The following is a 49799-nucleotide window of genomic DNA, read 5'->3' as shown; positions in this document are numbered from 1 at the left end:
TATTGGTCGTAAGCCACATGAGTAACAATATCCTCACAGCTAGCACCAGCACGGATACCAATAGATTGCTTGGCACGACCCAAACCATCAAAATAACTCACAGACTCTATCTTCTCGTCATTGGCTAAGCCAGAGGTGTTGGTACTTGCAATACGTGGTGCCAAAGTATGTACATAGTTCTCGTCACTGAGCGCAGTATCTGGACATGTTGGTCCGCTGCCACCGGTAATCGTTACATTTAAAGTTGTACCATTAGAGTCAAGAATGACCTGACCAGAACTTCCTGTGCCCCATTGTACGGTAACATACATGACAAGAGGGTTTTTGGTGTACCACGAGGAGGTTTCTGTACCTCCGTTTATAGTCCAGGTCTTATCAGAGTGAAACAGCCCATCGGTATAACTATAAGTATGTGTACTCCCTGCAGCAACTGTTGTTGGTCCTGTGATGGTTTGCGCAAATGATGCACTAATAAATACCATAGAGACTATCAAAAAAGCTCTAAGTTTTAATCCTAATAAATGATGTATATGTGTCATGTTGCGAAAGATTAGAGATAAACAATGGATGTGACATCAAAGATTAATTCTTCTGATGTGTTATTAAGACCTGCAGTAGATATTTGCAGTGATATATTATCGTTACTACCACTTAAGGATAGCGTACTGTTATTACCAGCGACTTCTATGGTGAGGCTGATGTTTCCTGTAGACGTAGCATTATCCCATGTGCCACTAGAGCTAAGGATGTTAAAGGTGGTGACTAGGCTATTGTCTTCATGATTTTGAGTCCAGGTGAGTGTGTTTCCTGTTTTAGTGATGCTAGATATAATCTCTGTAGCTTCATCATCGAGGTAAAAATCACTGCTCTCAATTGTAAAATCTGAAATGCTGTTGTTTTGAGCGACGCTTAATGTCGTAGCCAGCAGTAAAACACCAACGGCTAGTGTATATAAAATTTTCATAATTAGTGTCTTTTAAGATTATTGATTTTTGTAGTGATAGGTGTTTTCGCCAAGGATGTTGCCTTGGGCATCTTTAACTCGTACGAGACGGTTAAAGGCGTCATACTCATAGGTTGTCGTATAGCCTTTATCGTCAACAGTACTAATTACACCAATAAGTGGGTCGTACCTATAGAAGGATATCATGGCACCACTAAGTGAAGACGAATTACGTAAGCTATTTTCTTGAGATGAAGACATGTTACCAGTAAAGCTTGTAGCACCATTTAGAACAGAAGACACTGTATTGAAACTGGCATTGGTAATTTTAGCAACAGGTACCGCCCCATTAAAGCCATAGAGATAGATGATGGATGTCCCATCTGTCTTTTTAACCTCAGTCGGGTTAGCATAGCTATCGTACTTTAAAAACTCAATACGCTTTTCTGGGCTTAGCGTGCCTTTACCTACTTTAACTTCTTTTGGCAGCATTAAATCGTTAGCAGAGGTGTCAAAATCAGCATAGATGTTATGAGTTTCATTTATCATTACACCATTTCTGTAGAATTGTGTTTCAAGTACTTCAGTGACTTTATTTTGTGCAGCTAATTTGCTTCTTATAGGGCCTGTGTTGTCTGTATTATTTGCAGTATATGGCCCAACTGGATAATTGTATTGAACTTTTAAATGCTCATCAACGCCTTTAACCTTGTAATAGGTGTCCTGAGTTTTAATTTGGTAGTTGTCATCGTTATAGGTAAATACCTGACGGGTTTCTTTTGTCGTTTGATTATTACCATTAGCATCAAAAAAGTATTCTTTGTTAATAGTTTCATCGAGTTTAACCCATGTAGCATTGATATTGTTTTCATAGAATTCGTAAGGGATATTAGGTTGGATTCCTCCTACTAAATTGAAATAATAATCAGACAAATCATAAATACTGCAGGTTTCATACACTCCAATGCAATCTCTCTCGCAGCCTGCACTAGCGTTTGAATGAATCATTTTAGAAACATTAATAACTCTTTTTGTGTAAATATCATAAATTTGGAATGTAGCTGGATAGGATTGATCTGATACACCTATATAACATTGACTCATATTAAGATCATTTGTGCCAGCAATCCAATCGTCATAGTAGGTGTAAAAGTTTTTCCAAGCACAGTCTAACTCATGATATTTATATGCTTTTGATATAGCTTCTTTTTCGTGAGAATAGGTGTTATTTACTTCTCTTAGTATTTTATTATTGTTATCAAATGTTTCAACCTTAGTTAACAAACCTCTTAAATAATCTAAATCTTCGGTTAGCGGATAAGGATATACATAACTATAATCTGGACTAAAATGGTCTTGGGCAGAAGTATGTGTGTATTTTGTATATCCATTTCCTGTTTGTTCAACTGTTATGGTCTTATAACCGACATATTGACCCTTAGTAATTTGAATATTAAGACTTTCGGTTTCCATGGCAAACTCAAAAGTTAATGGTCCTGTATTATAATCATCTATTGGACATTCTTCGGGTAACAAGTGGCGTGTTATTTTTTGGTTATAGTTTCTTACTAGACCTGTAAGTAATCCATCAATACTACCAGAGGATTTTGTTATATCTAAATCATCTTTATAGTCATAATTAAATTCTCTTGCACTACTGTTATCATTTGGGTCATCTTTAAATTTTATGGACTTAATTCTAACTCCACCACCATAAATATATCGCTTAAGGCTAGGGAGGAAGTCTTTATATCCTACGCAAACCTCTGTAGTGACATTTGGAGAAATACTAGGAGTAATAAAATGAACTGTATATGTGCCTGCGTCTAGATTAAATGTTTGAGGCGTATCAAGGGCAAAAGATTGAACAGTTGCATTATTACTGTCCCATATTTGAACATTTGTATTAAAGATATCATCTTGATCGCCTGATAAACTTAGAATATTTAAACTTAATTCTTGTTCTTGGGTTAAAGTAAATGATGGTGCATTGGGGTTAGGTGACCCAAAGCTGTTATAATAGGTTGCATTTACCTGTTTAGTGTCCCAGTTATCAGGATTCTTATCACGATATTCATTATCAGTAAGTTGATTTTGGCCTTGAAAACTTATTTGATGAGGCTCGAATTCAAATTCTGTTGCTCCTCCTGTAGGATAAACAATTTGTTTTAATAATCCAGTACTTATTACGCTAGTATTTGATTGTAATAAACCACAATGAACAGATGTATAGTCTTTAAAATATCCCCAATCGTCTGTTTCATTAGGTGAGTCAAATGGAGCAAGAGATTCTTTATCATTATAACTAAGGTTGTAGGTATTGGTATTTGCACCTGCGACTTCATTAATTTGAGTTAACCACAATCTATTTCCTATACTATAATCGAATTTGAAGTGTCTATCCTCAATTGAATTCTCATCATATATTCTAATATATTCTAAAATATCTCCATTAGTTTCTGGGTGATTATTAGAGCTTATTTCAAATCCAATAGATGTACCGTCTTTAAAATTTATAGATTGTAATTTTTTGGTTGTAATCCCAAGTGTAAGATATGAATGTACTTCCTTTGGTATGAGAACAGAAGCATTATATGGAACAGAAATAACAGTATTCCACAAAGATGTATCATGATTAATTGGACGACTATAAGTTCTCATTATTGAGGCTGTATATGCTTCGAAACTTGTTGTATAGTTAAAAGATGCAAGGATTCCATTGCTACTCCCATCTGAATTAGGCGTTTCAATTTTAGAAATATGCCATGCAGAATCACTCATGTAGTCTTGAGAACTTCCATTAACTAAGTTTTGTTGGTCATGAAGTGTTACCGCTATAAATGGTTGAGATGATGTTTTTTCAACTACATCAAAGGTGTATTTATAACCCATAAGGTCAGTAATATTAAATGCCAAAAGTTTGTAGTAATCATTACTGAGAGGGTTATTATTATACTGTATTTCAATTTTTATATTCTGAGATTTATCTAGGTTTTTGGCAACTAGTCCATTACCTTCTTTAACAATTATAAAACGCCCTGATGTTCCCATAAAATTGTATTGAAACAAATCTGGTTCAGTATCATAAACATCCGCAGGTGTTCCGGCTGCTCTCCATTGAAAGCGTTCTTTTTCTGTTTGAGTTAAACTGTCATAATTCCAATAATCATTATTATGCAAAATTCCCTCACCAACAATTAATGCTGTGTTACGCTTCATTTCATCAGGCAAGCCTCTAACGGTTCTAGAAATGCTTCCTCCTGCACTTAAAGACCATCCGGTGCCTGTCCAACCCGATCGGTTATTGATTTTTACGCCTTGAGTGCTATAATTTAGAGCTATCCCGATTCCAATACCTGAGTTGATGCTTTTTGAAAACATCGGAATAGAAATATTAGGTTGTCCTGTGTAGTAATCCGCTGGTATTTCTTCTAGATGCATTAGACTTGCTACAGTAGGTGATGGAGGTATAACTTCGGGGAGGTCTTGAGATAAAGCTATAACGGGTAAGAAAGCCATTATCATTTTAAAACAAACGTTTAGATACTGTTTCATTTTTGTAAGATTTTTATTAAACTACTGATATCCAGAGTGTTTGAAATTTTATAACATTAATTTTATGTTAAAGTCATAAATCTCAGTGCGGAAATCATTCTATAGGGTGTAAATTTATAACCCGATTTTTGATACCCATTGTGGATTTCCCTCAATTATTTTAAGGTTTTTCCTTAATTATAATTACGACACATCATCTAGATTCGTAACTAATTAATATGTCTATGTATAGACACATTTTTAGAATGATGTATGTGTAAACCTATCCATGTTTTAATAGTAGAAGATGAGCCTTTAATCATCGATGTACTTATCAACGCTTTACATGCTATAAGTGATTCGAATGGACTTTATGATTTCAAAATAAGGTCTGCAACAAATAGTGATTTAGCTTTAAAAGAGGTTGATAGAGCGATTAAGTCAACGCCGTTTGATTTAATTCTGTTAGATATTTCTATACCGCCATCAAAGGATAAGCGTATTCTGTCTGGTGAAGATTTAGGCGTTGAAATCAAGAGCCTTTTTCCTAAAGTTAAAGCTGTGGTATTCGCCTCACATAATAACAATTACCGACTTAATAGTATTTTAAAATCTTTGGATCCTGATGGTTTCTTGATTAAGAGTGATATTACTTATACAAAGCTTTTGGAGGCCATTAATTCTGTTCTTCAAGACCCGCCATATTATAGTAAAGCTATTCAGCAATTAATGCGGAGACATATATCTCATGACTTTGTTCTAGATAAAATTGACCGTCAATTACTTTATCATTTAAATAAAGGTGGAAAAACAAAAGAAATAGCTGATTTAGTAAATATGTCTATAAGCGCTATAGAACATAGGAAAAGTAATCTAAAAACTACATTTGATGTTAATGGAGGTAGTGATAGGGACTTAATATTAAAAGCAGAGTTGGCTGGATTTATATAAAGATTATTATGAAAATCATTAGAGAAGAACATAAAATAGAAGCCTTTAATATGCAAGAACTTTTAGGTGTGCTTGCCATAATTGGAATTCTATTACTCTTGGCTTTACCCAATTTAATGCCTCGGATTGCAAAGACAAAAGCGCTTGAAGCCCAATTGCAGCTTAAGTACATACATAATACACAAATCACCTATAGGTATTTGTATTCTAAGTATTCAACAGACATGTATGAGTTAGATTTTGAGCCTCCAAAAACGACTAAAGAAAACGGTACAAGTAATTACAGTTATGAAATTGTGAGTGCATCAGGTACATCCTTTACGGCAAGAGCAACAGCTATCAATGACTTTGATGGTGATGGTGTTTTTAATGTCTGGGAGATGGACGAAAGTGGTGTTGCAAAAGAAAAAGTAAAAGACTAATGGTCCTATTTAAAATTATACTTGTCATCTCTTTATTTTATATCCTTTTACAAGATATAAAAGAACGAAAAGTGTATTGGTTTTTGTTTCCAATAGTTATGATTGTAACTGGGGTTTTATTTTATAATAACACCCTTCCAGAATTATTTTTAGTCAATGCAATGATGAATAGCATGTTTATAGCGCTACTTTTTTTTGTGATGTATATCTACTCAAGATTTAAGTTAAAAACCTCTTTGAATCAGGTCTTTGGTTTGGGAGATGCGCTACTATTTATTGGTCTGATTGGAAGCTTTTCTTTTGTGTCTTTTGTAGTTGTGTTTGTATTCTCATTAGTATTTTCTTTAGTACTACATATACTAGTAAAAGCGCATCAAAAAGAAAAAACCATACCACTTGCAGGTTACATGAGTTTATTCTTTTTACTGACTTATATTTCGTTTTGGACAGGAGTCACCACTAAATTGTATAGTATATAGTGGTAGATAATTATAAAATACCCGTAGAGTTAACTCAACTTATAAGCAGTGAACAAGCTTATGCTTATGGTGTTGTGCCTGTATCTGATGAAAATGGTATTATTAGTTTTAAATCTAAAGAAGATTCTGAAGCATTAAAGCAAGAGCTGAGTATTGTACTTGGCAAAGAAGTTAACTTATTAAAAGAGTCTCATGAAAATTTAAATAAATATCTAAACTTAAATTTTAGGGTAAGTACTTCTAAAAACACGCAAAGTTTTAGCTACAGCACTGATTTTTTAGAAAAGTTATTGGCTACTGCAAAAAACATAGGCAGTAGTGATATTCATTTTGAAGCTTTTGAGACTAAATGTCGTGTACGTCTGAGATTAGATGGAAAACTCAAAGAATATTTTGTGGTATCACGAGAAGACTATCCTGTAATAATAAATAAGCTTAAAATTAAAGCAGGCTTAGACATTTCAGAGAAGCGTCTACCTCAAGATGGAAGAATAAGTGTTAAATCTCCTACTGAGGAATATGATATCAGGGTATCATCATTGCCAACATTGCATGGTGAAAAAATGGTACTTAGAATATTAAGTAAAGATGCGGAGCATATTCAATTAGATGATTTAGGATTTACTAAACAAGAATTAAGAACCTACCAAGAATGCGTAAAAAACCCAAATGGAATTGTCTTAATATCAGGGCCAACAGGCTCAGGTAAAACCACCACGCTTTATGCCACCTTAAAGCTTCTCAATGATGAAAAAACAAATATATTAACCATAGAAGATCCTATTGAGTATACGCTTGAAGGTATTAATCAGGTGCAATTGCGAGAAAATATTGGACTAGATTTTTCTAGTACCCTAAGAACCTTTTTAAGACAAGACCCTGATGTTATTATGGTTGGTGAGATACGTGATGTTAAGACCGCTAATATGGCAATTAGAGCAGCACTTACAGGACATTTGGTACTGTCTACTATTCATACAAATTCAGCATGGGCAACGGTATCTCGATTGGTAGATATGGGCATCCCTTCATTTTTAATTGCAAGTACATTAAATGTGAGTGTCGCACAGCGTTTAGTAAGAAAATTATGTCCAGACTGTAAGGAAGAGAAAGCGGTAAATCCAAGTAATTTTCCTATGAATTTTAAAGCTCCAGAAGATTTAAAGTTACACAGCGTAGCTGTAGGTTGTACAAATTGTTTTTATACAGGATATAATGGTAGAAAAGCCATTTATGAGATTATTCCAATAAACACTACACTACTTAAATATATTAAAGCCAATGATTTGGAGATTGATACATATTTAAAAGAAAATAGAATTGTGACGCTAAAAGAAAATGCTATTGCACTTGTAAAAAAAGGTTTAACGTCTTTAGAAGAGGTTTATCCATTACTTAATAACTAATCTATGAGATATAAAGTTTTAATATATAGTATACTTTTTGTTCTAATCTTTCAGGCGGGTTATGCTCAAGATACGGATAAGCGCATTGCTGACTTAAAGAATAAGTTAGAAATAGTAGCAACAACATCGCCGGGTCTCACAGAAGTATTAAATACAGATATAGCTCTTAATAATGTGTCTCTATCTAATTTCTTATTAGCGATATCAAATGTTCATAAAATAAATATGAATGTGGCTATGGGTATGGAGCAAAATGTCATTGCCAATAATTTCTCAAATGTTCAAGTCGCTACGGTTATTCTTTTCTTATGTAAAGAATATAACTTAACTATTGAGTTTACTGAAAGTATTTTATCTGTTAAGCCCTTTGAAGTCAATAGTAAAAGTTTAAAACATCCAATAGCTATTGTATACGAACCTCAGTACAATGAAATAGATATTGATGCAAAAGACAATGATTTGTATGAAGTATTTAAGGCAATCATGGATGCTACAGGAAAGAATTTAGTATTTGCACCAGGAATGGAAACCTTAAAAATTAATGCCTATATGAGAGCTGTAAATTTTGATACAGCGATGCATAAATTAGCGTTAGTAAATAATTTAAGCTTTAATAAGACGGATGATAATTTCTACGTGTTTAATTCTATAGACCAGGATGCTAATACAAATTCTATATTTAACCGTAGACTTAATACGAATGTCGCTTTTGAAGTATTGGATAGAAGCAATAAACTCTTAAACGTCAATTTTAATAATACAACTATAGAAGATATTGTTAATCAGTTAGGTGATACTTTGGCTATAGATAGGTTTACTGCAACGCCTCTAAAAGAAGCTGGTAGCATTACTTTTAGGGCAAAAAATATCACATTTGACGAGTTGTTAAATAAGATTTTTGAGCAACAGACTGTAGTAGAACCTTCTACATCACAACCTAAAGTCACATCCTCAAATAGAACTAATCTTAATAGTCAAAATAAGTCATCTGCCACTGCTAAACGCTTCACTTATAAGAAGGAAAATAATATCTATTACTTTGGAACTGAGCGCCAATTAAGTGTTCGTAATGTAGAAATTATAAAACTGAGGCATCGTTCTGTTAATTTGATGCCAGACGTACAGTCAGATATTAATACTAGTGTTGTACAAGATAATTTTAATAGATCTAATAGAAATGTTAGGGTTAACCCTCAAGCCAATCCAGCCTTTAGTAATACAAATAGACCATTAGATAGAACGTATCAAAATCAAAATTCCTTAGAGGTAGAAGGCGAAGAAAAAGACATACTAAGCTTAATACCGCAAGAAGTAAAACAAGATTTAGATTTTAAAGTTGACACAGAACTCAATAGTATTTATGTCACGGGAACAGGAGCAAAAATTGAATTTTTTAAAGATTTTATAAGACATATAGATAAACCTATACCTGTGATTATTATAGAGGTAATGATTGTAGAAGCTAGTGTAAACAACACAGTTGAAGCAGGAGTTGAATGGGGTATTGGAGATGCCCCAGTTACAACACAAGGAGGCATATTTCCATCTGCAGATATAACCTTAGGTTCAAAAACCATAAATAGAATCATTAATGGTTTTAGCACAACTTCGGCATTTAATTTTGGCCAAGTGGTTCCTAATTTTTTTGCCACTATAAAAGCTATGGAAACTAATGGTGATTTAAAGATAAAATCTACCCCTAAATTGGCGACATTAAATGGACATAGAGCATCATTTTCAAATGGACAAACGTCTTACTATGCGGTAACCGATAGAAATACATTTGGGACAGATAATCCTATAACAAATGAGATACGGAATTTCTTCCCTATAGATGCCAAATTAGGTTTAGACATCAAACCTTTTGTTACTGGAGATGGTCAAGTATTACTTAACATTAATGTCGTACAATCTAGCTTTGGAAGCCGAATATCAGAAGATGCCCCACCAGATATTAATTCTCGTAATTTTTCATCTACAATACGGATGAAAGACCAAGATATAGCCGTTTTAGGAGGATTGGAAGAGAACTTTAAGAATAATAGTGGGTCTGGAGTGCCTTTTTTAGCAAGAGTTCCTGTCATAAAATGGCTTTTTAGTAAACGAAAAAGAGAAGCAAGGAAATCGAAACTGACTGTTTTTATAAAACCTACTGTAATTAATTAATGATTCAGAATATTAAAGCATATGTAACTAGAGGAAACACCTATTTTGGTGTTGAAATTAGTGTGCATGGCACTGAATACAAATACGCTACAATTGGTCTAGAGAAGTCTAAGAAAAAACTAAATCTGAGCTATCAAAATATAGAGGTAAATATAAAGCGTTTAGCAAAAACCATAGGCAAAATAAAACCCGTATTTATTACTATAAATACATCTGATGTTTTAACGAAACAAGTCAGAAGCATCTCAAAAGAAGACCACACTCTAGTCAATGAAGCCTTTCCAAATCTAAAAATTGGCGAATTCTATTTTCAGATACATCAACAGCAAGATATTGCTTTTGTATCTATTTGTAGAAAAGATATAGTCCATAAAATATTAAAAACATTTCAGGATGAAAAAATCTTTGTGATTGATTTCGGTTTAGGAGTGCTGTCTATTTCTAATGCCCTAAAGTTCTTTGATGATGCAGATGAAATCATCACATCGAGATATAAAATTGAGCTCCAAAAACAACAGATTAAAGCTATAGAAAAATACTCGAGTGATCAGTCTGAAGTTTATGATGTCAATGGATTACAGATATCTTCAGCATATATTTTGGGATTTTCTGGAGCACTATCATTGGTTATAGAAAACAATATGCTTTCTAATAATTATCAAGAGGAACAATCAGAGTTGGATAAAGAATTTAAAAACCAACGTATGTATAAATTGGGAATAGGATTTAGCATAGTGGCTTTGTTTGCAACACTATTAATTAACTTCATTTTTTTTAACCATTATTTCTCAGAGGTTAATGAGTTAAGAGAGGTCTCTCAATTTATGAATAGTTCCAATAAAAAAGTCACTGATTTAAATGCAAAGGTTATGACATCAAAGAAAATGATTTTGGATGTTCAAAGCACAGCAGATTCCAAAGCTTCATTTTACATCAATGCAATTCTTCAGAAACTACCTAGTACGATAAACTTGAAGAAATTGAATTTTCAACCCTTGCAGAAAAGAGTAGAAACTGCAAAACCGATTATAATTAATAGAGGAGAACTCGTCATAAGCGGAAATTCAATGGATGCGAGTCGTTATTCTACCTGGTTAGCACAGCTTGAAGCTTTAGAGTGGATTAATAAGGTCGATATTATAAGTTATGAATCAGTATCCGACAACAAATCAGAATTTAGTATTAAAGTCCAGATAAATGAAAAAGTCTAAGCTTAAGATATTGTATTTAATGGCTTCTATCTGTCTTGCTATAATTGTATCCTATAAATATGCAATTTCTAAGACTTTAGATTTAAAGCAAGAGTATTCACAGCTAGAAATTCAATCTGAACTTTATAAGGATATGCCCACGCAATTGACTATGCTAAAAAAGCGAGAAAAGTATTATGATTCTTTATTGACCAAATTTCAGATTAATAAAGGGTCTATTCAGCATAATCTTCTTAAAACACTTAATAAGGTATCACAAGAAAAGAATGTACAACTTACCTCTTTTGTAGCGCCTCATGTGGTTGAAGAAAAAGGCTTATTGGCCAAGACGTATCAGTTTACATTAGAAGGCAATTATAGCAATATCCTTGAGTTAATTCATCATTTAGAGCAAAACACTAAGTTTGGAGAAGTCCTAAATTTACAGTTTGAAAAAAAGAAACGCAGAAAGTCTCGTAAAATATACCTACAAGCTAAGGTGTTGTTAAAGAGTTTTGGGTAAATGCTTTTTTGTTTTCAGTCAATACAAAGCTTAATAATTAAGAAATATTTACCATCTTCTTTTTAATGTTTTATTTACTTTAGGAGGGACTTAGACAACTTAAAATGAAGCAGCTAATAGTTTTTATAATCGGAATCTATTGTCTTAATATCAGTGGACAATCATTAAAAGAAGTATCATCTACTCATTTGCCAGAAATCGCTAAAAAGCCCTATAATTCGATGGATGCTAGCGTATCAGATATAGATGCTGATGGCGATTTAGATATTGTTATTGCAGTGGAGTTTTATAAAAATATCATTTTGTTAAATGACGGTAAGGGCAATTTTAAAGATGGTTCAAGTAGGCTTCCAGATAAAATTGCAGTAGCAAATACAAAACCTTATCAGTATTATCCGTATCATGATTCCGAAGATGTGATGCTAGAAGATATTGACAAAGACGGGATGTTAGACATACTTTTCGCTACTGAAGACGATAAAACCAACGAACTCTATCTCCAACAAAAAGATGGTACATTTAAAGACGTTTCAGATAAATTCCCTGTAACTAATGTATCAAATGCTTTGATTAAAGGCGATTTTGATAATGATGGTTGGGTAGATTTTATTGTTGGTAATAATGGACAAAATAATTACCTAAAAAATAGCAAAGGTATTTTAGTGGATGACACCAATAAAAGATTACCTATTATATCTGATGTCACTCAAGACGTTGAAGTTGGAGATTATGATAATGATGGTGATTTAGATGTGTTAGTTGGTAATGAGGATGATAATCGATTGTTGCAGAATAATGGTAAAGGTGTTTTTACTGATGTCACCGAACAACTTTTTAAGAGTGGTATTTCTGAAGAAACCCGCGAAGCTGATTTTGCAGACATAGATAATGATGGCGATTTAGATATTTATTTTGCAAATGTCATGATGTTTACAAAAAAGAGCCCGATTCAACGCTTACTTATTAATGAGAACGGAAAATATACGGATAAAGGTGCTGAGCAATTAAAATTTAATGCTGTCAGCGGATTGTTAGATGCCGATTTTTATGATATAGATAATGATGGAGATCAAGACTTATTACTTGGTAAATTAGATGGATTTTCAATAGGCATGAATAATGGTAAAGGTGTCTTTGAAGAGCAAACAAATACATTTCTTCGGCAGCCTATTAATGCCATTATTGTAGATATTGAAGTCGCCGATTTTAATAAAGATGGAAAACCAGATGTCTATTTAGCCTGTTTTCGAGGTCCAGATAAGTTGTTATTGGGTCAATAATAGTTGCGATTTCTTAAGCTTTTTGTTGATTTATTTATTATAATTATGTATTTAATCGATAAAAATATACATTTAATCGAATAAAAGAGGTTTTGCCATTAGGTTTTCTTTAGCTTGCAGGTTCTTAAGTAAGGCCCTAAATCACTTATTCAAGAAATTTTATTAATCCATTGATACTCTAGCAGTTCTGTTAGATGAATTCTTTTTAGTACGGTTGTTTGGAAAATAACCCAAACATTACTGTGTCTTATAAGTTTAAGGCACCATTAAAAACGACCAATATTAAACTAAAAAGAATACTTATGAAAGCTTTAAAAATTTCCCTATTATTAGTTGCTGTTGTAGTACTTACTGTATCTGTAGTTTCTAAAGATGCTGTTACTCAGGAAGAGAAAATTACGTACAAAAAGGACAATTCAAATTTTGATTTATTAGCTGTAAACAAAAAGAAGAGACAAGTACAGCAACAAGGATAAATTAATTCGTGAATATTATATTTTAGCTCTTATAATGTACATAAGGGCTTAATTTGTATCAGTTAAATAAAATTATTCTAAATTTGAGATTATTAAATTAGTTTAAAATTTTGAATTTAAAATTTTGCTTATCCTTATTTCTATTAATATATTTTAATGTAATTTCTTCACAAAGTAAATCATCCTATGATAGTATACTTAAACTAAGAAAATTATCTCAGAATAGTAATATTCCGTTTGACGAGCAAATTAAATTAGCTGAAGAGGCAATAAAACTTTCTTATGAATTAAATCAAGATTCAGTAATATTAAAAAGTGGAAGAATATTATCTCTTGCTTATTATAATGGTGGAAAAGATAGTTTATATTTAAGAATTAATTACCAAAATCTAAGTTTAGCTAATAAAATTAAAGACTCATCATCATTAGAAATAGTTAACTCTAATTTGGGAGCTTTTTTTCATAGTAAAGAACAAAACGATAGTGCGTTCTATTATTACTCAAAAGCACTTAAGTTATTCGATAAGTCTAGGAATATAGATGGTAAAGCTAGAACTTTGCTTAACATAGCTGACATTCAAGAAACTGAGAAAGATTACATAGGAGCTGAGGAGAACGCCGTAGAAGCTATTCGCCTATTAAACTCTACTGAAATAGATGAAAATGCTAGAGAGCGCCTATGGATACTTAATAACTTAATAGGTATTATATCGTTAAAGCTCAAAAACTATGATAAAGCCATAGAATACCATAACAAGGCCCAAGAGATTGCTAAGAAAATGGACTATGGTTATTATAATAATTTATATTCTATCAATAATAAAGCTATCGCTTACAGACATAAAGAAGAAATAGATAAATCTATTGAATTGTATGAGCAAGTTATTTCAGAAGATAGTTTAAATTACTACGACTCTTCTTTTTATGCAATTACATTAGGGAATCTTGCTTATACTAAATCATTTAAACCAGATAGAAATATAGATGAAATTAAGAATATATTCTATTTAGGAAAAAACATGAGTGATACTATAGCTGATCCCTTAACTAAACTAGGTATTGCAATAGATTTATCAAGATTTTATTTAGACATAAAAGAATCTGATTCTGCTCTATATTATGCAGATAGAAGTTATAAAATTTCTGATGCTATTTCTAATAATGAACTTAAATTGGAATCATTATTATTGCTGTCTAAACTAGACAAAGAGGATAGAGCTAATAGCTATTTAACAGAATATATTAAGCTATCAGATAGTCTTTTGAACTTAGAGAGGAATAAAAGAAACAAATTCGCTCGTATAGAACTTGAAACTGACCAACTCGAGGCAAAAAACGAAAAAATCTCTCGAGACAATTTTTATTTATTGTTATTATCTGCAGGACTTTTACTTACCGGAATTCTAGTATATGTGGTTATTTCTCAAAGAGCTAAAAACAAAGAGCTAAAATTAGTGCAAGCGCAACAAGAAGCCAATGAAGAGATTTATAATCTCATGCTTAACCAACAAGACAATGTAGAAGAGGCAAGAGCGCAAGAGAAGATTAGAGTCTCTAAAGAGTTGCATGATGGCGTTTTGGGCAGATTGTTTGGTGCCAGATTAAGCTTAGATAGCCTTAACTTTTCAGAAGGAAAAGAAGCTATGATGAACAGGGCTAATTATATTGGCCAGCTTAAAACCATTGAAGATGATATTCGTAAAATATCTCACGAGATGAATACCGATTTTGTTGCGGGTTCTGGGTTTATGGATATTGTTTCAGAGCTTATAGATAATCAGACTAAAGCCTACGGTTTTACTTATGATTTTAATTACACAGATGATTTTAGTTGGGAGTTTGTACCCAATAAAACGAAGATAAATATCTATCGAATCATCCAAGAATCTATGCAAAACACCTACAAACATGCTGAGGCTAAGCATGTTAAAATTGATATTTTAAGACAAAAAGATGAAATAAATATCTATATTGTAGATGACGGTAAAGGTTTTGATACATCCAAATCTAAAAAAGGTATCGGTCTAAAAAATATGACCTCTCGAGTTTCAGAAATCGGAGGTAAGATTTCATTTTCTTCAGAACCAGGAAATGGAACCACTGTCAAAGTAAAAATCCCCTATTCAGTCTAAATCAACCTACTAAACTAAAGATGCAAGAATTTAAAATCTTAATGGTAGACGATCATCCTATTATTATAGAAGGATACATGAACGTCTTAATGGCAACAAAAGCCGAAAATCAGAATCTAGAAATTGATACTGCCAATAATTGTGATATGGCAGAAATAATGATTAATAGAGCAGCAAAAGATGTGCATTATGACATCTGCTTTTTTGACATTAGCTTACCACCATCTCAAGATGGAAGATATACTTCGGGAGAAGATTTGGCAAAATTGGCTAAAAAAATGATGCCAGAAACTAAGGTTATTATTTTAACCATGTTTAATGAATCATTTAGGATACATAATATTATTAGAGAGATTAACCCTGACGGGTTTTTGATTAAGAGTGATTTAACGTCTATGGAATTAGCGGATGCTTTTCAGCACATCATAAAATCACCGCCATATTACAGTAGTACGGTACACAATTATGTAAAACAGACATTGACTAGTGAAATATATGTTGATGATATTAATAGAAAAATCTTGTACTTATTATCTCAAGGTATAAAAACAAAAAGCTTGCTAGATCACATAGCATTATCAATGAGTGCTATCGAAAAACGCAAAAAACAACTCAAGCTATTGTTTTCTGTTGAAGACGGAAAAGACGAAACTTTGCTAGAAATGGCTAAAGAAAAAGGATTTATCTAAAAAAAATAGCACTTTTTTACGGCTTAAAAAACTCCCATAGCTACTGTCAATATTGAAAACTACGGTTTTTCCGCATCAAGTCTACGGTTTTTCCGTAACATAAAGACAGAACGCTTCAGTAAATTTGTATGGTCAACAAGAATTAATTAATCCCTCTTAAGCAATTGTTGAATTAATAGCTTAAAAACCTGATAGGAAATCGACCGATGGTTCTTCTGTCAGGTTTTTTTATTTGTATTAAACCCAACTTCCGGTGTGGTTTATAACTTTTACAATAAAAAGTCCGAGGTAAACTACAGCAACAATAAATTTTAGAAATGTTGAAGTTATAAAGCCTAGAAAAGAGCCAAAAGCTGCTTTTGTAGCTCTATTAACATCATTCTTGTGTACCAATTCTCCAATAAGCGCCCCAACAAATGGCCCAATAATTACACCAAAAGGAATTGGCGATAAAAGACCTATAATTAAACCTAGAGTTGTACCAATCATTCCAGATTTACTACCGCCAAATCGTTTAGTACCAACAGCAGGTATAATATAGTCGAGTATAAATATGAGTAATGCTACAATAAATGTAACGATTAAAAATGTAGTACTTATTTCGATACCATTAGCATAGCTAAGCACAAATAAACCTGCCCAGCTAGTTAACGGACCTGGTAGTACAGGTAAAAAGCTACCGACTAACCCTAAAACCATTAGTAGTAAGCCGGCAGTGATAATAATTATTTCCATATATGTATTTAAAAAATTGTACAGATATGACGCCGGTAGATGTTAAAAGTTACATTTTTTAAACTAAAAAATTAGTTGAAACTAAAATTTTAGTTATATTAGCACTATTATTGAACTAAATACTTAGTTATAAATGAAGCAACTTACTAAAGCTGAAGAAGAAATTATGCAAGCACTTTGGCAGTTAAAAAAGGCCAATGTAAAATCTATTATAGACCTTTTACCGGCGCCAAAGCCTGCATATAATACAGTATCCACAATTGTTAGAATATTAGAATCTAAAGGTTTTGTAGACTATGAAAAGCAAGGTAAAGGCCATGTGTATTTTCCTGTTGTAGATAAAGAGGTTTATAGTAATCAATCTATAAATAAGTTAGTAGATAACTATTTTCAAGGATCATTTAAGAGTATGGTGTCGTTTTTTGTAAAGAAGAATGATGTTAATGTTCATGACATTGAAGCCTTACTAAAAGAAATTAATAAACCAGAATAGACATGTTACATTATATATTACAAATAATTGCGTTTCAGGTTGTATTTCTATTGGTTTACGATGTGTTTCTTAAGCGCGAAACATTTTTTAATTACAACAGAATGTATTTGTTGGGCACAGCAATACTTTCATTTGTACTTCCTTTTATAAAGTTAGATGCTATAAAAGCAGTAGTTCCAGAAGAGTTTGTAGTGGTATTACCAGAAGTTATTATTGGTAATATTAGCCAAACAAAAGAATTAGATAGGCAAATAGCTTTGCAAACTGAGATTGTTATGCACGAGCCTAGCATACCAGTTTGGCAAATTGTTTTTTATTCTGGAGTAGCCTTCGCAACGCTACTTTTTCTTTTCAAATTTATGAAGCTGTATTGGTTAAAATCCAATAATCCAAAACGATGGAGTGGTAACATACTTATTGTAAAGTTGCTAAAAAGTAACGCTGCATTTTCATTCTTTAATACTGTTTTTTTAGGCGAAAAAATTTCTGAAGAAGAACAGCCTACCATCCTTAAGCATGAGCTAGTTCATATAAAGCAATGGCATAGTATAGATTTATTGTTATTTGAATTTATGCGTATTGTTTTCTGGTTTAATCCATTAGTGTACATGTATCAGAATAGAATTAAAGCACTACACGAATATATTGCAGACGAAACCGCCGTAAGACAAAACGGAAAAAAGAACTATTATCAGCAATTGCTAAATCAAGTATTTGAAACAAATAATATCTCTTTTACAAATACATTTTATAAAAAGTCACTAATTAAAAAACGAATAAATATGTTAAGACAATCAAAATCAAAACAAATAGCACTTATCAAGTACTTACTTTTAATTCCTGTAATTTTTTCAATGTTACTGTATGTGTCATGTGAGAAAGGTGTCTCAGAAATTAGTACTGAACAAACATTGAATTTAGAGCAATATAGTTATACAGTGTCTCTAAAAAGTGGTATGAATGCTGAAACAAAGAAGATTCATGATAATTATGAACACTTTCTTTATAACAATAAAGATTATGTGAGCTGGGCAGAAATAAATCATGAATCAGATGAAATTAGTTACTCAATACATCATAAAGATGAAAAGTTGTCAGAAGAATTTACTGAAACAGAAGTTGGTAATAGAGACGGTAATACTTATAAAATGTATATGAACTTTAAAAGTCCTTTTGATTTTTTTGCCTCTCGAAAGTTTAATAAAAACCTTGTGGAAATTGAAGACATAAACCCAAGAGATTTTGATGGTAAAGATGAAGTGCCTTATGCCGTTATTGATAAAGCACCTACATATGATGAATGTTCAAATCTAAGTGGTGAAAAAGAGAAGAAAAAATGTACCTCACAAGAAATAGCTAAGTTTGTAAATAAGAATTTTAATATAGATTTAGCAGAAAAACTTAATTTAAGTGGTAGGCAACGCATTACAGTCTTATTCAAAATAGATGAAGGAGGTAATATCGCTTCTGTAAAAGCTAGAGCTCCTCATCCAGAACTTGAAGAAGAAGCAAAAAGAGTTATTAATATGTTACCAAAGATGATTCCAGGAGAGCATGCAGGTGAAGCTGTGACTGTTCCATATACATTGCCAATAGTTTTTCAAATTCAGCCTTAATAAATGATAAAAAAACTTTTAGTACTAATTTTAATTGTACAATTCAATGCCGAAGCTCAGTCTTCGGCATTACAGCTTGGAGATAGTTTGTATGCCAATGGTAATTATTCAAAAGCTATAAAAGCTTATGAAGAACATTCAAGTCAGAATGAAGTCTATGGTAAAATAGCCAAAGCATATCTCGCTATAGGTAATAATGGAAAAGCGCTAGAGAATTATCAAAAAAGTGTAGAAACCAATCCTGAAGACGCTTTAATAAAGTTCGAATACGCAAAGTTGTTATCCCGTTCAAAACAATATAAGGAGGCCTCTAACTTGTTTGAAGCGTTGATTTATATCGATTACAAAAATCCTAATTATCATTATCAAAAAGGCGTGGTATTAGAAAAGCTAAAGGATTCTACGTTTTTAAATCGTTATCTGTCGGCTTATCAATTAGACCAAACACATCAAAAAGCTATTTTCAAAATTGCGAAGCATTATCTTATAAAGCGTAAGCATCAAGCATCACATAAGTATATTGATAAAGGCTTGGAGAGTTATCCCGAAAATGTAGAATTAATTAGTCTTAAAGCACAAAATTATTATCATCAAGACTACCAGAATGAAGCTAAACTCTGGTTTAAAAAGTTATTAGAACTAGGTGAAGAATCTGAATTTATTCATGAAAAACTGAGCATACTCTATGCTAAAAATTCTGATTACCAAGATGCTATTTTTCATCGTAAAAAGGTATTAAACTATAACCCTTACGATGCAACATCTATGTATGTCATAGGTACTTATTATGATAGACTGAAAGATTTTAAAAAAGCTGAAGAATTTATAACCAAGTCTTTAAAACTTCAGGATGTATCGCTAAATAAGGAATATGCTCAACTAGGTAGAATTCTTAATAGACAAGAAAAGTATAAAGAAGCTATTAAAGCCTTTCAAAAAGCAGTAAGAGAAGATCCATCAGATACTTTTACGAGATTTAGCATAATATTTACTAAAGAACAATTTTATGCAGACAAAGAAGCTGTAATAAAGCTTTATGAAGATTTTATAACAAAATATAAAGACGATAAGATTTCAAAATTTGCCGAAATGCACCTTAAAGAATTAAAAGAAAAAAACTTTTTAAAGAAAGACTAATAAGTACTTAAAATGAAGCCTGTCTAGCATCTTTTAACTAAAAATTGTACTTTTCCGTTTCAGAATTTTGTTGATGAAACGATTACTTGTTCTTATTACCGTACTATTCTTATCCTGTGATTATTTCGAGAAGAAAAAAGTCAACACTGAAGATATTGTTACACAAGAATTAGAAACCATAAATTGGAATGCCGTAGATGAGTATCCAAGCTTTTCGGTATGTGACTCGGTTTCAGAAAAATTGGCTAGAAAACACTGTTTTGAAACTACGGTTTTAAATCATGTTAATGATTACCTCTCAAAACAAAGTATTGTGGTTTCTGAAAATGTTGAAGACACCATCTCTATAAAATTGGCTATTGATAAGCTTGGTAGTATTTCGGTTTTAGATATTAATACAAAACCTGAAACTCGAGAAATTATCCCAGAAATTGATACACTTTTAAGAGGTAGTATTTCTTCTTTACCCAAAATATTTGCTGCTATTAAAAGAAGGCAACATGTCAATACTGAGTTTGTACTACCTGTTGTGGTATCTATAAAATAATTGCTTATCTAAATTTTATAGCAAACTTCTGAAGCAATCGCAAAGCTTCAACATACAACCAAATCAGTGTCGCTAATAGTCCCCAAGTTGCTAACCATTCTTTCTGTTTAGGCGCACGATTTTTATAGCGTTCTATATAATCAAAGTCTAATAGTAACGCAAAAGATGCCACCAAAGCAGCAATGATGTTAAAACCAATCGCTAACCATGATGTTCCCCAGATAAAGGTTCGTATGCCAAAAAAGCTAAGAATCCAGGATACCAAATAAACCACCATGATACTAATGGTTGCTGTAATGATAACGCTTCGCACTTTTTTGGTAACCACTATTATTCGCGTTTGGTAGAGTAATAACATCACAAAAAATGTAACAATAGTCACACCAATAGCTTGATAAGGCAATTCAGGAAAGTTTTTATGCGCATATGCAGAAAATCCACCAAGAAAAAATCCTTTAGCAATGATATAAAGCGGTACTAAAAAACCAGCCCATTGTGTTCTTAGAGAGATGATAATACTAATAACTATTGACGATAACATACCGCCTAAAGTAAACCAACCTGTATCCCAGCCTTCAGTACTTAATTTCCAGATGTAAGTAGTAATAGCTGCGATAACCAATATGCCAAAAAATGATTTTACAAAAACACCCCAAACGGTCATTTTTTTTGAAGAATCTCTGCCGTCACCCCAGAAATAGTCGTTAAAAATGGGGTTAGAAGTACTAGAATTTCGTAAGCTCATATATTATAAATTGAATTTGTAGCCAATCATAAAATCAGTTGGAAAGCTATCATTATTATCTAACCCAAAAGCATAAAAGCGGTCGTATAAAATAGAGATATAACTATTGTCTGAAATTTTAATATCTGCACCAATTCCAAAAATAAAAGGCACATCAAACTCAGAGTCATCTTGTTGTACAATACTAGTGACATTATTTTCGGTAATGGTTCGGTCTACAGAAAATATATTTACCGAAGCAAAACGTGTTTGGGCATAAATATTAAACCCTTCTTTTCGTAAAAAGCGAACCCGATAGCCTAATGAAAACTCAGTGCTTTTATAATCTCCACTTGAGCCAAATGTCTGTCTAGCCTGTAACATCCCGGAATGTATCGGATTGTCTGTATCGCCAAACAATTCTAATTCAGCTGCTAATTGTAAAGATGATTGGTCATCAATATTTTCAACTAAAGGATGGTTAGTTAAACCTCCGAAAAATGCCAATCTAAAATTAACCTTGGTATTGGTGTTTCTTACATTGTAATCTATATCAACACTTTTATTGTACTTATCTATAAAACGTTTTAGGCTACCTGTAGTGAGTTTTACATTTTCAGCAGAAAGATTACTTCCAGAAGTCAGATTATTTAAAACAGAGACATATTCTTTATTAAAAGCTCTTCCCTCGCCTCTAGTATTTTTAAGCTCGGAAATTGTACCATCTTTAGTTTTTACAAAGTAGCGATATGTTCCGTTGGTCACAGTCCATAGTAAGTCCAAATCACCATCGACTTCAGTTTGTAGTTCTAAGGTTTCTTCACCGACTTTATATGTTTTTTGAGCATATCCAATAGCTATAAAGGCTAAAAATAAACAGGAAAGAATAATCTTTTTCATGACGTTAGGTTTTTGGGACTTTTGTTAAATCTACCAAAAATATCTGTAATTCTTTATTTTTTAAATACTCTGCCCTTCCATTTATAGGCTGTAAAAGGCGAGATTATTGCAATATAAGCTGTAAGAAAAGGATAAATAAGGCTTACAAATACATAAGATAGTAAGACAGGTTCTTGTCTATAAAAACGAGCAGCTTTAAAAATAAGCAATAGGTCAATACTAAACTTAATAAGAAATAATAGGATAATGGTCTTTAAGGATAATATATCAAATAGGTAAAACGGTATTAAACTTGCCATAATCAGATTGATAAGTAGAACAAGTAAGCCAATGAGTTTGGGAAACCAAGATTTATAATGACTCGATTTAGAAGCCCAACGTATGCGTTGCTGAATGTATGCTTTAAGATTTTCTGAAACTTTAGTTGTTACGATGGCTTTTTCAGACTTTAAAAAGTGAACTCTTTCTGAATTTTCTTTTATTAACTTTTGAAGTAAAAAGATATCATCTCCACTAGCAATGTTAGTATTACCATCAAAACCATTGACTTGCTTAAATATGTTTTTTGAATATGCGAAATTAGCACCATTGCACATAAAAGGCTTCTTAATACCAAAGCTACCAATAGTAACACCTTGCAAACTCAAAGCGTCAATAATTTGAAAGCGGTTAAAGAATGAAGATTGTCCAGTAAATCTTATTGGTCCAGCAATAGTTATTGTATCATTAGTTTGTATGAATTCATCATAGCAGTCTAGCCAGTATTTTGGTAGTACACAATCAGCATCAGTTGTTAAAACCCAATCATATTTTGAAATTTTTATAGCATTTGTAATTGCATCTTTTTTTGGAGAATTTGATGCTCTAGTATTGTCAATTATTCTGAAATCTATTTTTTTTGATTTCAATAAGCGCTCAATTATTTCAACAGAGCCATCATTAGATTCATCATCAACTAAAATGATTTCAAAATGCGAATTAGGATAATTTAAATTTTGAATTGATTTTAATAAGTTTGGAAGGTTTTCAGCTTCATTCCTAAATGGAATAATCACTGAAAATTTAGTTTTTGGGTTTAAGTCTTGAAGTTTAAAATCCTCAATAGTATTAAAGCCATTGTTCAGCCAAGCAATTAAAATGAGGTAGATAATAACAATTATAAAACAGGCTATAAACAACATTAATCAGTGGCTTTTGGGAGTTTAAAATTGAGCACAAAGTAGCTGCCAAATAGGCTAGGTAAAATAAAATTAAGTAGCCACATCAAGGTAGATACAGAAAGTATTGTTAAGTCGTCTATACCCAGGAAGCTAAATAAATAAACCGCAGCACTAGTTTTAATTAAGACATCAAAAACCGCCAAAGATGGTACAATAGATGCTAAAAAATACATGCTGCTTATTGCAACCATAGCTGTTTTATAATCAATATCTACACCAAAAATTTGTAATAAAAAATAAAACTGAAACGAGAATATACTATATCTAATTAGTGATAAACCAAAATTTAGAGCATGTATGCGTCTCGGTATGTTTTTTACAAAATCGATAATCCGTTCTATAGAGAAGCCTTTGATTTTAAAACGGGATTGTTGTAGACCAAAAGCAGCAAAAGATGCTACGACGACTACAATTATTAAGAAACGAGAGACCTTGCGAAAGTTTAATTCTAAGTCATAAGTTGAATAAAAAGCAACCATTCCAACTATACCAATTATTGTAGTCACAGTCATTTGACTCACATTACCTATGAGATTCAATAAAACGATTCGTTTTCTATATGGCTTAGGATAATAGATGGCTTTTGCGCCATAGTCACCAATACGATTTGGTGTAATTAGAGATGCTGTTAATCCGCCAAGACTTTGTTCTAAAGCTTCAAAAAGCGATATTTTTTTAATTATACTGACTAAAATCTTCCATTTTAAGATTTCAAAAAACCAATTAGAAATGGTTAAAAAGAGCAAAAAAATGATGTTTTTAGTCGAAAAAGCATCCATTTTGGTTAAAAATGATGCAAATTCAGAGAAATTGAGATTTTCATTTTTAAGTAATCTGTTGTAGATGTAATAAGAAGCACCAACTATTATACTTAGTTTAATTATCGCAATAAAGAATTGCTTAGATTTGTATGGAAGCTGTCCTAGCACATTACAAATTAAACCAATTTATAAGACTATGCGATTACAATTTTTAAAATACATTTTAGCATTTTTTATTTTAGGTAATGTCCACGCGCAACGTAAAGAAATAAGTACATGGAGTGCACAGATTTCATTAGGTGTTAATTCTCCTTCAAAATCTGGATTTATCAATTCTGCGCCAGCTCAAGGCTTAAATTTTCCAACTGTGAATTTAGGCGTGCAACGTATGTTTAGTAGAACTTTAGGAGCAAAATTAGATTATGGATTTAACCGTTTTAAAAGTGAAAGTGATATACAAGAATTTAAGGTCAATTATTCTAGGATAAACGCTCAGTTAGTTTATAATCCTTCTGAAGCATTGAACTTTTTGCCGCAACCTATGCAAGTTGTGTTACATGCAGGTCCAGGTTTTTCTTTTGCTAAGCCCTTAGGAACATTAGACGATAACAAACAGTCTTATCTTAATTTTAATTTAGGTTTTGAAGTGCATTACGAAATTAATAAGAAAGTGAAGCTTTATACCGATTTGTCTTATATCTATGGCTTTACCAGCTTGGACGATTATAATCCAGAATTATTAGGTTTAGGTGCATTTAACGGTAGTGTTATCACACTCTCTTTTGGAGTTTCAATTGCCTTAAGTGGCTGCTATTATTGCGAATAAGTTTATGGCTACAGAAAAAATAATTTTAGGTATTGACCCAGGGACAACGATTATGGGATTTGGTCTCATAAAAGTGGTAGGTAAAAAGATGGAGTTTTTACAGTTAAATGAATTACAACTCAAAAAATACGATGACCATTATCTAAAATTAAAACTCATTTTTGAACGTACTGTTGAGCTTATCGATACCCATCACCCAGACGAAATTGCTATTGAAGCACCATTCTTTGGTAAAAATGTACAAAGTATGTTAAAGTTGGGACGCGCTCAAGGTGTGGCAATGGCTGCAGGCCTGTCTCGCGAAGTGCCCATTACAGAATATGCTCCTAAGAAAATTAAAATGGCAATTACTGGTAACGGTAATGCCAGTAAAGAACAAGTAGCAAAAATGTTGCAAAGCATGTTAGGGCTAAAAGAATTACCAAAAAATCTAGATTCTATGGATGGTTTGGCAGCAGCAGTTTGTCATTTTTACAATGCGGGTCGTGTACAAGTTGTCAAGAGTTATTCTGGTTGGTCAAGTTTTGTAAAACAGAATGAAGACCGCGTTAAGAAATAAGAATGTCTGGCGTCTACATCCACATACCATTTTGTAAACAAGCTTGTCACTATTGCGATTTCCATTTTTCAACCTCGTTAAAAAAACGAGACGAGATGGTTGAAGCTTTAGCTAAGGAGATTAAGCTAAGAAAAGATGAATTTCAAAATACAACAGTTGAGACGATCTACTTTGGTGGCGGAACACCAAGTGTATTAACCACTAAAGAATTACAATATTTAATAGATACGGTTTATAAAAATTATAAGGTTTCAGAAACACCAGAAATAACTATAGAAGCAAATCCAGATGATTTGTCTAAAGATAGAATTGTTGAGTTGTCTAAAAGTCCAGTTAATCGTTTAAGTATTGGTATTCAATCCTTCTTTGAGGACGATTTAAGACTAATGAATCGCGCGCATAATGCTAAAGAAGCAAAAGATTGTTTAGAGGAAGCTACAAAGCACTTCAATAATATTTCTGTTGATTTAATCTACGGGATTCAAAATTCGACCAATGAGAAATGGCTTCAAAATATTGAAACAGCATTACATTATAATGTACCACATATTTCGAGTTATGCATTAACCGTTGAGCCAAAGACGGCATTAGCATCATTCATTAAAAAAGGGATTGTCGATGATGTCGATGATGAGCAAGCGCACGAGCAGTTTAATATTCTAAAAGAACGATTAGAAAGTGAAGGTTTTGTGAATTACGAACTATCAAATTTTGGGAAAGAAGGTTTCTTTAGCCGAAATAATACAGCGTATTGGCAAGGCAAAACGTATATAGGTATTGGTCCTTCGGCACATTCGTTTAATGGAAAACAACGCGGTTGGAACATCAGGAATAATTCAAAGTATATAAAGTCAATTTCAGAAGGTAAACTCCCAATAGAGATTGAGAACTTGACTACGACAGACTGTTATAATGAATATATCATGACAGGCCTAAGAACCATTTGGGGCGTGTCTTTACAAAAGATTGAAAATGATTTTGGATTGACGTATAAAGACTACATTTTAAAGACGGCTGAGCCATTGATAAATCAAGATTTGTTGTATCTTGAAGCTGCGCATATACATGTTACAAAAAAAGGTCAATTTTTAAGTGATGGTATAGCGTCAGAATTATTTAAAGTCAACTTATCTTGATAGCAACAATACAACTCAAATCCAAAAAAATAAAAATAGACTTATCCAATCCGTTAGATATTTCTATTCCAATTCGCCATGGCGAAAAAAATGTCAATGCATGGTATATTGGACCGCCAAAAATAGAACCAGAACAATTTGATGGAGATATCGTAAGTGTTTCTGAAGGCGCATCGGTAAATTTTAATACCATTACTTTTAATCCGCATTCTCACGGCACACATACCGAAACTGTAGGACATATTATTGCAGAAAAACACTCCATAAACAAAGCTTTAAAACAGTTTTTCTTTTTGACAGAAGTCATTACAGTAGCTCCAGAAAAGTCTAATGAAGATTTTGTAATTTCAGCAAAACAATTACGTTTTGCTATTGGTAATAAGCTACGTGAAGCTATTGTTATTAGAACAATCCCAAACCAAAAGGATAAAAAGACCATGCAATACTCTAATACCAATTGGCCATATTTAACCCAAGATGCTATTGAATATTTGGTAAAAAAAGGTGTCAAACATTTATTAATTGATCAGCCAAGTGTTGATCGAGAAAAAGATGGTGGCGAGTTGCGCTCACATCATACCTTTTGGAATACAAAAGGAGATATTAGAAAAGATGCTACAATAACAGAATTTATTTATGTGTCTAACAAGATTGATGATGGTTGTTACATGCTTAATCTTCAAATCGCACCATTTGAGAATGATGCTACGCCAAGTAAACCTATTTTGTACAAAGTTTTAGATTAATTAAAGATTTACATGGAAACTTTCTTTATCATAATCATTAGCATTTTAGTCACTTTAGGTATTGTAACTATAGTAAAGCAATGGCTAAACAAAAAGAAAACAAATGAGCAATCGATTATTTTGCTCGATAAGATAAAGCGCGTTTGTAAATTTATTACAGTCGAAGGCGACTTTGCCGAAATCTATCATTACGAAGACGTTAAAGAAAAATTTTTAAAACTCATTTCGAGCAAGAAAAAAGCTTTAGTTGTAATTAATGCCAAAGCACATGTTGGGTTTGATTTAAGTAAGCTGAAAATGGATGCTAACGCAACAACTAAACGAGTAGTGTTGACGCATTTTCCTCAGCCTGAAGTGTTATCTATTGAAACCAATATCAATTATTATGATAAGCAAGACGGTATGTTTAATAAGTTTGAAGCTTCAGATTTAACAGAGTTGCATACCAATGCTAAGTCTCATATTGAAGAAAAAATACCAGAAAGTGGTTTGTTCAATATCGCTCGAGGAGAAGCTTTAGAAGCTATTCAGCTTATAGAATCTATTGTTGAAACTATTGGATGGAAATTAGATTATTCAGCATTGAAAATAGAAGCATCAGAAGTTAAAAAATTAAAAAATTGATAGAAATAACAACTGATAAAAGTAAATTACAAGCTGAAGTAATTCATCAATTTTTAACTGAACCTATTGGGCTAAAGGACGAACACTAGAAGAGGTTAAAACATCTATAGACAACTGTTTATGCTTTGGTGTTTATTTGGGAGACAAACAAATAGGTTTTGCCAGAATTGCAACCGATTATGTTGTTTTTGCTTATCTCATGGATGTTTTTATCCTTCCAGAATATAGAGGAAAAGGCTATTCAAAACAACTCATAAAAACGGTCTGCGAGGAACCCAAACTTCAAAATTGTAAAATTTGGATGCTTAAAACAGCAGATGCTCATGGATTGTATAAACAATTTGGATTCACTGAATTAGAATATCCTGAGAAATTAATGGAACGACTTTTATAATGAATATAGAACAGTTTAGAGACTATTGCATGAATAAAAAGGAAGTCACTGAGCACTTTCCTTTCGATGAAGATACCCTAGTTTTTAAAGTTTGTAATAAGATGTTTGCTCTAGCATCACTGTCAAAATGGGAACAAGGTTTAGGCGCAATAAACCTAAAGTGTGACCCAGAATATGCACTAGAACTTAGAGCGGAATATGATAGTATTGTTGAAGGCTGGCATATGAGTAAAAAACATTGGAATACGGTTAATGTATACCAAGGAATTTCACCTAAATTATTGTCTAGCTTAATAGATCATTCTTATGATATGGTGGTAAAAGGCTTGCCAAAAAAATTAAGAGATAACTTGCTTTGATTTCTTAAATTCTAAAGGGCTCTGTCTTTTTAACTTTTTAAACTGTCTGTTGAAATTAGAGATATTATTATAACCTGATAATTCCGCAGCTTCAGTCATAGAAAGTTCATTATTATTTATAATAAGTTGACTTGCATTTTGTATGCGTAGTTCATTTAAAAACTCTATGTATGTCTTGTTTGTTCGTTTTTTAAAATACTTACAGAAGGCATTTTTTGTCATATTAGCAATCCTAGCAATATCATTTAGAGTAATATTATCTTTGTAATTGTCTAGGGTGAATTCAAAAATCTTACGCATTCTGTCTCCTTCATTTGCGCTATAAGTTTTATGATATGTTAAAGAGGATAAAATTTCTAATTCTGAATTTGAGATAGCTTCAAGAATCTGTAATAGAATGATAAACCTATTTAGCTTTGAAGCGTTCTTTAATTGATTAAAGTAACTCTTAATTCCACTAGTATCTGAGATTACTTTAAAGCCTTGCTTTGCCTCTTCAAAAAAGCGATTTATACCATTGAATTCTGGTAATTGAAAAAAATCAACACCAAATGATGAGCTTGTAAAAAACAGACTTATCATATGCGAGTTTTCAATGCAATTATTGTCTGTTTTAAACACATGAGGTAGGTTACTTCCAATAACAATAATATCATCTTGATTATATTGATTTATGGCATCACCAGCGACAAGTGTCCCAGAACCATATACGATGTAACTTATTTGTATTTCTTCATGTTGATGAAGTTTGTCATAAAAAATAGGAGCATCGTCTACCTGATATATTAACCCGCTTAAATCAGGTTTGGGAATTACAAAAGGAAGTACTTTCATTTAGATTATTGCATTAATATTATTCAAATATATCAGATAATATGTAAAAATGGATAATATAATATTAATAATGAATAATATCACATTGAAATATTGCGATTGTCTGATTTACTTTTATTGAGTAAAATTTAAATTAATTATGAGTATAAATTGGGAAGGCGTAATGCCTGCAGTAACTACAAAATTTACTGAAAACGATGAGCTAGATTTAAAGGCTTTTAAAATTAATATTCAAGCTCAGTTAGATGCTGGTGTTCATGGAATTGTTCTGGGTGGGACTTTAGGAGAGGCCAGTACATTATCTGATGATGAAAAAAGAACGCTTACAAGAGAGACTGTAGCTTTTGTAAATAATAAAGTTCCTGTGCTAATTAACATAGCTGAGCAAACCACTAAAGCAGCTATTGAAGCTGCAAAAAGAGCTGAAGAAGATGGTGCAAAAGGATTAATGATGCTACCTCCAATGCGATATAAATCTGGAGATAAAGAAACAATTGAATACTTTAAATCTGTTGCCAATAGTACAAAATTGCCAATAATGGTATATAACAATCCTGTAGATTATAAGGTAGAAGTGTCTTTAAATATGTTTGAAGAGTTATTGGAAAATTGCCCAAATATTCAAGCAGTTAAAGAATCTACTAGAGATATTTCTAACATTACGCGGATTATAAATAGGTTTGGTAATCGTTTAAAAATAATGACAGGTGTAGACACCTTGGCTTTAGAGAGTCTTTTTATGGGAGCCAATGGTTGGATTGCTGGTTTAGTTTGTGCTTTCCCCAAAGAAACAGTTGCAATTTATGAACTGCAAAAAGCTGGCAGAATTAAAGAAGCTCTTGAAATTTATCGTTGGTTTTTACCTTTGTTAGAGTTGGATATTAATCCTAAATTAGTACAAAACATTAAGCTTGCTGAGGTTGCAACAGGTATTGGGACAGAAAATGTAAGAGCACCTCGTTTACCTTTATCAGGAGAAGAACGTCTACATGTTTTGGATGTAATTACGCAAGGCTTAAAAACAAGACCATCTTTACCAGACTATAAAAATCTTTAGAATGATTACAGGAAAAAATTATATAGGCCATCTGCAATCTGCAAAAGGCAATACAAGCTATAAGACTTTTAACCCTCAATTAAATATTGAGAATCAAACGATTTTCACTGAAGCTACTTCAGATGAGATTGACGACGCTGTTGCGCTGGCAACAGTAGCATTTTCTTCATACAAATCCATTTCAGGAAAAAAGAAGTCAGCATTTTTAAATGCTATTGCTGATGAGATTTTAGCATTAGATGATGAGCTGATACAAACGTATTGTTCTGAAACAGGTTTACCAGAAGGAAGAGCGAAAGGAGAAAGAGGTAGAACAGTCGGTCAATTAAGGAGTTTTGCAGATTTAGTAAAAGAAGGTTCTTGGGTAGACGCTGCTATAGATACAGCACACCCAGATAGACAACCGATGCCAAAATCAGATATTAGAAAATTATTAGTACCACTAGGCCCTGTTGTTGTTTTTGGTGCGAGTAATTTTCCATTGGCATATTCAACAGCAGGTGGAGATACAGCAGCTGCATTAGCGTCTGGTTGTCCGGTTATAGTAAAATCTCATCCTATGCATGCGGGGACAGGCGAACTTATAGCTAGTGCCATAATAAAAGCAGCTAAAGATACAGGAATGCCAAATGGTGTGTTTTCAAATCTTAACAGTAGCGGAATTGATGTTGGGACACATTTGGTAAAACATCCTCAAGTAAAAGCTGTTGGCTTTACAGGGAGTATTAAGGGTGGTCGAGCACTTTATGATTTAGCTGCTCAACGCGATGAGCCTATTCCTGTTTTTGCAGAAATGGGAAGTATTAATCCTGTAGTTATTTTGCCAAAAGCTTTAGAAAATCGAAGAGAGAATCTTGCTAAAACTTATGCAGGTTCTATCACTTTAGGAACAGGACAATTTTGCACAAATCCAGGATTAATTTTAGGTTTAAAAAGTGAAGCGCTTTCAAGTTTTATAGAACAACTTTCGTCAGAAATTACAAAGCTAGAACCAGCCTGTATGTTGCACCCAAATATTTCTCAAGCTTATAATAACAATAAAGAAAAGGCCATGTCTCAAAACGACATAAACATTGTTGCAAATTATAAGGATCAAACACAGCCTAACTACGCTGGTCAAGCTGTACTTACTGTAAATGGAAACACATTTTTAAATAACACAACCTTACATCAAGAAGTTTTTGGCCCATTTTCTATGGTTGTTCAATGTGAGAGTAAAGCACAATTAGAAGAGATTATCTCAAAACTAGAAGGCCAATTAACAGGAACTCTAATTGCCGAAAAAGATGAAGCTTCTAACTATTCAGAAGTTGTTTCGGCATTACAAAATAGAGTAGGAAGATTAATTTATAATGGTGTCCCGACTGGTGTTGAGGTTTGTCCGTCGATGGTACATGGTGGGCCATATCCTTCTTCAACGGATAGTCGTTTTACTGCTGTTGGCATTCATTCTATAAAACGATGGGTAAGACCATTTAGTTATCAAGATTGGCCTAATAATCTATTACCAGACGAGTTAAAGAATGAAAACCCTTTAGATATTTCAAGGCTAGTAAATAATAATCAAACCAAAGCACCAATTGAGTAAATGGCTAAGAACACTTTTGTTTGTATTGATGCTCACACCTGTGGTAATCCTGTAAGAGTCATTAAAAGTGGTGGACCAAAGCTTATAGGTAAAAGCATGAGTGAGAAGCGCCAGCATTTTCTAAGAGAATACGATTGGATTAGAAAAGGTCTCATGTTTGAGCCTCGTGGGCATGATATGATGAGCGGAAGTATTTTATATCCACCTCACAATCCTGAAAATGACTTTGCGATTTTATTTATAGAAACTTCTGGGTGCTTGCCCATGTGCGGACATGGTACAATCGGGACCATAACAATAGCTATTGAAGAAGGTTTAGTACAGCCCAAAATTCCAGGTAAAATACGAATGGAAGCTCCTGCCGGTTTGGTTGAAATAGACTATCAAAAAACAAATAATAAAGTAGATTGGGTAAAGTTAACCAATGTAAAAAGCTACCTCACAGCAACTGATTTAACTGTTGATTGTCCAGAACTTGGCGAAATTATTTTTGATGTAGCCTACGGCGGAAATTTCTATGCTATTATTGACCCACAAAAAAACTTTAGTGGAGTTCAAGATTTTACTGCTAGTCAAATTATAAGCTATTCGCAAGTTGTAAGAGAACGCATAAATAACAAATACCCAAATCAATTTATTCATCCAGAAAATGAAACCATAAAAGATGTAACACATTTGCTTTGGACAGGCAGCCCAATTGATGAAAATTCATCTGGAAGAAATGCTGTCTTTTATGGTGATAAGGCTATTGATAGAAGTCCATGTGGCACAGGAACATCAGCAAGATTGGCACAATTATATAGTAAAGGGCAATTAAAAATCGGTGAACCTTTTATTCATGAAAGTTTTATAGGTAGTACCTTTATTGGACGAGTTGAAAAAGAAACGAGCTTGTATGGTAAGCTGGCCATAGTGCCGAGTATTCAAGGTTGGGCAAAAATTTATGGGCATAATACCATTACTATTGATGATGAAGATGACCCTTATGCATCTGGATTTCAAGTTATATAAAAATGAGTAAAAACGTAGTCATCATTGGAGGTGGAATAATAGGTTTAAGTTCAGCTTACTATTTACATAAATCTGGATGTAAAGTGACTGTTGTAGATAAATCTAACTTTACTAATGGTGCTTCTTATGTAAATTCGGGTTACATAACACCAAGCCATTTTGTACCATTATCTCAACCAGGAATTATCACAAAAGGCTTAAAATGGATGTTAAATCCTGCAAGTCCATTTTATGTCAAACCTCGATTAGATATAGATTTTTTGAAATGGGTTTACGCTTTTAAGAAATCTGCAAAAGCATCAAAAGTAGAAAAGGCTACACCAATACTTATAGACTTTAATGTTTTAAGTAGAGAGTTATACAAAGAGATGAAGGTTTCAGGAGATTTTGATTTCCATTATGAACGAAAGGGTTTATTAATGTGTTATCAATCTAATAAAGCGGGCGAAGAAGAATGGAAAGTTGGTCAACGAGCTATTAAAGAAGGTTTGAAAGTTGAAAATCTTTCGCCCTCAGAAGTAAAATCATTAGAGCCAAATGCAGATTTAAATATAAAAGGTGCTGTTTACTTTCATTCCGATGCTCATATGACGCCTAATGATTTTATGAGGGATATGATTGGATTTTTAAAGTCTGAAGGTGTAGAGTTCTTTGCAAATGAAGAAGTTTTAGATATTGAAATTACTAGCAATTCAATTTCAAAAATTATAACCAATAAGCAAAAGTTTGTAGCCGATGAAGTTGTAATAGCTGCCGGAAGCTGGAGCCAAAAGTTATCAAAAAAGTTAGGAATTAAAATTCCGCTTCAAGCAGGGAAAGGGTATTCTATTAATGTTGAAGAACCTACAGGAATTACAATTCCGGCGATATTAAGTGAAGCAAAAGTTGCGGTGACACCAATGGATGGTTTTACCAGATTTGGCGGTACGATGGAAATTGCAGGCATCAACAATACTATTAATCCTGTAAGAGTTAATGCAATTGCCAAAGCAGCCAAAAACTATTACTCTAGCCTTGATGATATAAAGTCAGAAACATTAAATAGTGCTAAGTACGGACTCAGACCATGTTCGCCAGATGGGTTACCATATATTGGGAAATCCTCAAAATGTAAAAATTTGACGATTGCTACTGGTCATGCTATGATGGGTTGGAGTTTAGGGCCAGCAACAGGAAAAATAGTGTCCGAAATTATTCAAGATAAAAAGACAAGTTTGGATATGAATTTATTTCATCCTGATAGGAGATTTTAGTTTATGCTATTTGTGTAATAAAATTATCTTTGAGTTTTCAATATTTAATATGACTTCAGAAAAAGATTTAAAACAACGTAGTAATAATCAATGCGAATTATGTAGCGCAACAGAAAATTTATCTGTTTATAATGTGCCAAATGCTAAAGAAATGGCGCTTTATGGCTGTAATACATGTGTTGAGCAAATGGAAGATGCAGAAAAGATTGAAGCTAACCATTGGCGTTGCTTAAATGATAGTATGTGGAGTGAATATGATGCTGTAAAAGTTATGGCTTGGCGTATGCTTAATAGAGTTAATCAAAGTTGGGCAGAGGATATGTTGGGTATGATGTATATGGAAGATGATGTCTTAGAAATAGCTAAAGCTGCTGGAGATGGAGAAGTTGATGAGAATCAAATTATTCATCGTGATGTTAATGGCGTGGTGTTAGATACTGGTGATTCTGTAGTCTTGATTAAAGATTTGAAAATTAAAGGTTCTAGTATGGTTGCAAAGCAAGGTACTGCCGTTAGAAATATTCGATTAGATAGAAATAATTCTGAATATATTGAAGGTAAAGTTGGACCGACACTTACGGTAATTGTAACTAAATATGTAAAAAAATTATAATGCTACAAATTAGACCTACATGCGAGAATTGTAATAAAGTATTGCCTTTTGATGCTGAGGATGCAATGATATGCACTTTTGAGTGTACGTTTTGCAAAGATTGTGTTGAGAAATTAAAAGAAGTCTGTCCCAACTGTGGAGGTGGTTTTGAGAAAAGACCTATAAGACCTGAAAATTTGTTAGAAAAATATCCTGTATCAAAAGAGGTAATTCATAAGCCTGTTGATTTTGAGATGCATTACAAAAACTTAAAAGATTAAATGGATGTTTTAGGCTAGAATAATTATTTCCATTCGTCGACACTTAAATGCTATCCACCGACATTTAACTTCATCTAACCGAAATAAAGTATGTATCAGAGGGACAAGATTTAACTTGCTTGTTTTAAAGTATAATAGATATTATGAAATCCCTTAAGATAATGCTTATTGAGGACGATATGATTGAAGTGATGAAGCTTAATAGAGCAATTATTTCGCTAAAATTAAATCATGAAATAATCGAAGCTAATAATGGAGAACAAGCCCTCAAAGTTCTCGAACAAAAGGAAAACCTTCCAGATATTATTTTATTAGATTTAAATATGCCTAAGATAAATGGTATCGAATTTTTAAAAATCTTAAAGGTAGACGACAGACTAAAGTATATACCAACAATTATTCTGACTACATCAAATAACCAACGCGATTTATTAGAGTGTTATAAGATTGGTATAGCGGGTTACATTCTTAAGCCATTAAAATATGAAGATTATGTTTCAAAAATCGAGAAATTATTATCATATTGGAGTGTGAATGAATTAATTAAACTATAAATGAAAGGAATTATATTTACAGAGTTTTTAGAGCTGGTTGAAGAAAAATTTGGTTTGGTTATGGTAGATAAAATTATCAACCAATCAGAGTTAGAGTCAAAAGGAATATATACAGCTATTGGGACTTATGAATTTTCCGAAATGTTACAGCTCATATCTCATTTGAGCCAAAACACAGATATATCTGTAGATGACCTTTTGATGGTTTATTCCGAACATTTATTTAAGGCATTAATAAGAGCGCATCCAAATTTAGTTGAGCATTATAAAGACCCTATGAACTTATTAGCATCTATTGAAAACCATATTCATGTTGAAGTTCAGAAAATATACCCTGATGCGCAATTACCAACATTTGAGTTAGAAGAACGTACAGATACAAAAATGGTGATGGTTTACAAATCGGATAAAGCATTATATATGTTAGGAAAAGGTCTGATGCTAGAAACTTTCAAATTATTTGATGTGCCAGCTAACATAGATTTTGAAAAACTTAATGAAGAAGGTACTGAAGTTAGGTTTGTTATCAATAAAGGATAATGAGTCAAGAAGAAGTAGATATTCTCAAAAGGGCATTAGCTAGAGAAAAAGCATCTAGAAAAGCAGCTGAAGCAATTCTTGAAGCTAAATCTGCGGAGCTTTTTGAAGTTAATCAAAAGCTTGAAATTTCGCATAAAGAACTAAGCACTTTATATGACAATACGAGTTCGCAATTACAAGGTGTATTTGAAAACATAGTAGATGCTTATGTGGTAATGGACCTTAACGGTAATGTGCTGAAATTTAATGATGCAGCAACAGAACTGTTTGGTTATGATGTAGATAAAGAATCCGTTAATGTGGTCAGCCTTATTTATAAGGAAGATTATGATTATGCTATGACGTCTTTTTTAGAATTACAAACAAAAGGCTTCTTTAAAAATTATGAAGCAAGAGTCTATACCAAAGCTAAAGAAGTAAAAAGAGTTCATATCAATGCAAGTTTGGTACTGGATAAAAACGGTGTTCCGATGGCAGCTCAAGGCATTGTAAGAGATATTACTTTAGAACGAGAGCAATCATTAATTATAGATATGGTTAATGATGTTGCCAAGGCACTTCTCGGTAAGATGGATATTTACGAAATTGCTTGGGAAATTACCAATAACATTGCCGAGTATTTAGACACAAAAGATTGTATCATTTATCTAGTAGATAATGAACAAAATACATTAGAACAAATTGCTGCATATGGTACTAAACTGACTAGTGATAAACAAATTAAAGATAAAATAGCTTTGCCTATTGGTGATGGTATTGTTGGTAGTGTTGCAAAAACAGGTAAAGCTGAGATTATAGGTGATACAAGTAAGGATAATAGGTATATTGTTGATGATGAAATAAGATTCTCAGAAATATCAGTGCCAATTATTAGTGATGGAAAAGTCATAGGTGTTATAGATTCGGAGCACCATTCAAAGAATTATTTTACAAAAGAACACCTAAGAACTTTAAAGAATATTGCTAGCTTAGTAGCTATGCAATTAAAAAGTGCAATTAATCTAAGAGAGCGAGAAAAAGTAGAATTAAGAAATACAGCATTATTAGATGCCTTAGGTAAAAGTAATAATGAGTTGCAAGAATATGCGCATATTGTGTCTCATGATTTGAAGTCTCCTTTAAGAAGTATTGACGCACTTGTAAGCTGGATAAAAGAAGATAATAAAGGAAAACTTGATAATGTCACTATCCAAAATTTTGAATTAATTGAAACAACTCTAGAAAAGATGGAGCAGTTAATTTCAGATATCCTACTTTACTCAAGTATTGGTTCAGAATCAAAAGATGAAAACTCTGTAGATTTAAATGCACTTATAGAAGAACTTATGCAGATATTATATGTGCCTGAAAATATCTCTATTAATGTTTTAAATAATCTGCCCATTGTAATTGGTGATAAGACTAAGTTTCAGCAGTTGTTTCAAAATTTAATTAGTAATGCCATTAAGTTTAATAACAAAGCACAGGGACTTATAGAAGTTGATGTTATAGAACAAAAGTCGTATTATCAATTTTCTATAAAAGATAATGGTATGGGAATAGATAAAAAATATCATGATAAGATTTTTAAAATCTTTCATGCGCTACATGACAATAAAGAATCTACCGGAATAGGCTTATCTATTGTAAAGAAAATAGTAGATTTATATAAAGGGGAAATCTGGTTAAAATCAGAGTCAAATAAAGGCACAACGTTTTTCTTCACGATTAAAAAGTAAAGCATGGAAAAACCAAACCTATCATATATTGAAAGTATGTCTGGTGGTGATAAAGCCTTTGAGCAAAAACTCATTGATATCATCCAAAAAGAATTTCCAGAAGAGAAACAGATTTACTTTGATAATATATCCGCAGAGAATTATAAGGAAGCGGCCGAAAACGTACATAAACTTAAACATAAAATTAGTATTTTAGGACTTGTAAAAAGTTATGAGCTTGCAGCTACTTACGAGAATAACCTCATAGACATGAACTTAAAAGGAAAAGAAGATTTCGAATCTACTTTGCAGCTTATGACAATTTTTTTAAAGACACTATAACAGATTTTATGAATTGTATTATTATTGACGATGAAGCTACTGCGAGAGCAATTATATCTCAATTATGTTCAAATGTCCCAAGTTTAAATGTACTTGAAGAATTTCCAAATGCAATTCAAGCTATTAAGTATTTAAATCAGAATGAAGTAGATTTAATCTTCTTAGATATTCATATGCCAGATTTTACAGGCTTCGATTTTATTGAGACTTTAAAAAACCCACCAAAAATTATTCTTACTACGTCAGATTCTAACTTTGCTATCCAAGCATTCGAATATGATTGTATAGTAGACTATCTGGTAAAACCAATTACTCTAGAACGTTTTCAAAAAGCCATTCAGAAAGCGGAGTCTATGCCTAATAAAGGGAATTCTAATTCTATTACGTCAGCAGAAAAGGTAGAAACGACATCAGGGAATGATTTATACGTCAATATAGATAGACGACTAATTAAGATAGATATTCCAAGTATTTATTTGGTTGAGGCCAAAGGCGATTATATTCATGTTAAGACTGAGGATAAAAATTATACAGTGCATTCTACACTTAAAAAAATAGAAGAAAAACTACCAGATAGTTTGTTTCTAAAAGTACATCGTTCATTTATCATTAACATTGATAAAATCATTGATATTGAGGATAATAGTGTGCTGATAAAAAAAGATGTAATACCAGTTAGCCGTTCAAATAGACCAGAGTTGATGAAGCGACTCAACCTTCTCTAAAACCATTCGTCTACAGTAAATTGTGTTCTGTCTCTTTCCTATTCACATCAATCGAAAATCAATAAATCAACTCTAATTGTAAGGTAGTTTTGTTTCATATTATTAAATGAAATAGAATGAAATTAGAACTTTACACTTTTAGGAATCAATTAACAATAATCGCTGCATTGGCATTAAGCTTTGCAAGCCAAGCCCAAGGGGGCACGCCTTTTAACTGTGATTATAATGCTTATCTTTTTCAATACAATGACGTTTACGCTATTGATTTGGCATCAGGTGGCTCGTACAGAGTTGCAACAGATGTCACGCCAGGCAATATTAATGCAGCAGCATACAATCCTACGGATGGTTATATCTGGGGGTCATTAACATCGCCAGCTAAATCAATTGTCAGAATTGGTAAAGACTTTTCTACAACTACGTTTTATGTAGATGAATTACCAACAAGTAATAGATATGTTGGAGACGTTAATGCTTTAGGAATGTATTTTCTCAAAGGTGGCGGAACAACCTATTATAAAATAGATTTAGATCCAGAATCTTCTACTTATGTGCAACACAATGCTACAGAGACATTATCTCAAAATATTAATGTTCACGATTGGGCATTTAATGCTGTAGATAATCAGTTGTACACAGTAGAAAAGAACTCTAATATTTTATATCGTATCAATCCGGATAACGGACAAGTATCATCATTAGGTGTTGTGCCTATTTTAGATGGTAATAACTATACTTATGGCGCTGTGTATTTTGATGCAGATGGTCGTTTTTATGTATCGGCTAATCAAACAGGAACTATATACGTTATTCAAGCAGTACAGAATGTGAATAGTGCGGATGATATGGAATCTAACTTGTTTGCTTTTGGACCTTCTAGTGCTAGTAACGATGGTGCACGTTGTCCTACAGCCCCAGTTTTACAAGAAGATTGTGATAATGGTATCGATGACGATGGTGATGGACTAATTGATTGCGAAGATCCATCATGTTCTGGTTTTGGGTCTTGTGAGGTTATCGAGCCACCTGTTTCTGGTGGTGATGGTGGCGGATTAGAAAGTAATAATCGACTATCTGAGCAAATCAATAAACGTAATTTTAACCGTGCAAAATCGGGTTATGCATTTAATAGAAGTACAGCACCAAGATTTGAAAGGCCTCAAAGCTACTTACAGCGTAATGCCGACAATACCTTTACATTAGAAGACTTTATTCCTGTTGGTGTTATTGGTGAGACCGAAGCTATTAATTCTTCGCCAACAGATCTATTAGAGATTACAAATGCTACAGAAATTTTTGCTGTGGATTATATGAATGCCGATACACCAATAGCAACCATATTAGCGTTGAAGACAGAAGATGGTGTTTATGAGCATACAAAATACATTTGCGACCGTTTATTAGGTGGTGAGTTAATTGCGGTGTCTACGATTAATATTGACGAGCAACAGTTTATAAAATCTGTAATCAAAAATCCTGATGGTACGCATGAGTTTGTATTAAGCTTATCTGCAAAAGTGATTAATAATGATGCTGATTTTGCTGTAGAGAGTCACTGGAATTTAGACAAGTACGAAGAAAACACAACCTTCTATAACTTTCAGATATGGGCAAATACAGTGGATGATTTATACCTATTAGGTGCTGAGGTTTTAAACCTCTTAGCAATCGAAAAACCAATTACGGATTACAATAATTCTGAACCACCAGTTGTATTTGTAAGAAAAGGCGAATACAATAACGGCGGATTAGATTTAGAAATCATAAATAACAACGCAACGCAAACTGTCAATTTTGATGCGGGTTACAGAACCTCAGAAACTGCAGAATTCAATAATCTTAATATGGATATTGATTTAAACGGGCAGTACTTAACCAATCTTAGAATAGAGACGGGACTATTGTTTGATATTGGTTTTAGAATTGGTGATGGTGTAACTACACCAGACGATTTATTTATGTCAGATGGACCTTGGGGAATCGATGATTCTCAAGAAGGCACAACTGTAACTACTTATGAGGTTACGGCTAATGACTATACGTTTGAAGCTGGAGATTTCCCAATAGAGCGTAATGTTAATCTAGAAGCTACAACAAATACATACGTGGCAGCTTACAGAGCACTAACACCAAGATTTAAAGCTGTGGATTTAACAGCATTTACAAGTCTAAACTTAAGTGCAAAAGGCACAGGTAACTTAGAGATTGCATTTGTAAAACAGAGTATTGCCAATTGGGAAGAACAATACAAAACGACAATTGCACTCACAGAAACATCTCAAGACTATGAATTGTCTATCGCAGATTTTGTGTCTAACACAGGAACAGATGGCATATTTGATGATGTTGTGACTATGGTGTTTACTATGGTGTCAAATGAAGGCATAGCAACAAGTAAAACCATGTCTTTAGAAAATTTAAGACTGTCGCAAAACAGTGCATTATCTACAGAAGATTTTGCTGGTGATACTGTAGAATTAAGAGCTGTGCCTAATCCAATGGATACACATACAGAACTACAATTTACAGCAGCACAAAACGATACCGTAACTTGTATTATCTACAATACATTAGGAAAAGAAGTTTACAACATGGCATTTACAGCAACATCAGGTAAAAATAGTATTACCCTAAAAAATGAAGGATTAATCTCAGGATTATACTTCTGTAAGTTACAAAGCCAATACGGCGATTATAAAACAATAAAATTGTTAGTGAGGTAGAGGGTCATTAATAATTTGGTTTGATGGTGAGAAGGCAAAAGCGAAAGCTTTTGCCTTTTGCTTTTTGGGCTAATTTATTTATCATTTTTGCATCTATTATCACATGTTAGAAAATGTGAATAAAAATTTAAAAATAAACAATTAACAAGAGTAAACTTTATTAACTTGTATAGTTAAATTATTGATTGTGACTGAAGCAAAAATTAAGATAGAAAACATTGATGGCCAACTATTTGAGATAAGAGTAGTTGACCCAGATAATTCTAAGACAGCTTCATTTACTCATTATTTACATAATCATAAAAATGGTGTTTCGCAATTTTACAAAAAAGATGCACTTTTATTCGTGAAAGAAGTTTTGAAAAAAGAATATCCGACGCAAAGAGTCACAAATAAAGTCGCAGAAGAAGCACTTCAGTATTTGATTTTTGAATTGAACAAATCTATTCCATTTCCAGCACCAGAAAATCCGAAGTTTAAGTTTATCGACTTATTTGCTGGAATTGGTGGTTTTCGACTAGCATTTCAAAATCTGAATGGAAAATGCGTTTTCACTAGTGAATGGGACAAATATTCCAAGCAAACTTATAAAGCAAATTTCGGAGAAATTCCGTTTGGAGACATCACAAAACCTAAAACCAAGAGTTACATTCCAGATAACTTCGATGTGCTTTGTGCAGGATTTCCGTGTCAGGCATTTTCTATTGCTGGAAGACGTGGCGGATTTGAAGATACAAGAGGTACATTGTTTTTTGATGTTGCAGAAATCATCAAGAAAAAGCAGCCAAAAGCAATCTTTTTAGAAAATGTAAAAGGCTTAAGAAATCATGACAAGGGTAAAACTTTAGCCACGATACTGAACGTACTTCGTGAGGATTTAAACTATTATGTACCAGAACCACAAATACTTAATGCAAAAGAATTTGGAGTGCCTCAAAATAGAGAACGAATTTTCATCGTAGGATTTAGAAAGGATTTGGGAATTACTGATTTTCAATACCCCGAACCAACAAATAAATCAGCCGTTCTAGAAGATATTTTGGAAGAGGAAGAAGTCTCGGTAAAATATTATTTATCGACAACATATGTTCAAACGTTAAAAAACCACAGAGCTCGCCACGAAAGCAAAGGAAATGGATTTGGCTACGAAATTATCCCAAATGGCGGAACTGCCAATGCAGTGGTTTGCGGCGGAATGGGAAGAGAACGAAATTTAGTTTTGGACTACCGATTGACTAATTTTAAACCCGTAACAAATATTTCAGGCAAAGTAAATCGTGAGGGAATTAGGAAAATGACACCACGTGAATGGGCAAGACTTCAAGGTTTTCCAGATACTTTTAAAATAGTTGTTTCTGACGCACAGGCATATAAACAGTTTGGAAATTCGGTTGCTGTCCCTGCTATTCAAGCAACAGCGAAAAGAATAATCGAAAAATTAGAAAATAATTAATGGGATTACTGCAAGATTTAGACATCGTAAAAGGCAATGAAACACTTGCAGGAGGAATTTTTGAACAATTATTCCCTTCTTTTATGGACATTGATTATAACAAACCAAGCGAATATATTTCTACTTATTGGAATGCGTATTTGAAAAAGAGAGATATTCTTTTGGACAATGAGCAACAAAAACGAGGTGTTAATGGTAAAATTTTTGAAATCATAATTGCTACTTTATTAATTAGAGAAAAAATATACCCAATCTATATGAACGCTAAAGTGGCTTTCGTTCCAAATATAAATTATGATTTACTTCTCTATTCAACTGACAGAGGTCCAATTTGCTTGAGTGCAAAGACATCATTCAGAGAAAGATATAAGCAAGCAGATTTAGAATCTATAGCAATGAAATATGTTCATCGTAGATCTAAATGTTTTTTAGTAACCCTATCAGAGGACGATGCGAAAATGGTTAATGCAAAACAACGAATAGGAGATGTGATTGGTTTGGATAGTGCTGTTTGTGCAACTAATTCAGATTTTGACAATGTAATTGAAGAAATAAAACAACTGAATTTAGTTGAGTCTCCCGAAATTAAAGTAATAACTACAAATCAAGTAGTTACAGAGAACAAGATTAAAGCAATTTTCCCTAATGTTTAAGTAGTAATAATAGTATTAACTACCCATAAACACCCACTTAAATCGTAACCCAATCTCCGTAAATGTAAATCCAGCAGCAGTAGCAGAGGCAATATTACTATGCGTGCCGTAAGCGTTTAGTAAACTACACTCAGAAAATTTGTACCCAAAAGCACCTTGTAGTCTGTATGTGCTTTGCTTAGCATCGTCTTCTATAAACTGGTAACCAAATGCTGCGGTTAGGTTATAAAACCACTCGTTTGGTTTAGCAATAGCTTCGTCCTTTATAAGATTTACAAAGACTTCGCCAGCATTAAATCGTTCTGGGCTAAAGTAAATACTTGGCACTTGGTCTTTAAATGTAATGTATTGGTAGTTAAGTCCAACTTTTAAAGAGGGTTTTGCCAATAGGTTATAGTACAAAGAGGTAAATAGTAAGTTACGGTTATTGCCATCATTCTGGTCTGTAAACATATACTGCGTATACCACCCTAAATTAAAATTAGTGCTCAAATTATACGTTGCGTAATAATTATTTTGTACCAACTCTTGGTCTAATAAATCGGCATTAAAACTTTCGACTTGTCTTTTATAACCAACAGCGATGTTCTGTAATTTCAACGCATTAATATTAAGTGATAGGTCAGTCACTAATTGTATAAAATCGTTATTTTCTGTATTTGCAGCAGTTATACCTGTTGTACCATTAACTATAATATTTGGGATGATTTGGTACGCCAAGCCTAATGAAAAATTGTTAGAGCTCGCCGTATTATTTGTCACGGTATTATTAGTAGTTCTGTAATTGTAACTTCCTAATACCTTTAGTTTTGTAGATAGCGGATAGGTTACTGTGGTATTAAAGGCAAAGGCTTTATTATAGCCATTGTCAAAAGTATGTGATGCCTTAGATTCTAAAACTGGTGAAAAACTTCGATCTAATTGGTTAATGAAGTTAACAGCATCTTTCTGGTTGTCATAAATTTTTAATGTGTTTTCTGCCCAAGTATAAGCGTCATCAAATCTGCCTAAGGCTTTTAGGATGTTTGCTTTTCCTAAGTTGCCATCAAAAGATGTGCTGTCATTTTCTAAAATCCTGTTATAATCGGCTAGACTCTGCTTAAAATTACTTTTGTAAACATTAAGTGTTGCTCTTAAAGCCAATACCCAATTTTTGTTAGGATGCTTCGCGATTAAATCTGTAATAAGATGTGTCGCAGCTTTGTACTTTTTATTCCAAATCAGTGCTTGTGCATAACGCTCAGTGGTTTGCTGTGCTACATTAGCATCTGTATTTTCAGTAATACTATTATAAGCTTCAGTACTTATCTGTAAGGCCTTTTTTTCTTTCCCATTTAAATGCGCTACTAAAGACAATCCATTATGAGCTAAGATTAGATGTTCAGGTTGTTTGGCTAAACGTTGGTAGGTTAGCTCGGCATCATCCAACTTTTCCCATATTAAATAAAGGTTGGCCAGATTAAGTAAGGTGTCTTTATCGTCATCAAATAATTCTAGATTTTTTATTAATAACTGTTCTGCCTTATCATAGTTTTGCTTCTGTTGGTTTTGGTAAGCGTAACCCAAATAGATGTACTTTTTTGAGGTTAGCGCATTAGGATTCCCTGGGGAAACGGCTAATGCATTATTGACTTGAGTTAATGCATCTTCATATTCTTTTAGATTAGATAAAGTATTTGCATAACCTAATAATGCAGCAAAGCTTTTTGAGTCTTCAGTAACCAAAGACTTATAATATCGTTTTGCAGCTTTAAAGTTATTAGTCCATAAAAGAGATTCGCCGTAGTTTAGTTTGACTTCAAAATCGTTTGGATAGTCTTTAAGTAAGTCAGTAAAAAGTGTATTCGCTTTTTCAGCATTACCATTAAGTCCAATAGCGCGACCATAACATAAACGTGCCGTTTTATTATTTGGGTATGTCTTTAGTATGGTACTAAAAAACTGTTCTGCATTTCCATATTTCCCAGTTTCTAAATAGGCAAAACCGTCTTGCATGTCTTGTGCTTGTGCACTTAATGTAAGCAATATAATACATGTAATTCCTATTGATTTTAAAGTCTTCATATCTATTGTATTTAACTAATTGCAAGTTACGGACGAAGACCGCTTCATTCATCTACAGCAAACGACCATCCGACGAAATAGAATGCGCATACATGGAAATACTAAAGATATTTGAGTCAGAAATGAATGTGAAACCTTAAAAAATTTAGAAACTATGGCTCTTACAATTAAAGAAAACAATGGTACTTATCAGATAGAAGGTGCATTAAATGCATACACAGCAAAACACTTTCAATTGCATTGTCAAATGCTACTTAAAGCATATGGAGAACTAACTATCGATATAGAAAAAACAAGCTTCATTGATACTAATGGCATGCGAGCTATTAAAGCACTATTTGCTAAAGCGATGACTAGTCAGAGAAAATTTTATGTGGTTGGTACAGGTTGTAAAGATATCTATGACGACATCAGAAGTACTACAATCGCTGCTTAGTAACTAATTAATAAAACCAAAATATTATGGCAATTACAATAAAAGAAAATAACGGAATATATGAAGTACAAGGTGCATTGACAGTGAATACAGCAAAGAGCTTCCAAGCGCATTGCGAACTGATTATGAATCAAGACAAACAACTTACCATTGATGTTCAGTTTTTAACAGATATAGACGAAGATGGCATTAAGGCAATACACGCCTTATATACCAATGCAATTTATAAGGATTGTGCCTTTTTTATAGAAGGTAATCGTAGTAAAAAATTATACGAAGCATTTCCTTTTACAGTTGCAGCAGCATAAAAATTACTAAAAAGATAAATCATAAAGCCATGCAGATATTAGCAGCTATAAAATCAAAAAGACTTACACCAGAGCAACTATTTATGCTAAGTGTATTGGCAGTAAACGGTGGTAACTATCTATACAATCTTATTTTGGGTCGTTTACTTGGTCCTAGTCAATTTGCAGATGCGGCAGTGCTTATCACATTTTTACTGGTGTTGTCTTTCATGGCAATGACATTTCAATTGGTGACTGCAAAATTCTCAGTGCTTTTTGAAAACGAAATCTTCAAGAATTTCATTGCCAAGGTTTATAAGCAGGCGTTTTTTGGGGGTCTATTATTGGGAGCTATTATTGTTGCCTGTGCTTCTCAATTGCAAGCACTATTTAATACATCATCTTCGACTATGTTTGTCATATTTGGTTGTGGTGTTCCACTTTATTTTTTGATGAGTGTTAATCGCGGAAGCTATCAAGGCAAAAAAGCCTATAAATCACTTTCTATAACGTATCAAGGTGAAATGTTAAGCCGTTTGCTAATAACACTAGGTTTGATTTTGGTTTTTAATATTCAATCTTCAGCAGTTATAGCTATTGGAATTGTAGTGTCTTTTGTTTTTGGATTATTTCCTTTTAAAGCAAAATATATTAGTGTCAAGAAACTTATCCCGTTAGAGTCAAAATATAGTAAGCAGATTAAAAACTTCTTCTTGCTGACAGCTTTTTACGAGTTAACTCAAATCATTATAAACAATAGCGATATACTATTGGTAAAGCATTATTTCGACTCTTATGAAGCAGGTTTATATGCATCATTAGCATTAATTGGTCGCATCGTTTACTTTATCGCTTGGATGTTTGTGATGCTACTTTTGCCAGCCGTTGTAGAACTTAAAAGAGAAGGAAGAGAAACAGCTTCAGTTTTATTTAAATATGTTGGGTATATCGCTTTAATATCTGCTATTATAGTTATGACGTGCTTGACCTTTCCAGAACTAATTATACAACTATTATTTGGAGAACAATATGTTGCTATGGCACCATTATTATGGAAATATGCTATCGCTACATCTATGTTTGCCATCTCCAACATATTTGCGTATTACTATTTGTCTTTAGATAAATATGTACCTGTTGTTATCTCGGGAGTTTTTGGTATGCTTCAAATGTTATTAGTTGTATTCTATCACGATACTCTGGAGCAAGTTGTACACATGCAAATAGTAGCAATGGCATTGCTTTTAGTTATACAAGTTTTATTTTTTAAAGGCGAAAATATTTTCAAGAAAAAAAGCTAATCTGAAGCTAATTACTATTCGTCTACAGTAAAATGTAATCCGACTACACCAAACAATTTTAATGATTTTTTAGCTGCAAATTTGTAGTGTAAATAAGAAATTACAATTATAAAAACAATATTATGAAACTAGCAATCGTAACAGCATACCCGCCAAGTAAAGTTACTTTAAATGAGTATGCATACCACTTGGTAAAGCAGTTTAGAAAAAATAAAGAGGTAACGGAGTTAATTTTATTAACTGATAGAACTGAAGGTGCAAAGGACATCACTTTTACAGAAGAAGGTTGTAAGATTACGGTAAAAGAATGTTGGTCTTTTAATAGCTATACAAACATCTTTTCAGTAACAAAAGCCATTAATAAAACAAAGCCAGACTCTGTATTGTTCAACTTGCAGTTCATGAAATTTGGTGATAAAAAAATTGCTGCAGCATTAGGCTTATTATTGCCCTTAGTTTGTAAGCTCAAGAAGATTCCTAATATCGTATTGTTACATAATATACTTGAAGAGGTAGATTTAGGAAGTGCAGGATTTACATCAAATAAAATGATGCAGAAGATCTACGGATTTATTGGTGCTACGCTTACAAAATTCATATTGCAGGCAGATATTGTAGCAGTTACTATGCAAAAATATGTTGATATCCTTGAAGAAAAATACAATGCCTCAAATGTAAAATTAATACCTCATGGTACTTTTGAAATTCCTATTGAACCAGATTATAACTTACCTCAAGGGCCATTACAAATTATGACTTTTGGAAAATTTGGTACCTACAAAAAAGTAGAAGGTATGATTGAAGCTGTTGAGATGGTAAGAAAATCAACAGGTTTAGATTTGGAAGTTGTAATAGCTGGTACAGATAATCCAAATGTACCAGGATATTTGGCACAAGTTGAAGAAGACTATAAGCATGTGCCAAAAGTAAGGTTTACAGGTTATGTTGAAGAAGAAGATGTACCTGTAATATTTAATGAAAGTGCTGTTGTCGTTTTTCCGTACACTTCTACAACTGGAAGCTCAGGAGTTTTACATCAAGCAGGTAGTTATGGAAAAGCTGTGGTTATGCCAGATTTAGGAGATTTAGCCTTACTAGTGCAAGATGAAGGTTATTTAGGAGAGTTTTTTGAACCAACAAGCGTTAAAAGTTTAGCTTATGCTATCGAAATATTAGTAACCAATGAAGCACATAGATTACATATTGCTAAAACTAATTACAAAGCTGCTACTGCGCACCCAATGTCAAAAATTGCTCAGATGTATATTGAAGAGTTTGAAACTATTATCAAAAACGAGTCAATATTGAGTAATGCTCAAGAAGTTATTTACTAGATGAGATATATTTATAGGATGCCTTTTTTGCCCCATTTTTATCTATAAAACCAAAATGCTTTTGCACGTTTTGTCTCCAAGGAAGTCTACCAACGACTTCCTTAGG

Annotated in this window: 51 protein-coding genes (1 of these 51 running past the window's edge); 40 read left to right on the top strand and 11 right to left on the bottom strand. The window is 32.8% G+C overall.

The features are described 5' to 3' along the window. The 3 genes from Q0770_RS13445 to Q0770_RS13435 form a co-directional block, all read right to left on the bottom strand. A partial coding sequence (locus tag Q0770_RS13445; RefSeq protein WP_299117814.1) for a DUF6443 domain-containing protein occupies positions 1-539 on the bottom strand: 539 nt, incomplete at its 3' end. Positions 540-550: 11 nt separating this feature from the next. Continuing rightward, entirely contained in the window at positions 551-964 is a 414-nt protein-coding gene (locus Q0770_RS13440; protein ID WP_299117813.1) for a hypothetical protein, read from the bottom strand. An 18-nt stretch (positions 965-982) separates the two neighbouring features. Continuing rightward, the gene (locus Q0770_RS13435; protein WP_299117812.1) at positions 983-4498 is read right to left on the bottom strand and encodes an RHS repeat protein; all 3516 of its coding nucleotides are present in this window, start codon (positions 4496-4498) and stop codon (positions 983-985) included. 252 nt (positions 4499-4750) lie between these two features. On the opposite strand from Q0770_RS13435, the gene Q0770_RS13430 reads away from it, so the two are divergent. From Q0770_RS13430 to Q0770_RS13380, 11 genes are all read left to right on the top strand, one after another. Further along, on the top strand, positions 4751-5428 hold the full coding sequence (locus Q0770_RS13430) for a response regulator (protein ID WP_299117811.1): 678 nt from the start codon (positions 4751-4753) through the stop codon (positions 5426-5428). Positions 5429-5436: 8 nt separating this feature from the next. Continuing rightward, positions 5437-5850 (top strand): general secretion pathway protein GspG, encoded by a 414-nt coding sequence (locus Q0770_RS13425; RefSeq protein ID WP_299117810.1) that lies wholly within the window; start codon positions 5437-5439, stop codon positions 5848-5850. Beyond that, on the top strand, positions 5850-6329 hold the full coding sequence (locus Q0770_RS13420) for a hypothetical protein (protein ID WP_299117808.1): 480 nt from the start codon (positions 5850-5852) through the stop codon (positions 6327-6329). Before Q0770_RS13425 ends, Q0770_RS13420 begins: the two co-directional genes overlap by 1 nt. Next, entirely contained in the window at positions 6326-7735 is a 1410-nt protein-coding gene (locus tag Q0770_RS13415) for a GspE/PulE family protein (protein WP_299117821.1), read from the top strand. The genes Q0770_RS13420 and Q0770_RS13415 overlap by 4 nt, the downstream gene beginning before the upstream one ends. Positions 7736-7738: 3 nt before the next feature. Further along, complete coding sequence (locus Q0770_RS13410) at positions 7739-9901, top strand: type II secretion system protein GspD (RefSeq protein ID WP_299117806.1); 2163 nt, start codon at positions 7739-7741, stop codon at positions 9899-9901. Continuing rightward, a complete protein-coding gene (locus Q0770_RS13405; protein ID WP_299117804.1) occupies positions 9901-11112 on the top strand; it encodes a PilN domain-containing protein in 1212 nt (403 codons plus the stop codon). The genes Q0770_RS13410 and Q0770_RS13405 overlap by 1 nt, the downstream gene beginning before the upstream one ends. Continuing rightward, entirely contained in the window at positions 11099-11614 is a 516-nt protein-coding gene (locus tag Q0770_RS13400; protein WP_299117803.1) for a hypothetical protein, read from the top strand. Before Q0770_RS13405 ends, Q0770_RS13400 begins: the two co-directional genes overlap by 14 nt. A 104-nt stretch (positions 11615-11718) precedes the next feature. Continuing rightward, complete coding sequence (locus Q0770_RS13395; protein WP_299117802.1) at positions 11719-12894, top strand: VCBS repeat-containing protein; 1176 nt, start codon at positions 11719-11721, stop codon at positions 12892-12894. 302 nt (positions 12895-13196) lie between these two features. Next, positions 13197-13370, top strand: coding sequence for a hypothetical protein (locus tag Q0770_RS13390; protein ID WP_299117801.1), 174 nt, complete (start codon positions 13197-13199; stop codon positions 13368-13370). A 110-nt stretch (positions 13371-13480) separates the two neighbouring features. Further along, positions 13481-15502: a tetratricopeptide repeat-containing sensor histidine kinase gene (locus Q0770_RS13385; RefSeq protein ID WP_299117799.1), complete on the top strand. Its 2022-nt coding sequence runs from the start codon at positions 13481-13483 to the stop codon at positions 15500-15502. Between the two features lie 20 nt (positions 15503-15522). Then, positions 15523-16191, top strand: a complete 669-nt coding sequence (locus Q0770_RS13380; RefSeq protein WP_188372812.1) for a response regulator — start codon at positions 15523-15525, stop codon at positions 16189-16191. Positions 16192-16428: 237 nt separating this feature from the next. Here the strand turns inward: Q0770_RS13380 and Q0770_RS13375 are convergent, their stop codons facing one another. Further along, entirely contained in the window at positions 16429-16926 is a 498-nt protein-coding gene (locus Q0770_RS13375) for a DUF456 domain-containing protein (protein ID WP_299117798.1), read from the bottom strand. A 133-nt stretch (positions 16927-17059) separates the two neighbouring features. Here Q0770_RS13375 and Q0770_RS13370 point away from each other — a divergent pair, with 133 nt between their 5' ends. The 4 genes from Q0770_RS13370 (at position 17060) to Q0770_RS13355 (ending at position 20719) form a co-directional block, all read left to right on the top strand. Continuing rightward, complete coding sequence (locus Q0770_RS13370) at positions 17060-17419, top strand: BlaI/MecI/CopY family transcriptional regulator (RefSeq protein ID WP_299117797.1); 360 nt, start codon at positions 17060-17062, stop codon at positions 17417-17419. A gap of 2 nt (positions 17420-17421) precedes the next feature. Next, positions 17422-19035 carry a M56 family metallopeptidase gene (locus Q0770_RS13365; RefSeq protein WP_299117795.1) on the top strand — a complete coding sequence of 538 codons (1614 nt, stop codon included), beginning with the start codon at positions 17422-17424 and terminating at the stop codon, positions 19033-19035. Positions 19036-19038: 3 nt separating this feature from the next. After that, the gene (locus Q0770_RS13360; protein ID WP_299117794.1) at positions 19039-20172 is read left to right on the top strand and encodes a tetratricopeptide repeat protein; all 1134 of its coding nucleotides are present in this window, start codon (positions 19039-19041) and stop codon (positions 20170-20172) included. A 73-nt stretch (positions 20173-20245) separates the two neighbouring features. Then, a complete protein-coding gene (locus Q0770_RS13355) occupies positions 20246-20719 on the top strand; it encodes a hypothetical protein (protein WP_299117793.1) in 474 nt (157 codons plus the stop codon). Positions 20720-20723: 4 nt separating this feature from the next. On the opposite strand, the gene Q0770_RS13350 is transcribed toward Q0770_RS13355, so the two are convergent. Genes Q0770_RS13350 through Q0770_RS13335 form a run of 4 tightly spaced genes read right to left on the bottom strand, consistent with a single transcriptional unit; the run spans position 20724 to position 24492 of the window. Continuing rightward, positions 20724-21464 (bottom strand): Bax inhibitor-1/YccA family protein, encoded by a 741-nt coding sequence (locus Q0770_RS13350; RefSeq protein WP_299117792.1) that lies wholly within the window; start codon positions 21462-21464, stop codon positions 20724-20726. A gap of 3 nt (positions 21465-21467) precedes the next feature. Continuing rightward, positions 21468-22343 carry a hypothetical protein gene (locus Q0770_RS13345; RefSeq protein WP_299117791.1) on the bottom strand — a complete coding sequence of 292 codons (876 nt, stop codon included), beginning with the start codon at positions 22341-22343 and terminating at the stop codon, positions 21468-21470. Positions 22344-22396: 53 nt separating this feature from the next. Beyond that, entirely contained in the window at positions 22397-23524 is a 1128-nt protein-coding gene (locus Q0770_RS13340; RefSeq protein ID WP_299117789.1) for a glycosyltransferase, read from the bottom strand. Further along, the gene (locus Q0770_RS13335; RefSeq protein ID WP_299117788.1) at positions 23524-24492 is read right to left on the bottom strand and encodes a lysylphosphatidylglycerol synthase domain-containing protein; all 969 of its coding nucleotides are present in this window, start codon (positions 24490-24492) and stop codon (positions 23524-23526) included. The genes Q0770_RS13340 and Q0770_RS13335 overlap by 1 nt, the downstream gene beginning before the upstream one ends. A gap of 28 nt (positions 24493-24520) precedes the next feature. On the opposite strand from Q0770_RS13335, the gene Q0770_RS13330 reads away from it, so the two are divergent. The 7 genes from Q0770_RS13330 (at position 24521) to Q0770_RS13300 (ending at position 28968) form a co-directional block, all read left to right on the top strand. Then, positions 24521-25150, top strand: coding sequence for an outer membrane beta-barrel protein (locus Q0770_RS13330; protein ID WP_299117787.1), 630 nt, complete (start codon positions 24521-24523; stop codon positions 25148-25150). Positions 25151-25154: 4 nt separating this feature from the next. Next, complete coding sequence (gene ruvC / locus Q0770_RS13325) at positions 25155-25709, top strand: crossover junction endodeoxyribonuclease RuvC (RefSeq protein ID WP_299117819.1); 555 nt, start codon at positions 25155-25157, stop codon at positions 25707-25709. Positions 25710-25711: 2 nt separating this feature from the next. Next, positions 25712-26845 carry a radical SAM family heme chaperone HemW gene (hemW, locus tag Q0770_RS13320; RefSeq protein ID WP_299117786.1) on the top strand — a complete coding sequence of 378 codons (1134 nt, stop codon included), beginning with the start codon at positions 25712-25714 and terminating at the stop codon, positions 26843-26845. Further along, a complete protein-coding gene (locus Q0770_RS13315; RefSeq protein ID WP_299117785.1) occupies positions 26842-27591 on the top strand; it encodes a cyclase family protein in 750 nt (249 codons plus the stop codon). The genes hemW and Q0770_RS13315 overlap by 4 nt, the downstream gene beginning before the upstream one ends. 12 nt (positions 27592-27603) lie before the next feature. Beyond that, positions 27604-28215 carry a DUF4230 domain-containing protein gene (locus tag Q0770_RS13310; protein WP_299117784.1) on the top strand — a complete coding sequence of 204 codons (612 nt, stop codon included), beginning with the start codon at positions 27604-27606 and terminating at the stop codon, positions 28213-28215. Between the two features lie 136 nt (positions 28216-28351). Beyond that, positions 28352-28609: a GNAT family N-acetyltransferase gene (locus tag Q0770_RS14705; protein ID WP_306420474.1), complete on the top strand. Its 258-nt coding sequence runs from the start codon at positions 28352-28354 to the stop codon at positions 28607-28609. Continuing rightward, the gene (locus Q0770_RS13300; RefSeq protein ID WP_299117783.1) at positions 28609-28968 is read left to right on the top strand and encodes an MmcQ/YjbR family DNA-binding protein; all 360 of its coding nucleotides are present in this window, start codon (positions 28609-28611) and stop codon (positions 28966-28968) included. Before Q0770_RS14705 ends, Q0770_RS13300 begins: the two co-directional genes overlap by 1 nt. On the opposite strand, the gene Q0770_RS13295 is transcribed toward Q0770_RS13300, so the two are convergent. Next, complete coding sequence (locus Q0770_RS13295) at positions 28948-29802, bottom strand: AraC family transcriptional regulator (RefSeq protein ID WP_299117782.1); 855 nt, start codon at positions 29800-29802, stop codon at positions 28948-28950. The two genes, Q0770_RS13300 and Q0770_RS13295, sit on opposite strands and share 21 nt — an antisense overlap. Before the next feature lie 139 nt (positions 29803-29941). On the opposite strand from Q0770_RS13295, the gene Q0770_RS13290 reads away from it, so the two are divergent. From Q0770_RS13290 to Q0770_RS13225, 14 genes are all read left to right on the top strand, one after another. Continuing rightward, entirely contained in the window at positions 29942-30859 is a 918-nt protein-coding gene (locus tag Q0770_RS13290; RefSeq protein WP_299117781.1) for a dihydrodipicolinate synthase family protein, read from the top strand. A 1-nt stretch (position 30860) separates the two neighbouring features. Next, positions 30861-32447, top strand: a complete 1587-nt coding sequence (locus tag Q0770_RS13285; RefSeq protein WP_299117780.1) for an aldehyde dehydrogenase (NADP(+)) — start codon at positions 30861-30863, stop codon at positions 32445-32447. Next, positions 32448-33458: a 4-hydroxyproline epimerase gene (locus tag Q0770_RS13280; protein ID WP_299117779.1), complete on the top strand. Its 1011-nt coding sequence runs from the start codon at positions 32448-32450 to the stop codon at positions 33456-33458. Between the two features lie 2 nt (positions 33459-33460). After that, positions 33461-34711 (top strand): FAD-binding oxidoreductase, encoded by a 1251-nt coding sequence (locus tag Q0770_RS13275; protein ID WP_299117778.1) that lies wholly within the window; start codon positions 33461-33463, stop codon positions 34709-34711. 49 nt (positions 34712-34760) lie between these two features. Then, positions 34761-35324 (top strand): alkylphosphonate utilization protein, encoded by a 564-nt coding sequence (locus Q0770_RS13270; protein WP_299117777.1) that lies wholly within the window; start codon positions 34761-34763, stop codon positions 35322-35324. Next, positions 35324-35584: a DUF1272 domain-containing protein gene (locus Q0770_RS13265; protein ID WP_299117776.1), complete on the top strand. Its 261-nt coding sequence runs from the start codon at positions 35324-35326 to the stop codon at positions 35582-35584. Before Q0770_RS13270 ends, Q0770_RS13265 begins: the two co-directional genes overlap by 1 nt. 143 nt (positions 35585-35727) lie before the next feature. Then, entirely contained in the window at positions 35728-36138 is a 411-nt protein-coding gene (locus tag Q0770_RS13260) for a response regulator (RefSeq protein ID WP_299117775.1), read from the top strand. Further along, positions 36139-36678, top strand: coding sequence for a heme NO-binding domain-containing protein (locus Q0770_RS13255; protein WP_299117774.1), 540 nt, complete (start codon positions 36139-36141; stop codon positions 36676-36678). Next, the gene (locus Q0770_RS13250) at positions 36678-38396 is read left to right on the top strand and encodes an ATP-binding protein (protein ID WP_299117773.1); all 1719 of its coding nucleotides are present in this window, start codon (positions 36678-36680) and stop codon (positions 38394-38396) included. Before Q0770_RS13255 ends, Q0770_RS13250 begins: the two co-directional genes overlap by 1 nt. 3 nt (positions 38397-38399) lie before the next feature. Beyond that, the gene (locus Q0770_RS13245) at positions 38400-38717 is read left to right on the top strand and encodes an Hpt domain-containing protein (protein WP_299117771.1); all 318 of its coding nucleotides are present in this window, start codon (positions 38400-38402) and stop codon (positions 38715-38717) included. Positions 38718-38725: 8 nt separating this feature from the next. Then, a complete protein-coding gene (locus Q0770_RS13240) occupies positions 38726-39442 on the top strand; it encodes a LytTR family DNA-binding domain-containing protein (protein ID WP_299117769.1) in 717 nt (238 codons plus the stop codon). Between the two features lie 116 nt (positions 39443-39558). After that, positions 39559-42165, top strand: coding sequence for a T9SS type A sorting domain-containing protein (locus Q0770_RS13235; RefSeq protein WP_299117767.1), 2607 nt, complete (start codon positions 39559-39561; stop codon positions 42163-42165). 187 nt (positions 42166-42352) lie between these two features. After that, entirely contained in the window at positions 42353-43618 is a 1266-nt protein-coding gene (locus Q0770_RS13230) for a DNA cytosine methyltransferase (protein WP_299117765.1), read from the top strand. Further along, positions 43618-44271 carry a hypothetical protein gene (locus Q0770_RS13225; protein WP_299117763.1) on the top strand — a complete coding sequence of 218 codons (654 nt, stop codon included), beginning with the start codon at positions 43618-43620 and terminating at the stop codon, positions 44269-44271. Before Q0770_RS13230 ends, Q0770_RS13225 begins: the two co-directional genes overlap by 1 nt. Positions 44272-44286: 15 nt before the next feature. Here Q0770_RS13225 and Q0770_RS13220 read toward each other — a convergent pair whose 3' ends face one another. Beyond that, on the bottom strand, positions 44287-46335 hold the full coding sequence (locus Q0770_RS13220; protein WP_299117761.1) for a tetratricopeptide repeat protein: 2049 nt from the start codon (positions 46333-46335) through the stop codon (positions 44287-44289). A 154-nt stretch (positions 46336-46489) separates the two neighbouring features. Here Q0770_RS13220 and Q0770_RS13215 point away from each other — a divergent pair, with 154 nt between their 5' ends. The 4 genes from Q0770_RS13215 to Q0770_RS13200 all read left to right on the top strand — a co-directional run bounded on the left by Q0770_RS13215 (position 46490) and on the right by Q0770_RS13200 (position 49693). Then, positions 46490-46771 carry an STAS domain-containing protein gene (locus Q0770_RS13215; RefSeq protein ID WP_299117759.1) on the top strand — a complete coding sequence of 94 codons (282 nt, stop codon included), beginning with the start codon at positions 46490-46492 and terminating at the stop codon, positions 46769-46771. A gap of 26 nt (positions 46772-46797) precedes the next feature. Next, positions 46798-47079 (top strand): STAS domain-containing protein, encoded by a 282-nt coding sequence (locus Q0770_RS13210; protein WP_299117757.1) that lies wholly within the window; start codon positions 46798-46800, stop codon positions 47077-47079. A gap of 29 nt (positions 47080-47108) precedes the next feature. Beyond that, positions 47109-48359 carry an oligosaccharide flippase family protein gene (locus Q0770_RS13205; protein ID WP_299117755.1) on the top strand — a complete coding sequence of 417 codons (1251 nt, stop codon included), beginning with the start codon at positions 47109-47111 and terminating at the stop codon, positions 48357-48359. 122 nt (positions 48360-48481) lie between these two features. Then, a complete protein-coding gene (locus tag Q0770_RS13200) occupies positions 48482-49693 on the top strand; it encodes a glycosyltransferase (protein ID WP_299117753.1) in 1212 nt (403 codons plus the stop codon). On the opposite strand, the gene Q0770_RS13195 is transcribed toward Q0770_RS13200, so the two are convergent. After that, on the bottom strand, positions 49683-49799 hold the 3' portion of the coding sequence (locus tag Q0770_RS13195; protein ID WP_306420473.1) for a glycoside hydrolase family 2 TIM barrel-domain containing protein. Its footprint extends 1344 nt past the window's final position; the window shows 117 of its 1461 coding nt (coding positions 1345-1461); the start codon falls outside the window, past its right edge; the stop codon is at positions 49683-49685. The two genes, Q0770_RS13200 and Q0770_RS13195, sit on opposite strands and share 11 nt — an antisense overlap.

The organism is uncultured Winogradskyella sp. (genome assembly GCF_947501905.1).
Classification (GTDB): domain Bacteria; phylum Bacteroidota; class Bacteroidia; order Flavobacteriales; family Flavobacteriaceae; genus Winogradskyella.
The sequence above is the reverse complement of the archived record's forward strand: the minus strand, read 5'-3'. Positions and strand labels throughout refer to the sequence as shown.

Excerpts from the sequence above, each read along its gene's own strand:
- Q0770_RS13360 (WP_299117794.1), top strand. The coding sequence starts at position 19,039 with ATGATAAAAAAACTTTTAGTACTAATTTTAATTGTACAATTCAATGCC.
- Q0770_RS13275 (WP_299117778.1), top strand. The coding sequence starts at position 33,461 with ATGAGTAAAAACGTAGTCATCATTGGAGGTGGAATAATAGGTTTAAGT.
- Q0770_RS13215 (WP_299117759.1), top strand. The coding sequence starts at position 46,490 with ATGGCTCTTACAATTAAAGAAAACAATGGTACTTATCAGATAGAAGGT.
- Q0770_RS13285 (WP_299117780.1), top strand. The coding sequence starts at position 30,861 with ATGATTACAGGAAAAAATTATATAGGCCATCTGCAATCTGCAAAAGGC.
- Q0770_RS13250 (WP_299117773.1), top strand. The coding sequence starts at position 36,678 with ATGAGTCAAGAAGAAGTAGATATTCTCAAAAGGGCATTAGCTAGAGAA.
- Q0770_RS13410 (WP_299117806.1), top strand. The coding sequence starts at position 7,739 with ATGAGATATAAAGTTTTAATATATAGTATACTTTTTGTTCTAATCTTT.
- Q0770_RS13310 (WP_299117784.1), top strand. The coding sequence starts at position 27,604 with ATGGAAACTTTCTTTATCATAATCATTAGCATTTTAGTCACTTTAGGT.
- Q0770_RS13395 (WP_299117802.1), top strand. The coding sequence starts at position 11,719 with ATGAAGCAGCTAATAGTTTTTATAATCGGAATCTATTGTCTTAATATC.
- Q0770_RS13350 (WP_299117792.1), bottom strand. The coding sequence starts at position 21,464 with ATGAGCTTACGAAATTCTAGTACTTCTAACCCCATTTTTAACGACTAT.
- Q0770_RS13205 (WP_299117755.1), top strand. The coding sequence starts at position 47,109 with ATGCAGATATTAGCAGCTATAAAATCAAAAAGACTTACACCAGAGCAA.
- Q0770_RS13370 (WP_299117797.1), top strand. The coding sequence starts at position 17,060 with ATGAAGCAACTTACTAAAGCTGAAGAAGAAATTATGCAAGCACTTTGG.
- Q0770_RS13400 (WP_299117803.1), top strand. The coding sequence starts at position 11,099 with ATGAAAAAGTCTAAGCTTAAGATATTGTATTTAATGGCTTCTATCTGT.
- Q0770_RS13255 (WP_299117774.1), top strand. The coding sequence starts at position 36,139 with ATGAAAGGAATTATATTTACAGAGTTTTTAGAGCTGGTTGAAGAAAAA.
- Q0770_RS13240 (WP_299117769.1), top strand. The coding sequence starts at position 38,726 with ATGAATTGTATTATTATTGACGATGAAGCTACTGCGAGAGCAATTATA.
- Q0770_RS13290 (WP_299117781.1), top strand. The coding sequence starts at position 29,942 with ATGAGTATAAATTGGGAAGGCGTAATGCCTGCAGTAACTACAAAATTT.
- Q0770_RS13220 (WP_299117761.1), bottom strand. The coding sequence starts at position 46,335 with ATGAAGACTTTAAAATCAATAGGAATTACATGTATTATATTGCTTACA.
- Q0770_RS13280 (WP_299117779.1), top strand. The coding sequence starts at position 32,448 with ATGGCTAAGAACACTTTTGTTTGTATTGATGCTCACACCTGTGGTAAT.
- Q0770_RS13405 (WP_299117804.1), top strand. The coding sequence starts at position 9,901 with ATGATTCAGAATATTAAAGCATATGTAACTAGAGGAAACACCTATTTT.
- Q0770_RS13375 (WP_299117798.1), bottom strand. The coding sequence starts at position 16,926 with ATGGAAATAATTATTATCACTGCCGGCTTACTACTAATGGTTTTAGGG.
- Q0770_RS13200 (WP_299117753.1), top strand. The coding sequence starts at position 48,482 with ATGAAACTAGCAATCGTAACAGCATACCCGCCAAGTAAAGTTACTTTA.
- Q0770_RS13440 (WP_299117813.1), bottom strand. The coding sequence starts at position 964 with ATGAAAATTTTATATACACTAGCCGTTGGTGTTTTACTGCTGGCTACG.
- Q0770_RS13355 (WP_299117793.1), top strand. The coding sequence starts at position 20,246 with ATGAAACGATTACTTGTTCTTATTACCGTACTATTCTTATCCTGTGAT.
- Q0770_RS13260 (WP_299117775.1), top strand. The coding sequence starts at position 35,728 with ATGAAATCCCTTAAGATAATGCTTATTGAGGACGATATGATTGAAGTG.
- Q0770_RS13340 (WP_299117789.1), bottom strand. The coding sequence starts at position 23,524 with ATGTTGTTTATAGCCTGTTTTATAATTGTTATTATCTACCTCATTTTA.
- Q0770_RS13330 (WP_299117787.1), top strand. The coding sequence starts at position 24,521 with ATGCGATTACAATTTTTAAAATACATTTTAGCATTTTTTATTTTAGGT.
- Q0770_RS13245 (WP_299117771.1), top strand. The coding sequence starts at position 38,400 with ATGGAAAAACCAAACCTATCATATATTGAAAGTATGTCTGGTGGTGAT.
- Q0770_RS13425 (WP_299117810.1), top strand. The coding sequence starts at position 5,437 with ATGAAAATCATTAGAGAAGAACATAAAATAGAAGCCTTTAATATGCAA.
- Q0770_RS13345 (WP_299117791.1), bottom strand. The coding sequence starts at position 22,343 with ATGAAAAAGATTATTCTTTCCTGTTTATTTTTAGCCTTTATAGCTATT.
- Q0770_RS13380 (WP_188372812.1), top strand. The coding sequence starts at position 15,523 with ATGCAAGAATTTAAAATCTTAATGGTAGACGATCATCCTATTATTATA.
- Q0770_RS13300 (WP_299117783.1), top strand. The coding sequence starts at position 28,609 with ATGAATATAGAACAGTTTAGAGACTATTGCATGAATAAAAAGGAAGTC.
- hemW (WP_299117786.1), top strand. The coding sequence starts at position 25,712 with ATGTCTGGCGTCTACATCCACATACCATTTTGTAAACAAGCTTGTCAC.
- Q0770_RS13265 (WP_299117776.1), top strand. The coding sequence starts at position 35,324 with ATGCTACAAATTAGACCTACATGCGAGAATTGTAATAAAGTATTGCCT.
- Q0770_RS13365 (WP_299117795.1), top strand. The coding sequence starts at position 17,422 with ATGTTACATTATATATTACAAATAATTGCGTTTCAGGTTGTATTTCTA.
- Q0770_RS13430 (WP_299117811.1), top strand. The coding sequence starts at position 4,751 with ATGTGTAAACCTATCCATGTTTTAATAGTAGAAGATGAGCCTTTAATC.
- ruvC (WP_299117819.1), top strand. The coding sequence starts at position 25,155 with ATGGCTACAGAAAAAATAATTTTAGGTATTGACCCAGGGACAACGATT.
- Q0770_RS13295 (WP_299117782.1), bottom strand. The coding sequence starts at position 29,802 with ATGAAAGTACTTCCTTTTGTAATTCCCAAACCTGATTTAAGCGGGTTA.
- Q0770_RS13210 (WP_299117757.1), top strand. The coding sequence starts at position 46,798 with ATGGCAATTACAATAAAAGAAAATAACGGAATATATGAAGTACAAGGT.
- Q0770_RS13225 (WP_299117763.1), top strand. The coding sequence starts at position 43,618 with ATGGGATTACTGCAAGATTTAGACATCGTAAAAGGCAATGAAACACTT.
- Q0770_RS13390 (WP_299117801.1), top strand. The coding sequence starts at position 13,197 with ATGAAAGCTTTAAAAATTTCCCTATTATTAGTTGCTGTTGTAGTACTT.
- Q0770_RS13435 (WP_299117812.1), bottom strand. The coding sequence starts at position 4,498 with ATGAAACAGTATCTAAACGTTTGTTTTAAAATGATAATGGCTTTCTTA.
- Q0770_RS13270 (WP_299117777.1), top strand. The coding sequence starts at position 34,761 with ATGACTTCAGAAAAAGATTTAAAACAACGTAGTAATAATCAATGCGAA.
- Q0770_RS13235 (WP_299117767.1), top strand. The coding sequence starts at position 39,559 with ATGAAATTAGAACTTTACACTTTTAGGAATCAATTAACAATAATCGCT.
- Q0770_RS13420 (WP_299117808.1), top strand. The coding sequence starts at position 5,850 with ATGGTCCTATTTAAAATTATACTTGTCATCTCTTTATTTTATATCCTT.